The sequence below is a fragment of the Sphingomonas sp. AC435 genome, assembly GCF_979253005.1.
Genome location: NZ_CEEDCJ010000004.1, coordinates 170,515 through 227,167 on the forward strand (window position 1 = coordinate 170,515; position 56,653 = coordinate 227,167).

At 68.4% G+C, this 56,653-nt stretch carries 51 protein-coding genes, 1 tRNA gene and 1 other RNA gene (2 of these 53 running past the window's edge); 25 read left to right on the forward strand and 28 right to left on the reverse strand.

The features are described from left to right. The 3 genes from AC0CH8_RS09835 to AC0CH8_RS09845 form a co-directional block, all read left to right on the forward strand. Positions 1–1,492, forward strand: the 3' portion of a protein-coding gene (locus tag AC0CH8_RS09835) for a DNA polymerase III subunit gamma/tau (RefSeq protein WP_465239731.1). 146 nt of this gene lie to the left of the window's left edge; 1,492 of the gene's 1,638 nt are visible here — the last part of the coding sequence; its start codon lies off the left edge, out of view; it ends in the stop codon at positions 1,490–1,492. Further along, positions 1,489–1,812 (forward strand): YbaB/EbfC family nucleoid-associated protein, encoded by a 324-nt coding sequence (locus AC0CH8_RS09840; protein WP_055847587.1) that lies wholly within the window; start codon positions 1,489–1,491, stop codon positions 1,810–1,812. Before AC0CH8_RS09835 ends, AC0CH8_RS09840 begins: the two co-directional genes overlap by 4 nt. A 97-nt stretch (positions 1,813–1,909) precedes the next feature. After that, a complete protein-coding gene (locus AC0CH8_RS09845; RefSeq protein ID WP_465239732.1) occupies positions 1,910–2,155 on the forward strand; it encodes a hypothetical protein in 246 nt (81 codons plus the stop codon). Positions 2,156–2,195: 40 nt separating this feature from the next. Here the strand turns inward: AC0CH8_RS09845 and AC0CH8_RS09850 are convergent, their stop codons facing one another. From AC0CH8_RS09850 to AC0CH8_RS09870, 5 genes are all read right to left on the reverse strand, one after another. Continuing rightward, positions 2,196–2,795: a PEPxxWA-CTERM sorting domain-containing protein gene (locus AC0CH8_RS09850; protein ID WP_465239733.1), complete on the reverse strand. Its 600-nt coding sequence runs from the start codon at positions 2,793–2,795 to the stop codon at positions 2,196–2,198. Between the two features lie 126 nt (positions 2,796–2,921). After that, a complete protein-coding gene (gene mtgA, locus AC0CH8_RS09855; RefSeq protein ID WP_465239734.1) occupies positions 2,922–3,599 on the reverse strand; it encodes a monofunctional biosynthetic peptidoglycan transglycosylase in 678 nt (225 codons plus the stop codon). 25 nt (positions 3,600–3,624) lie between these two features. Then, on the reverse strand, positions 3,625–4,830 hold the full coding sequence (locus AC0CH8_RS09860) for a flavin monoamine oxidase family protein (protein WP_465239735.1): 1,206 nt from the start codon (positions 4,828–4,830) through the stop codon (positions 3,625–3,627). Positions 4,831–4,845: 15 nt separating this feature from the next. Beyond that, positions 4,846–5,748, reverse strand: coding sequence for an RNA polymerase sigma factor RpoH (rpoH, locus tag AC0CH8_RS09865; RefSeq protein WP_204192941.1), 903 nt, complete (start codon positions 5,746–5,748; stop codon positions 4,846–4,848). A gap of 59 nt (positions 5,749–5,807) precedes the next feature. Beyond that, positions 5,808–6,755 carry an RluA family pseudouridine synthase gene (locus AC0CH8_RS09870; RefSeq protein WP_465239736.1) on the reverse strand — a complete coding sequence of 316 codons (948 nt, stop codon included), beginning with the start codon at positions 6,753–6,755 and terminating at the stop codon, positions 5,808–5,810. A gap of 17 nt (positions 6,756–6,772) precedes the next feature. Between AC0CH8_RS09870 and AC0CH8_RS09875 the strand changes: the two genes are divergently transcribed. The 10 genes from AC0CH8_RS09875 (at position 6,773) to AC0CH8_RS09920 (ending at position 16,335) form a co-directional block, all read left to right on the forward strand. Continuing rightward, positions 6,773–7,207 carry a M67 family metallopeptidase gene (locus AC0CH8_RS09875; protein ID WP_465239737.1) on the forward strand — a complete coding sequence of 145 codons (435 nt, stop codon included), beginning with the start codon at positions 6,773–6,775 and terminating at the stop codon, positions 7,205–7,207. 10 nt (positions 7,208–7,217) lie between these two features. Next, on the forward strand, positions 7,218–7,862 hold the full coding sequence (locus AC0CH8_RS09880) for a histidine phosphotransferase family protein (RefSeq protein ID WP_465239738.1): 645 nt from the start codon (positions 7,218–7,220) through the stop codon (positions 7,860–7,862). Positions 7,863–7,960: 98 nt separating this feature from the next. Then, positions 7,961–10,312: a chemotaxis protein CheA gene (locus AC0CH8_RS09885; RefSeq protein ID WP_465239739.1), complete on the forward strand. Its 2,352-nt coding sequence runs from the start codon at positions 7,961–7,963 to the stop codon at positions 10,310–10,312. Next, complete coding sequence (locus AC0CH8_RS09890) at positions 10,309–10,731, forward strand: chemotaxis protein CheW (protein ID WP_465239740.1); 423 nt, start codon at positions 10,309–10,311, stop codon at positions 10,729–10,731. Before AC0CH8_RS09885 ends, AC0CH8_RS09890 begins: the two co-directional genes overlap by 4 nt. A 91-nt stretch (positions 10,732–10,822) precedes the next feature. Beyond that, a complete protein-coding gene (locus tag AC0CH8_RS09895; RefSeq protein WP_211534330.1) occupies positions 10,823–11,188 on the forward strand; it encodes a response regulator in 366 nt (121 codons plus the stop codon). 19 nt (positions 11,189–11,207) lie between these two features. Beyond that, the gene (locus AC0CH8_RS09900; protein WP_465239741.1) at positions 11,208–12,281 is read left to right on the forward strand and encodes a chemotaxis protein CheB; all 1,074 of its coding nucleotides are present in this window, start codon (positions 11,208–11,210) and stop codon (positions 12,279–12,281) included. Continuing rightward, the gene (locus AC0CH8_RS09905) at positions 12,278–13,153 is read left to right on the forward strand and encodes a CheR family methyltransferase (protein WP_465239742.1); all 876 of its coding nucleotides are present in this window, start codon (positions 12,278–12,280) and stop codon (positions 13,151–13,153) included. Before AC0CH8_RS09900 ends, AC0CH8_RS09905 begins: the two co-directional genes overlap by 4 nt. Before the next feature lie 69 nt (positions 13,154–13,222). Beyond that, positions 13,223–13,912: an N-acetylmuramoyl-L-alanine amidase gene (locus AC0CH8_RS09910; protein ID WP_465239743.1), complete on the forward strand. Its 690-nt coding sequence runs from the start codon at positions 13,223–13,225 to the stop codon at positions 13,910–13,912. 13 nt (positions 13,913–13,925) lie between these two features. Beyond that, positions 13,926–14,315, forward strand: an RNA gene (gene rnpB / locus AC0CH8_RS09915) — RNase P RNA component class A. A 49-nt stretch (positions 14,316–14,364) separates the two neighbouring features. Next, positions 14,365–16,335 carry a hypothetical protein gene (locus AC0CH8_RS09920; protein ID WP_465239744.1) on the forward strand — a complete coding sequence of 657 codons (1,971 nt, stop codon included), beginning with the start codon at positions 14,365–14,367 and terminating at the stop codon, positions 16,333–16,335. A 401-nt stretch (positions 16,336–16,736) separates the two neighbouring features. Here the strand turns inward: AC0CH8_RS09920 and AC0CH8_RS09925 are convergent, their stop codons facing one another. Together AC0CH8_RS09925 and AC0CH8_RS09930 are read right to left on the reverse strand one after the other, a co-directional pair. Then, positions 16,737–17,372, reverse strand: coding sequence for a carbonic anhydrase (locus AC0CH8_RS09925; protein WP_465239745.1), 636 nt, complete (start codon positions 17,370–17,372; stop codon positions 16,737–16,739). Beyond that, on the reverse strand, positions 17,369–18,979 hold the full coding sequence (locus AC0CH8_RS09930; RefSeq protein ID WP_204192974.1) for a SulP family inorganic anion transporter: 1,611 nt from the start codon (positions 18,977–18,979) through the stop codon (positions 17,369–17,371). The genes AC0CH8_RS09925 and AC0CH8_RS09930 overlap by 4 nt, the downstream gene beginning before the upstream one ends. Positions 18,980–19,188: 209 nt before the next feature. Here AC0CH8_RS09930 and AC0CH8_RS09935 point away from each other — a divergent pair, with 209 nt between their 5' ends. Both AC0CH8_RS09935 and AC0CH8_RS09940 read left to right on the forward strand, forming a co-directional pair. Continuing rightward, positions 19,189–19,722 carry a J domain-containing protein gene (locus tag AC0CH8_RS09935; RefSeq protein ID WP_465239746.1) on the forward strand — a complete coding sequence of 178 codons (534 nt, stop codon included), beginning with the start codon at positions 19,189–19,191 and terminating at the stop codon, positions 19,720–19,722. Beyond that, entirely contained in the window at positions 19,719–20,009 is a 291-nt protein-coding gene (locus AC0CH8_RS09940) for a (2Fe-2S) ferredoxin domain-containing protein (RefSeq protein WP_465239747.1), read from the forward strand. Before AC0CH8_RS09935 ends, AC0CH8_RS09940 begins: the two co-directional genes overlap by 4 nt. 17 nt (positions 20,010–20,026) lie before the next feature. Here the strand turns inward: AC0CH8_RS09940 and AC0CH8_RS09945 are convergent, their stop codons facing one another. Genes AC0CH8_RS09945 through AC0CH8_RS09995 form a run of 11 tightly spaced genes read right to left on the reverse strand, consistent with a single transcriptional unit; the run spans position 20,027 to position 23,990 of the window. After that, entirely contained in the window at positions 20,027–20,491 is a 465-nt protein-coding gene (locus AC0CH8_RS09945; protein WP_465239748.1) for a hypothetical protein, read from the reverse strand. Between the two features lie 49 nt (positions 20,492–20,540). After that, positions 20,541–20,945: a SufE family protein gene (locus tag AC0CH8_RS09950; RefSeq protein ID WP_465239749.1), complete on the reverse strand. Its 405-nt coding sequence runs from the start codon at positions 20,943–20,945 to the stop codon at positions 20,541–20,543. 35 nt (positions 20,946–20,980) lie between these two features. Continuing rightward, a complete protein-coding gene (locus tag AC0CH8_RS09955; RefSeq protein WP_055847528.1) occupies positions 20,981–21,214 on the reverse strand; it encodes a hypothetical protein in 234 nt (77 codons plus the stop codon). Positions 21,215–21,227: 13 nt separating this feature from the next. Then, on the reverse strand, positions 21,228–21,473 hold the full coding sequence (locus tag AC0CH8_RS09960) for a coiled-coil domain-containing protein (RefSeq protein WP_465239750.1): 246 nt from the start codon (positions 21,471–21,473) through the stop codon (positions 21,228–21,230). A gap of 11 nt (positions 21,474–21,484) precedes the next feature. Beyond that, a complete protein-coding gene (locus tag AC0CH8_RS09965) occupies positions 21,485–21,778 on the reverse strand; it encodes a hypothetical protein (protein ID WP_204192988.1) in 294 nt (97 codons plus the stop codon). Continuing rightward, on the reverse strand, positions 21,775–22,041 hold the full coding sequence (locus tag AC0CH8_RS09970) for a hypothetical protein (RefSeq protein WP_465239751.1): 267 nt from the start codon (positions 22,039–22,041) through the stop codon (positions 21,775–21,777). The genes AC0CH8_RS09965 and AC0CH8_RS09970 overlap by 4 nt, the downstream gene beginning before the upstream one ends. A gap of 35 nt (positions 22,042–22,076) precedes the next feature. Further along, positions 22,077–22,424: a hypothetical protein gene (locus AC0CH8_RS09975; protein WP_204192994.1), complete on the reverse strand. Its 348-nt coding sequence runs from the start codon at positions 22,422–22,424 to the stop codon at positions 22,077–22,079. Between the two features lie 27 nt (positions 22,425–22,451). After that, complete coding sequence (pspC, locus tag AC0CH8_RS09980) at positions 22,452–22,829, reverse strand: envelope stress response membrane protein PspC (protein WP_204193000.1); 378 nt, start codon at positions 22,827–22,829, stop codon at positions 22,452–22,454. 1 nt (position 22,830) lies between these two features. Beyond that, positions 22,831–23,121, reverse strand: coding sequence for an envelope stress response membrane protein PspB (gene pspB / locus AC0CH8_RS09985; protein WP_465239752.1), 291 nt, complete (start codon positions 23,119–23,121; stop codon positions 22,831–22,833). Position 23,122: 1 nt separating this feature from the next. Beyond that, a complete protein-coding gene (gene pspA / locus AC0CH8_RS09990; RefSeq protein ID WP_204193005.1) occupies positions 23,123–23,812 on the reverse strand; it encodes a phage shock protein PspA in 690 nt (229 codons plus the stop codon). Positions 23,813–23,849: 37 nt separating this feature from the next. Next, positions 23,850–23,990, reverse strand: a complete 141-nt coding sequence (locus AC0CH8_RS09995) for a hypothetical protein (protein WP_204193008.1) — start codon at positions 23,988–23,990, stop codon at positions 23,850–23,852. Between the two features lie 172 nt (positions 23,991–24,162). Between AC0CH8_RS09995 and pspF the strand changes: the two genes are divergently transcribed. Both pspF and AC0CH8_RS10005 read left to right on the forward strand, forming a co-directional pair. Continuing rightward, a complete protein-coding gene (gene pspF / locus AC0CH8_RS10000) occupies positions 24,163–25,206 on the forward strand; it encodes a phage shock protein operon transcriptional activator (protein WP_204193011.1) in 1,044 nt (347 codons plus the stop codon). Positions 25,207–25,292: 86 nt separating this feature from the next. After that, positions 25,293–25,901: a superoxide dismutase gene (locus AC0CH8_RS10005; protein WP_465239753.1), complete on the forward strand. Its 609-nt coding sequence runs from the start codon at positions 25,293–25,295 to the stop codon at positions 25,899–25,901. A 108-nt stretch (positions 25,902–26,009) separates the two neighbouring features. Here AC0CH8_RS10005 and AC0CH8_RS10010 read toward each other — a convergent pair whose 3' ends face one another. Beyond that, a complete protein-coding gene (locus AC0CH8_RS10010; protein ID WP_465239754.1) occupies positions 26,010–27,434 on the reverse strand; it encodes a methyltransferase domain-containing protein in 1,425 nt (474 codons plus the stop codon). Positions 27,435–27,504: 70 nt separating this feature from the next. Next, entirely contained in the window at positions 27,505–28,137 is a 633-nt protein-coding gene (locus tag AC0CH8_RS10015; RefSeq protein ID WP_465239755.1) for an OmpA family protein, read from the reverse strand. Positions 28,138–28,306: 169 nt separating this feature from the next. Here AC0CH8_RS10015 and tagH point away from each other — a divergent pair, with 169 nt between their 5' ends. Continuing rightward, on the forward strand, positions 28,307–29,269 hold the full coding sequence (gene tagH, locus AC0CH8_RS10020; protein ID WP_465239756.1) for a type VI secretion system-associated FHA domain protein TagH: 963 nt from the start codon (positions 28,307–28,309) through the stop codon (positions 29,267–29,269). Here tagH and AC0CH8_RS10025 read toward each other — a convergent pair. Further along, positions 29,241–31,172 (reverse strand): serine/threonine-protein kinase, encoded by a 1,932-nt coding sequence (locus tag AC0CH8_RS10025; protein ID WP_465239757.1) that lies wholly within the window; start codon positions 31,170–31,172, stop codon positions 29,241–29,243. The genes tagH and AC0CH8_RS10025 overlap by 29 nt on opposite strands. Then, the gene (locus AC0CH8_RS10030; RefSeq protein ID WP_465239758.1) at positions 31,169–31,924 is read right to left on the reverse strand and encodes a PP2C family protein-serine/threonine phosphatase; all 756 of its coding nucleotides are present in this window, start codon (positions 31,922–31,924) and stop codon (positions 31,169–31,171) included. Before AC0CH8_RS10030 ends, AC0CH8_RS10025 begins: the two co-directional genes overlap by 4 nt. 120 nt (positions 31,925–32,044) lie before the next feature. Between AC0CH8_RS10030 and AC0CH8_RS10035 the strand changes: the two genes are divergently transcribed. Further along, on the forward strand, positions 32,045–33,385 hold the full coding sequence (locus AC0CH8_RS10035) for a M23 family metallopeptidase (protein WP_465239759.1): 1,341 nt from the start codon (positions 32,045–32,047) through the stop codon (positions 33,383–33,385). Here AC0CH8_RS10035 and AC0CH8_RS10040 read toward each other — a convergent pair. From AC0CH8_RS10040 to AC0CH8_RS10055, 4 genes are read right to left on the reverse strand one after another with little or no spacing between them, the layout of a single operon-like run. Beyond that, on the reverse strand, positions 33,360–34,196 hold the full coding sequence (locus AC0CH8_RS10040) for a lysostaphin resistance A-like protein (RefSeq protein WP_465239760.1): 837 nt from the start codon (positions 34,194–34,196) through the stop codon (positions 33,360–33,362). The genes AC0CH8_RS10035 and AC0CH8_RS10040 overlap by 26 nt on opposite strands. A gap of 8 nt (positions 34,197–34,204) precedes the next feature. After that, on the reverse strand, positions 34,205–37,393 hold the full coding sequence (locus AC0CH8_RS10045; protein WP_465239761.1) for a CHAT domain-containing protein: 3,189 nt from the start codon (positions 37,391–37,393) through the stop codon (positions 34,205–34,207). Then, the gene (locus AC0CH8_RS10050) at positions 37,390–46,380 is read right to left on the reverse strand and encodes a two-partner secretion domain-containing protein (protein ID WP_465239762.1); all 8,991 of its coding nucleotides are present in this window, start codon (positions 46,378–46,380) and stop codon (positions 37,390–37,392) included. The genes AC0CH8_RS10045 and AC0CH8_RS10050 overlap by 4 nt, the downstream gene beginning before the upstream one ends. A 46-nt stretch (positions 46,381–46,426) precedes the next feature. Further along, a complete protein-coding gene (locus AC0CH8_RS10055; protein ID WP_465239763.1) occupies positions 46,427–48,193 on the reverse strand; it encodes a ShlB/FhaC/HecB family hemolysin secretion/activation protein in 1,767 nt (588 codons plus the stop codon). Positions 48,194–48,400: 207 nt separating this feature from the next. Between AC0CH8_RS10055 and AC0CH8_RS10060 the strand changes: the two genes are divergently transcribed. Together AC0CH8_RS10060 and AC0CH8_RS10065 are read left to right on the forward strand one after the other, a co-directional pair. After that, positions 48,401–49,663, forward strand: a complete 1,263-nt coding sequence (locus AC0CH8_RS10060) for a CaiB/BaiF CoA transferase family protein (RefSeq protein WP_465239764.1) — start codon at positions 48,401–48,403, stop codon at positions 49,661–49,663. Continuing rightward, positions 49,660–50,886: an NAD(P)/FAD-dependent oxidoreductase gene (locus AC0CH8_RS10065; protein ID WP_465239765.1), complete on the forward strand. Its 1,227-nt coding sequence runs from the start codon at positions 49,660–49,662 to the stop codon at positions 50,884–50,886. The genes AC0CH8_RS10060 and AC0CH8_RS10065 overlap by 4 nt, the downstream gene beginning before the upstream one ends. A 4-nt stretch (positions 50,887–50,890) precedes the next feature. Here the strand turns inward: AC0CH8_RS10065 and AC0CH8_RS10070 are convergent, their stop codons facing one another. Next, on the reverse strand, positions 50,891–51,775 hold the full coding sequence (locus AC0CH8_RS10070) for a diacylglycerol/lipid kinase family protein (protein ID WP_204193070.1): 885 nt from the start codon (positions 51,773–51,775) through the stop codon (positions 50,891–50,893). A 69-nt stretch (positions 51,776–51,844) separates the two neighbouring features. On the opposite strand from AC0CH8_RS10070, the gene hemB reads away from it, so the two are divergent. Both hemB and AC0CH8_RS10080 read left to right on the forward strand, forming a co-directional pair. Next, complete coding sequence (gene hemB / locus AC0CH8_RS10075; protein ID WP_465239766.1) at positions 51,845–52,834, forward strand: porphobilinogen synthase; 990 nt, start codon at positions 51,845–51,847, stop codon at positions 52,832–52,834. Between the two features lie 13 nt (positions 52,835–52,847). Next, on the forward strand, positions 52,848–55,055 hold the full coding sequence (locus AC0CH8_RS10080; protein WP_465239767.1) for a fused MFS/spermidine synthase: 2,208 nt from the start codon (positions 52,848–52,850) through the stop codon (positions 55,053–55,055). Between the two features lie 6 nt (positions 55,056–55,061). Here AC0CH8_RS10080 and AC0CH8_RS10085 read toward each other — a convergent pair whose 3' ends face one another. Continuing rightward, entirely contained in the window at positions 55,062–55,571 is a 510-nt protein-coding gene (locus AC0CH8_RS10085; RefSeq protein WP_465239768.1) for a hypothetical protein, read from the reverse strand. A gap of 83 nt (positions 55,572–55,654) precedes the next feature. Between AC0CH8_RS10085 and AC0CH8_RS10090 the strand changes: the two genes are divergently transcribed. Both AC0CH8_RS10090 and AC0CH8_RS10095 read left to right on the forward strand, forming a co-directional pair. Continuing rightward, positions 55,655–55,731: transfer RNA gene (locus tag AC0CH8_RS10090), tRNA-Arg, on the forward strand. Between the two features lie 108 nt (positions 55,732–55,839). Beyond that, positions 55,840–56,653: the 5' portion of an alpha-hydroxy-acid oxidizing protein gene (locus AC0CH8_RS10095; protein WP_465239769.1), read on the forward strand. 350 nt of this gene lie beyond the right edge of the window; 814 of the gene's 1,164 nt are visible here — the first part of the coding sequence; the start codon lies at positions 55,840–55,842; its stop codon lies off the right edge, out of view.

Consider the following 56,653-nt stretch of genomic DNA (forward strand, 5'->3'; position numbering starts at 1 on the left):
CGCCATTGCGCGCGACCGGCTGGCGCATGCGTTCCTGATGACCGGCGTTCGCGGGGTCGGCAAAACCTCGACCGCCCGGTTGATCGCGAAGGCGCTGAATTGCATCGGTCCGGACGGACAGGGCGGCCCGACTATCGACCCGTGCGGTGTGTGCGAGCCATGTCGCGCCATCGCCGAGGGGCGGCATATCGACGTCATCGAGATGGACGCGGCCAGTCACACCGGCGTCGACGACGTGCGCGAGATCATCGACGCGTCTCGTTACGCCGCCGTTTCCGCACGCTTCAAGATCTACATCGTGGACGAGGTCCACATGCTCTCCAAGAACGCCTTCAACGCGCTGTTGAAGACGCTGGAGGAGCCGCCCGCGCACGTGAAGTTCCTGTTCGCCACGACAGAGGTGAACAAGGTTCCAATCACCGTCCTGTCGCGCTGCCAGCGCTTCGACCTGCGCCGCATCCCCGCCGACAAGCTCGCGAAGCATTTCGCGGAGGTCTGCGAGAAGGAGGGCGTCGTTGCCGAACCGGAGGCGCTGGCGCTGATCGCGCGCGCGGCCGAGGGCTCCGCCCGCGACGGCCTGTCGATCCTCGATCAGGCGATCGCCCATGCCGGGCTGGAAGGTGGCGGCGTCACCGCCGATGCCGTCCGCCAGATGCTCGGGCTGTCCGATCGCGGCGCGGTGCGCGACCTGTTCGCGATGCTGCTGGCGGGCGACTCTGCCGGCGCGCTCGGCTCGCTGCGTCGCCAGTACGACTACGGCGTCGATCCCGTCGCGGTGCTGCGCGCGCTGCTGGAAACGGTGCACGGCGTGACGCTGTCCAAGGTCGGCGGCACCGACGATCCCGCGCAGGCGGTGGAGGAACGCGCCGCACGCACGGACTGGGCCGCGAACCTGTCTTTCCCGGCACTGCACAGGCTGTGGCAGTTGCTGCTCAAGGGCCATGACGAGGTCGCGCACGCGGCGCTGCCGATCGAGGCGGCGGAGATGGCGCTGCTGCGCGTCATCCATGCCTCCAGCCTGCCCGATCCTGGCGAACTCGCCCGCCGTCTGGCCGGAGCGCCCGAGGCTGCACCGACGCAGGCTCCTGCACCGGTGCCGGTAGCACCGCCCGCACCGGCATCGTTGGTGCCCGCCGATTTCGCCGCGCTGGTCGATGCGCTGGACGAGGGCGGCCAACTCGCGCTGGCGGCGCGATTGCGGCACGGTGCGCGGCTGGTCCGCTATACGCCGCCGGAGATCGTCTTCAGCGGCTCACGGCCGATCGCCACCGACACACTGGCGGAACTCGCCGCCGCGCTGAAGGGTATGACGAAACAGGTGTGGAAGCTGTCGCTGGACGATGTCCCCGGCGAGCCCACGCTGAACGAGCGCCAGCTCGCGGCCGACGCGGCGGAGCGGCAGGCTATGCTCGACACCCCGCTCGTCCGCGCCGCGCTGGCCGCGTTTCCGGACGCCGAACTCGAATGGCCCAACCAACGGAGCACCGCATGAAGAACATCGACGAAATCCTGGCAATGGCCGCCAACGTCCAGCAGGAACTCGAAAAGGCGCAGGCGAACCTCGATACCATCGAGGTCGAGGGTGCGTCGGGCGGCGGTCTGGTCAAGGTCAAGGCATCGGCCAAGGGTCGGATCATCGGCATCGCCATCGACGATTCGCTGATGCAGCCGTCGGAAAAGGGCATGTTGGAGGATCTGCTCGCCGCTGCGTTCAACGACGCGCGGGCAAAGGCCGATGCGGTTTCCGGCACCGAAATGTCGAAGATGACGAGCGGTTTGCCGCTGCCGCCGGGTTTCAAGCTGCCGTTCTGATCCCGCGTTCCGACCCAAAACGGGGCGGTCGTTACGCTACGGGAACAGCCTGTGCGGGTGCGGCGTTGGAGGCCGCACCAGTAACAGGGAGAGTATCATGGCAGACGAACGCATTGTGAGCAGCGACACCGCACCCCACACGACGGTGATCGAGCGGCGTGGCGGCGGTGGCACCGCGATGATCGCGGTCGTGCTGCTGATCGCCGTCCTGATCGGCGGCTTCTATCTGTTCAGCCGCCAGGGCGCGCAGAACAGCAAGGACGCCGCGATCACGTCTGCGGCGAAGAGCGTCGGCGGTGCGGCCGACAAGGTCGGCGACGCGGTCGGCTCGGGCAAGGAATAAGGAAAAGAGGGAGCGGCTGACGCCGCTCCCTCCGAACCGGTCAGGCGAAGGCGATCTTCGCCGACCGACGACGCAGCGCCCCGCCGGCAAGGCCGACACCGGCGATCATCATCGCCCAGCTGGCCGGCTCCGGCACGCCCGGCGTCGGCGTGAACGTCGTGATGACGAACTGCGAACCGTTAGTTCCCAGCGCCTGGAAAACGCCCAGGCCGCGCAGGCCGTTGCTGAAATCGGCATAACCGGTCGACCCGATCAGCTCGTTGCCGAACACCGTCGCCTGGCTCGGGCTGTCGACATCGATATCCCACACGAACGACTCACCGACGGCGAAATTCGCGAAGGTGAACGCCAGACTGGTCACACCGTCGGCGAACGACGACGGCCCGGTATAGCCCGTCGTCGCGGCACTGCCGCCAGCCGGGTTGAACGCCACCGAGTTGTCGAAACCGAAGCCGCCATTGACCGTGTCGAAGCCGAACGGCGAGATCAGGCTGATGCCGAAACCCACGACGGTTTCGCCGCCGGTCGAGGTGTTGCTGATCGTGAACGGCTGCGAGAACGTGTCGCCGACGATCTGGAACGTCAGACCGCCATCCGCAGCGGCCGGCGATGCCGCAGCGACGGCGGCAAAAAACAACATAGATGAAAGTGTCGTACGCATGATGATTTCCCCTGTTCGAGTCGCAAAGCAACTCTCAAGGACAGGTACTCCTCAATTGCGACATAACGAAGTACTATTTCGTTGCGGATGCAGACCTCATCGAGTCTAGGGGCGAAGGCAAGAGTCCATGCCATTGCGCCGCACTACCCCGATATAGCGGCTCAAAACATTTCCGTGCCGCCGCACGGATCCTCTCGGAGAAATTGCGGCGCGCTTCTTCGGCAGCGGTAATACCGCAGCAATTCTCGCTGCTTCTGTCGGTGACAGTTTTGTGGCGTCGTGTCCGAAATACCGGATCGCCCCGGCATTCGCGCCATAGGTTCCGATGCCGGTTTCGGCGATATTCAGATACACTTCCATGATCCGCCGCTTGCCCCACAGCGTTTCGATCAGCACGGTGAAATAGGCCTCCAGCGCCTTGCGGATGTAACCGCCGCCCTGGAACAGGAACGCGTTCTTGGCGGTCTGCTGGCTGATCGTCGAACCGCCGCGGATGCGTCCGCCCTGCGCGTTGCGCCATGCCGCATTGGCGATCGCGCCGAAGTCGAAGCCGTGATGCGCGCAGAAGCCGGAATCCTCGCCCGCAATCGCCGCCCGCGCCATGTCGGGGTCCATCTCCGACAGCGCCATCCAGTCCTTCGTGACGCTGCGCCCGCCAACGACATCGCCCAGCATCGTGAAGGTGAAGGGCGGCGGCACGAACCGGTACACGCCGACCCAAAGGACGGACACCGCGACGAAGATCAGTGTGGCCTTCAGCAGCCAGCGCAGGACGATAAACATCGCCGCTCCTTAGGATGCGGCGCTGCTATCCGCCAACTATGGCGTCTGCCGCGGCGATACCGGTCGCATAGGCACCGTGCGCGGTGGAGAAGTCGGCCGTCGAACATGCTTCGCCCGCGAAGAAGATGCGATCCTCGACGGGTTCGGCCAACACCGCCCGCTCGCCGGCCCGCCCGACGCGGGCATGGCTGTAGCTGCCGCCGATCCACGCCTCCCGCCGCCAGCGCGTCGCGGCGAGCGGCGTCAAGCGCCTCCGCCAGCCGCTGCCGAGCAAAGCGACCAGTTCGTCCACCGCGAATACCGTCGCGGCCTTCTCGTCCTCCAGCGCCTCTGCGCAGGGGCCGCCGAAAAAGCTCTCGATCACCGGCCAGCCGAACGGCGACAGCCGGTGGCTCGCGGTGCAGGCGCGGTGCGGATTGCCGATAAGGTGCGTATTCGCCGGCCATTCCGGGCCGTCCACCGCCAGCATGACCTTGTCCGCCAGTCCCAGCGGCAGCGCGGCGGCGGCGTGATGCTTCGCGGGCAGGGGAGGGTCGAACACCAGCCGTTCCTCGGCCAGTACCGTCGTCGGAATGCAGACGACGACGCGGTCCGCCTCGATCATCCCGTCGGGCGTTTCCAGCTTCAGAACGCGCCCGCGTCGGTCGATCCGCGTGACCGGGGTATTCAACCGCACGGGCACGGCACCCGCATGATGGACGATCAGCGTCCCATACCCCTCGCGCACGGTCCAGTTGTCGTCGGTGGCGGCGTCTTCATACGCCGCCCAGTCGTGCAACGACACGTCCTTCAGCGCCGCGCCATTGGCATAGCCGGAGATCGCGTCGATCATCGGTCGGGCGGGATCGTCGGCCGCGATAAAGTCCGATAGCGGCTGGTCGGGGCCTCCCAGCGCCGCATGCGCGGCGGTCTCCCAGCGCTGCCACGCCTCGCCGAACGCTCGCTGCTCGTCCGGCGGATAGCCGAGGTCGCGCCACTGCACGCCCCAATTCGGTGAAGACCGGTCTACCGTGAAACCTGCCGCGTCGGCGATGCCTGTCCACGGATTGCGCGTCGCCGAATGCAGCCAGCCACACCCAAGGTCCAGGGTCATTCCACCGAAGCGCGCACTCCGCGCCCGCCCGCCGAGCTGCGCCCGCGCCTCGACGAGCAGGATGTCGCCACCGGCATCGTGCAGCCGCCGCGCCGCGGCGATGCCCGCAGCACCGCCCCCGACGACGACGGTCCGCACGTCGGGAGCCGCCCGTCAGGCCGCGAGCAGCCGCTTCTCGCCAGCGATACGCATCATCGCCTTTTGCAGCTTCTCAAACGCGCGCACCTCGATTTGGCGCACGCGCTCGCGGCTGACGCCATAGACCTGCGACAGCTCCTCCAGCGTCTTGGGGTCGTCGGTCAGGCGACGTTCGGTCAGGATGTGCTTCTCGCGGTCGTTCAGGTCGTCCATCGCCGATACCAGCATGTCGTGGCGGACATCCGCCTCCTGCTGGTCGGCGACAACCTTGTCCTGCAACGGAGCGTCGTCCTGCAGCCAGTCCTGCCACTGACCCTCGCCATCCTCGCGCATCGGCACGTTGAGCGACGTGTCGCCGCCCATTGCCATGCGGCGGTTCATGCTGACCACGTCGCTTTCGGCCACGCCCAGATCGGTCGCGATCTTGGTCACGTCCTCCGGCTTCAGGTCACCGTCCTCGAACGCGTCCAGCTTCGACTTCATCCGGCGCAGGTTGAAGAACAGCTTCTTCTGCGCCGCGGTGGTGCCCATCTTCACGAGGCTCCACGACCGCAGGATATATTCCTGGATAGAGGCGCGGATCCACCACATCGCATAGGTCGCGAGGCGAAAGCCGCGATCCGGCTCGAACTTCTTCACGCCCTGCATCAATCCGATATTGCCCTCGGAGATCAGCTCCGACGTGGGCAGGCCATAGCCGCGATAGCCCATCGCGATCTTCGCCACGAGCCGAAGGTGGCTGGTCACGAGCTGCGCCGCCGCCTCCGTGTCGCCATGCTCCTGAAAGCGTTTGGCGAGCATATACTCCTGCTCCGGCTGGAGCAGCGGAAACTTGCGAATCTCGGCGAGATAGCGGTTGAGGCTCTGCTCCCCGCCCAGAGCAGGAATCGTCGCCGGGACGTTGCTGCCTTTTGCCATGATTGCATTCCCTTTCGTCGAAGGACGTGTCCGCCGCATCGCAGCGCGAAACGTCTGGTCTATACGTGGAGCTGGGTGAACAGTTCCTGCATATCGGGCGGCATGGCGCTGTCGAACGCCAGTCGTGAACGGCTGATCGGATGGATGAACCCCAGGTGCGCGGCGTGCAAGGCCTGCCGCCGGAACCCCAGCGTTTCCAGCAAGGTCCGGATCGCACCCTTGGCCTTGCCGTAGACCGGGTCGCCGAGCAATGCGTGGCCGATCGACGCCATGTGCACGCGCACCTGATGCGTCCGTCCGGTTTCCAGCCGGCATTCGACCAGCGCCGCACCGTTCAGTGGCTCCATCGTCGTGTAATGCGTCACCGCCCGCTTGCCGTTCGCGACGATCGCGATCTTCTTGCGGTTCTGCGGACTGCGCGCGAGCGGGGCATCCACGGTTCCCGCCGCCGGCCGTGGAATGCCCCCGGTGATCGCGCGGTAGCGACGATCGATGCTGTGGTCGGCGAACTGCTTCGCCAGCCCCTCGTGCGCGCGGTCGGTCTTAGCCGCGATCATCAGGCCGGACGTATCCTTGTCGATCCGGTGAACGATGCCTGGCCGCGCCACGCCGCCGATTCCCGACAGCGATCCGTGACAATGATGCAGCAGCGCGTTGACCAGCGTGCCGTCGAGGTTGCCGGCCGCCGGATGCACGACCAATCCCGCCGGCTTGTCGACGACGATCAGATGCTCGTCCTCGTAAGCGACGACGAGCGGTATATCCTGCGCCTCGTTATGCGCCGGTGTCGGGTCGGGCACCGCCACCGCGAACAGCGCCCCCGCGCTCGCCCGTTTCGCCGGATCGCGCGCCAGCAGCCCTTCGTGGGACACCGATCCACCCGCGATCAGCACCTTCAGCCGCTCCCGCGACAGCGTCGGCACCGCGTCGGCCAGCGCACGATCGAGCCGCCAGCCATCCGCCGCCGGTGCGATCCTCGCTTCGATGATGGAAACCCCCCGGTTCATGTCGTAGCGAGATATGAATGGAGGTCCGGATTTCAAGCGATTTACTCGATCGAATCGTCATCGAAACGATCGAATCACCTGGTCGCGAAGTATGCGGCCTGCTGCTGGGCGAGGGCGACCACATCGACGCCGTGCAGTCCTGCCGTAACGTCGCCGCCGATCCGGCGACCCGGTTCGAGATCGACCCAGCGCAACTGCTCGCCGCGCACCGTGCGGCGCGGGCGGGGGGCCCTGCGATCGTCGGCCACTATCACTCGCACCCGACCGGCGTCGCAGCACCGTCGCGACAGGATGCACGCGATGCCGCCCCAGACGGATCATTGTGGCTGATCGCCGCGGGCAGCACCGTCACAGCATGGCGGGCAGGCGTCGATGGAGAGGTTCACCACCGTTTCACGCCTGTCGTCTTGCGCGTCGCGACGCGGGACGGCATCAGGGCCCACGGTAATTAGGGAAGACAGCATGACCATCAGCCCGGTCGATTTCGCGAGCCTGCTCTGTTCGCGCCTGTGCCACGACCTGCTGTCGCCGGTCGGCGCGCTCAACAACGGGCTGGAGCTGCTCGCGGACGAAACCGATCCCGCGATGCGCGAGCGTTGTATGGAGCTGCTGGCGGAGAGCGCACGGACATCGGCCAACAAGCTCAAGTTCTTCCGGCTGGCGTTCGGCGCGGCCGGCGGGTTCGGCGATGCCGTCGACCCGCGGGAGGCCAAAAACGCGATCGAGGGCCTGCTGAGCGATGCCAAGCGCACCACGCTCGGCTGGATGGTCGAACTCGACACGATGCCGAAGCCGGCGGTGAAGGTCCTGCTCAACCTCGCGCTGATCGCCAACGAGGCGCTGGTCCGCGGCGGCACGCTGGACGTAGGCGCGGAGGAGAATGCCGGCCAGCTTGAGATCGTCGTGAAGATCGAGGGGCCGCGGATCATCCTCGACCCCGAACTGCGCCGGATGCTGACCAACGGGCTCGGCGAGGAGCCGGTCGCCGCCCGTACCGCCGCCGCCTTCCTCGTCAACACGCTCGCCCACGAATCGGGCGGGGCAGTGCTGGTGTCGGAGCCAGCCGACACCGTAATGATCTTCGGCGCGGCGATGCGGGCGCGCTGACAACGAATTCCGGAGCTCCTCCAGCGCACTAGCGCCGGGTAAAGTCCGTATTAACGCATTTCGGGCACACCGGGGGTCGAGCAAACCCCGGGAGCCTCATGGACGACCTGCTGCAAGAATTCATCGCCGAGACGCGCGAGACGCTGGAAGCGCTCTCGGGCGAGATCGTGCTGTGGGAAGCGCAGCCGGCGGATCGCGCGCGACTGGATGCGATCTTTCGCTTCGTCCACACCGTGAAGGGCAGTTGCGGCTTCCTCGACCTGCCGCGCCTCGGCCGGCTCGCCCACTCGGCGGAGGATGTGCTGGCCGCGGTTCGCGATGGCAAGCGCACGCCCGATACCGCGCTCGTCAACGCCGTCCTCGCGATCGTCGACCGGATCGGCGAGCTGACGGAGGCGATCGCCGCCGGCGTTCCGCTCGACGACACCACCGAAGACCTGCTGATCGCCGCGCTGGCGGAGGATGCCGCGCCCCGCAAGCCTGCCACGCCGCCCGCGCCTCAGGGGCAGACGATCGCCGGCACGCCGCAGTCCCGGATCGCGAATCGCAGCGTGCGGCTGGGCGTCGAGCTGCTCGACCGGATGATGGCGGGCATGTCCGAAATGGTGCTGGCCCGCAACGAATTGGCCCGCCGCCTGCGCGATGCCGCGCCCGATCCCCGCGTCGAAGGAGCGCTGGAACGACTGTCGCTGACCGTCGCGGAGATGCGCGACACGATCACGCGGACGCGCATGCAACGGATCGAGGCGCTGTTCTCCGCCATCCCGCGTATGGTCCGCGATACCGCCGCGCCACTGGGTAAGCAGGTGACGCTTGCGATCGAGGGCTCGGACGTCGAACTCGATCGCGAGATGATCGAGTTGCTGCGCGATCCGCTCGTCCACATCATCCGCAACTCCGTCGATCACGGCATCGAACTGCCGTCGGAACGTCGACTTGCGGGGAAGAAGGAGAATGGGCGGCTCGTCGTCTCCGCGCGCCAGTCGGGCAACCGCATCCTGATCGAAATCGCCGACGACGGCCGCGGCATCGACGTGGCCCGCGTCGTCGCCAAGGCGGTGAAGAGCGGCCTGTATACCGAGAACGACGTTGCGCGCATGGACGAGATTCAGCGGCTGGAGTTGATCTACTGTCCCGGCCTGTCGAGCCGCGACACCGTCACCGCGACATCGGGTCGCGGCGTCGGCATGGATGTGGTCCGCGCCAATATCGAACAGATCGGCGGGCGGATCGCGCTGCGCAACACCCCCGGTCGCGGGCTGATCATCACGCTTCAGGTGCCGCTGACGCTCACGATCATCCCAACGATCGTCGTCGCGGTCGGGGCGCAGCGGTTCGCGCTGCCGCGACAGTCGGTGGAGGAGATCGTGTCGCTGAACGGGGGTGCGGTCCGCATCGATCCGCTCGGCGACGCGCGCGTCGCGACCGTCCGCGGCCAGCGCCTGCCGCTCGTCGCGCTGGGCGATCTGCTCGACATCCCGACCGAGGACCCCCGCGTCCTCGTCATCATGGCGACCCGCGAGGGCAATTTCGCGATGGCGATCGACGCCGTGCTCGACACCGAGGAATTGGTGGTCAAGCCGGCCGCGCCTGCGGTGATGGCCAGCGGCCTCTATGCCGGCCAGACGCTGCCCGACAGCGGCCTGCCGCTGTTGCTGCTCGACAGCGGCGGGATCGCCGCCGTCGCCGGCCTGCGGTTCGCACCGACGATGAACGACGCCGCGGACGCGGTGCACGCGGTCGAGGAAGCGGGTATCACCGCGCTGCTGTTCGACGATCTCGACGGCGCCCGCCGTGCCATTGCGCTCGGCGTGGTCGATCGCGTCGAAACCGCGCCCTTCGCGCTGATCCGCACCACCGGTGGCCGTCGCCATCTGACGGTCGAGGGCGGTGTCATCCCGCTGATCGCGGTCGCGGAGCCGACCGGAGGGGAGGGGGTCGCGGTCCTGCGGCTGACCGATGGATTCGCCGAAATCGGTTACGCCATTGCCGAACCGCACGAAATCGTCACGCTGCCCGCCGCGATCGCACCAGCGCGCGATCGGCCCGGCATCGTCGGCGTTGCGGTAATCGACGGCGAGCAGATCGAGTTGATCGACCCGCATGCCCTGTTCGCGGGCGAGGCCCCGGTTTCGGCGGAACGCCCGCTCTGCCTGCTGCGCTGCGACGGCAGCGGCTGGATGGACACGTTCCTGCGGCCGGTGCTGGAGGCGTCGGGCTATCGCTGCGCCTCATGGTCGGACAGCAACCCGAATCAGCCCGGCGCGATCACGCTGACGATGGACGATTGTCCTGCGGACGTGCCGCTCGACGCGGTACTGACGCTCCGTCGTCAAGTCGCCGCGACACCGGGCAGCACGAGCATCTATCGCTATGACCGGACCGCGCTGATCGCGGCGTTGGAAGCGCGGCTGACCCGTGCGGCCGGCAGCAAGAGGAATGCGGCATGAGCGAGTTGTTCCTGATCGCGCACGTCGCCGGTCGCGCCATTGCGATCGACGCCGACCAGGTCGCCTCCGTTGTCGATATCGGACAGGTCGTGTCGGTGCCACGCGCGTCCGGCGTCGTGCGCGGCCTCGCGGCGTTGCGCAGCCGTGTGGTCACCGTCATCGATACCCAGGCCGCGCTCGGTCACGGGGCGGCGGGTACACCGGGACGCGCCGTCATCGCCTGCTTCGACGGGCATTTCTACGCGTTCCTCGTCGACGCACTGGAAGATGTCGCGCCGTTCGAACGCATGCATCTGTCGTCGGGCATGGCGCTCGACCACGGCTGGGGCAGCTGCGCGGCCGGGGTCATCGAGCGCGACGGCGAGCCGTTGCTGATCGTCGACCTCGTCCGGCTCGTGCCGATGCCGATCGCCGCCTGAACGTCCCTAACGCCGTCCTCACGCGCGATTAATCCAGCGCTTACGCTTTGCTGTCATACCGTCATTCGAGTTTGCGGAAGGCCTATCTCCCATGAAAACCTGTCTAGTTGTCGACGATTCGAAGGTGATCCGAAAGGTCGCCCGTCATATTCTCGAGACGCTCGATTTTCAGGTCAGCGAAGCGTGCGACGGTCGCGAGGCGCTCGACGCCTGCAACGCCTCGCCGCCCGACGTGATCCTGCTCGACTGGAACATGCCCGTGATGAGCGGCATGGATTTCCTGCGTGCGCTGCGCGAGTCGAATGTCCCGACGCGGCCCAAGGTCGTGTTCTGCACCACCGAGAACGGCATGGCGTACATCCGCGCCGCGATCGAGGCCGGTGCCGACGAATACGTCATGAAGCCGTTCGATCGCGACACGATCGAAAGCAAGCTGCAGATCGTCGGCCTCGCCTGATTCCTGCGGCGCGCGCGTCATGGCCTCCGTCCTCCCCCACGTCGTCGACGACACCCGGCGAGTCCTGATCGTCGACGATTCGGTCGTCGCGCGGGCGGTGATCGGCGGCTTGATCGCCTCCGGCCCGCGGTTCGCGGTGGCGGGAGCGGTGGGAACGGTCGCGGCGGCGCTTGCCTTTCTGGCCGATCAGTCGGTCGATGTGATCCTGCTCGATATCCAGCTTCCGGGCGTCGACGGACTGACGGCGCTGCCCGACCTGCTCGCCGCCTCCGACGGCGCGAAGATCGTCGTGGTGTCGTCCTCGGCGGGGGACGGGGCGGCCGACACGATCCGGGCGCTGGCGCTCGGTGCCGCCGACACGCTGGAAAAGCCCACCACCAGCGGCATGTCCGCCCGGTTCGGTGCGGCGCTGAACGAGCGGCTGGAGCGGCTGTTCGATACGCCGGCTCCGCGTCTGCCGCTCCCGTGGCCGACCCCGTCACCGGCGATTCCCGCCGCGCGGCCCGGCGTCGGCGACGACTTCGACCTCGTCGCGATCGGTGCCTCCACCGGCGGTATCCATGCGCTCGGCCAGTTGCTGAAGGCGCTGCCCGCCAGCTTCCAGCTACCGATCCTCGTCACGCAGCATCTGCCGGCATCGTTCATGCCCTATTTCGCGGCGCAGCTCGCCGTGCTGGCCGACCGACCCTGCGACGTCGCGACGGAGCGGCTCCGTATCCGGCCCGGCCGGATCGTCGTCGCGCCCGGCGACGGCCACATGCGCTGCGTCGCGCTGGGCGAGGGGCAGGCGGCGGTTCGCCTGTCGACGGAACCCGCCGTCAGCCATTGCATGCCGTCCGTCGATCCGATGCTGGCGTCGCTGGCGGACATCTACGGCCCGCGCCTGCTCGCGGTCGTGCTGAGCGGCATGGGCCGCGACGGTGCGGAGGGCGCACGCCGGGTCCGCGATGCGGGCGGGTGCGTCGTCGTGCAGGATCAAGCCACGTCGGTCGTGTGGGGCATGCCCGGCGCGGTCGCGGCGCAGGGCATCGCCCACGCCATCCTTCCCCCCGACGAGATCGGCAAGCTGATCGGTACGAGGCGTCGCGTATGATCGAATCCCACCTCGCTATCGCCAATCCGGCGGTACACCCCGGCGCCAGCGGTGCCGGCGCCAGTGCCGGCACGCTGACCGTGCTCGCCCGCCTGCTGGAGGCCCGCACCGGCCAGCAGATTGCCAGTTCGCGCGCCTGGCGCCTCGACGTGGCACTCAAGCCGCTGTTGCGCGACCGCGAGATCGATACGCTCGATCAGCTCGTCGACACGTTGCTTGACGGCAGCGATCACGGGCTCGGCGATCGCATCATCGATGCGCTCGTCAATGGCGAAAGCTCATTCTTCCGCGATCAGCCGGTGTTCGACACGATTGCACAGGCCTTGACCGCCATCGCCCCGGATCACCGCGGCCGTATCTGGAGCGCAGGATGCGCGACCGGGCAGGAGCCGCTATCGCTGGCGATGATGTTCGCCGAGGCTGCGGGTGAAGGATCACCGCCCGAACTCGTCGCGACCGACGTATCGGAGGCGGCGCTCGCCCGCGCCCGCAGCGGCCGCTACAACCAGTTCGAGATCCAGCGCGGCCTGCCGGTACGCCGCATGATGCGCTGGTTCGACAGCGACGGCACGGACTGGACCGCCAAACCCGAGCTGACCCGGCTGATCCAGTATCGCCAGTCCAACCTGGTGACCGATCCCGCTCCCGGCGGCCGGTTCGACATCATCCTGTGCCGCAACGTCCTGTTCTACCTCGCGGCGGGTGCGAAGGCGAAGGTGTTCGCCAGCCTCGCGGCGTCACTGCGGCCCGGTGGCCTGCTGGTCCTTGGCGCGGGCGAGACGGTGATCGGCCAGACCGACCTGTTCATGCCCAGCACGCGCTATCGCGGTTTCTACGAACACACGGATACGAAGCGCCGCATCAAGGGCTGATCCGTCCGGAGGCTTGCCCGCGATCCCGCTTTGCGCCAACGCTGCGCGTCGATCCGCGGAGCGCAGCCTTTGAACATCATCGACACGCCGTCGCCCAATTTCGACGACCGCACGGCGCCGATCTCGATGCTGGTGCTGCACTATACGGGCATGCAAACCGCCGAGGCCGCGATCGACCGGTTGCGCGACCCGGCCGCCAAGGTATCCTGCCACTATCTCGTCGCCGAGGACGGGACGATCCTGCGCATGGTCGGCGAGGAGTACCGCGCCTGGCACGCCGGCCGCTCGCACTGGCGCGAGATCGATGATTGCAACGACGCCAGCATCGGCATCGAGATCGTCAATCCCGGCCACGACTGGGGCTATCGGCCGTTCCCGAACGAGCAGATCGATGCGTTGATCCCGCTCGTCGCGGACATCGTCAAACGGCACAAGATCACGCGCGGCAACGTCGTCGGGCATTCCGACATTGCTCCCGCCCGCAAACGTGATCCGGGCGAGCTGTTCCCGTGGCACAGCCTCGCGCGGCTACGCCTCGCCCTGCCGCGCCCGACGAAGAACCTGCTCGACCCGCAATGGACGGAGGCCGGCTTCTGCCTCGCGCTCGAACGCTTCGGCTACGACGTGTCGGATCGGATGGCGGCGATCATGGCCTTCCAGCGCCGTTTCCGCCCGGAACTGGTCGATGGCGAGATCGACGCGGAATGCCGTATGATCCTGCTCGCATTGCTGCTTCCCAAACCGCAGGGCGACGAGTAGGGCCGCGCCAGCGCCAGAGGGTCGGGCGGCCGCGGCTTCTCCTTTATGGGGGAAGGCGAGGAAAGTCCGGGCTCCATGGAACGACGGTGCCGGGTAACGCCCGGCGGGGGCGACCCCAGGGACAGTGCCACAGAGAGCAGACCGCCTAATCCCCTCGGGGACGAAGCCTTCGGGCGGGCAAGGGTGAAAGGGTGCGGCAAGAGCGCACCGCGCGACCGGTAACGGAAGCGGCATGGTAAACCCCACCGGGAGCAAGATCGAATAGGGACGGCATATGGGCCTCGTTCCGGCTCGTCGTCCGGGTTGATTGCTGGAGGCGGCGCGCAAGCGTCGTCGTAGAGGAATGGTCGCCTATCCCGCTCGCGCGGGTGGACAGAACCCGGCTTACAGACCCTCTGGCGCGATCCCTCCGCACGCGGCATGACCCCGTTCGACGGTTTGGGGGAAGCGCGATGCGGACGGGTTTGACGATGGTGGCCGGTGCGATGCTGGCCACGGCGGCGGTCGCGCAACAGCCGCCCGCGACCACGGTGCAGCAGGATTTCGTCGCCGCGACGGCACTGGACGAAGCCGCAAATTACACTGGTGCCCTCGCGGCGTGGACCGCGCTGGAGGCGAAGACCAAGCCCGGATCGCGCAGCCGTGCCATCGTCATGGCCCGCAAGGCCGATTCGCTCTACCGCCTGTTTCGCTACGACGAGGCGGCTGCGGCGGCCAAGGCCAGCCTCGCCGGCCTGCCGGTTGACGACGCGACATTGCGCGACGATCTGCGCCGGACGTGGTTCATCGTCGGCACGATCGCCGCGAGCACGCTCGATTATGCCGGCGCGGTACCGGCCTTCGCGAAGGCGGAAACTTTCGCGGACACGCCCGGCGGCAAGCTCGGGCCTCTGCTCGCGCTGGTGGACGCTCAGACGTTTGTCGATCCCGCCGCCGCGACCGCATCGCTGGCGCGCGCGGAGACGGTGCTGGCATCCGCTAACTTCGACGCGGATACCCGCGGGTTCGTCGGGCGGCGGCGAACGGTGCTGCTGTTGAACACCGGCGATCTCGCAGGCGCGAAGACCAGCGCTATGGCGACCGTCAAGGCGCTGGGCGGGCTGACCGAAAAGACGAGCGGTCTGGATGCGCAAGCCCGGTCCGATGCGGCGCTGACCCTGATTCTCAACGGCCAGCCCGACAGTGCGCGCGAATATATGGCGATGACCGGTGCAGGTCGCCTCGCCAAGGGGCGGTTCGATCCCGGAGCGCAGATGCAGTCGCCGGATTGCGGCGGAGAGGCCGGCCTGAAGCCGTCGGACGTTGCGGTCGTCGAATTCAACATCGCGCCGGAGGGGCGCGTCACCGGCGTGGCGCCGATCTATGCGGCTGGCGGTGGCCGCGTCGCGCTGGAATTCGCGCGAGCCGTTCAGGGTTGGTCGTGGTCCCCCGCCGAGATGGCTGAAATCCCCGCCTTCTTCCGCTCGAACGTCCGGGTCGAGATGCGCTGCTCGACCACGTTCGAGCGCCCCTCGATCGGCGACGGGCTCGATGCCGGTCTCGAACAATGGCTGACCGAAAAGCGCGTTGCAGTTCCGGCGGCACCGGGCGGCGGCGATGCACAGGCGCTTCCGGCACAACGGGCTGCGCTCACGACGGCGGAATCCGGCGGACCGACGTCGCTCGCCACGCTGGCCGCGCTGTACCGCCTCGCCAACAACCGGGCGGTCGGCCGGGAGGAGCGTGCCAAGCTGTATGCGCGCGCCTTCACGATCGCCGTCACCAATGACGCACCCGTCGAACCGCGACTGGCACTCGACCTGCCCGCCCGCACCGAGGCGCTGGTCGATCGCTGGAAGCCCGAGGCGTATCGCCGCGCTGTTCAGCCTATGCTGTCCGAAGCGCCGTACGCCGCCGATCCCCAGGCGCGTGCCGCGATCCGGCTGACGCTCGCCGACGACGCTCGCCCGGGCCGCGCGACCGACGCGCAGACGCTGGTGCTGCTCCGTCAGGTCGCCGACGATGCCGCGCTGAAACCGAACGATCCGCTCCGGGTCGGTGCACTCGTCCGCATCGCCTCGATCGAGGAGCGCAACGGGCGGGCGGATGTCGCCCGCGCATCCTTCGCGTCGTCGGGTCTGACGGCCGACCAGTGCGCCATCCTCGACGCGCCGCCGAAGATGCTGCGCTCCGCCGGCGCGGAAGCCTTTCCGATGGAGGCCTTACGCTGGGGGTTCGAAGGTTGGACGCTGGTCCAGTTCGACATCGCAGCGGACGGCTCGACGAAAGCGACCCGCACGCTGCTCAGCTATCCGCCCTTCATCTTCTCCAAGGCGGGCAGCGACCTGATCGTCGGTGCGAAGTTCGCGAAGACCTATCGCCCCGACGGCGGTCTGGGATGTGGCGGCAGTACGAGGCGGATCGTGTTCGGCCTGCCCAAATGACGCGGGCGGCGTAGCGCCCGGACCGCGGCGCGACCGAGCCTACACCAGTGCCAATCGACATTCAGTGACTGGAGTGCATGTCGCCGTCACGCATCGTCGCCCCGAAATTGTTCGGTGACTATCCCTTATAGACATGTACCGATCATGTGTCCCTGCGAAGGCGGGGACCCAGTACCGTGCTCCCGCCTTCGCGGGAGAACGTGGGATGCCGCGCCGGCGCCTGTCCCTGTCCCTGTCCCTGTCCCTGTCCCAAGGATAAGTACTGACGTGTTCCGGGGTCCACCCCGCGCCGAGACTCGGAGTTCCATTCACTATTCGCGTCGTAAGCCGCCCGGTGGAACCCCGGAACACGTCCGGGGTGGCGAAGATGTGCTGAATGTCGATCGGTCCTGCGTGCTGGCTCACACCAGAACGGTCGCCGGCCTGCCCACCTCGTCCAGCTTGGTATGCCGGTCGATCTCCATCAGCGGCTTCAGCAGGCCGTCGCGGATGTCGTAGACCCAGCCGTGCAGCGTCAGGTCGCGCCCCGCCGCGAAGGCGTTCCGGATCGTGTCGATCCGCGCCAGATGCAGCAACTGGTCGCGCACGTTCATCTCTACCAGCCGGTCCACCCGCTGCGCCTCCGGCAGCGTGTCGAGCTCGTCCGCGTGATCGCGCGCCACGTCGCGGGCATTCTCCAGCCAGGTGTCGAGCGCACCCGTGACACCGCCGTGCAGCGCATCGTGGATGCCGGTACAGCCGTGATGCCCGCAGATGACGATGTTGGGCACCTGCAACACATCAACCGCATATTGCAGGACCGACAACAGGTTCAGATCGTCGTCATGGACCAGATTGCCGATGTTGCGGTGAATATACATCCGTCCGGGCAGCGACTGCGTCTTCTGTTCCGGGCTGACGCGGCTGTCCGAACAGCCGATCCACAGGAATTGCGGCTTCTGACCCGCCACCTGCCGCGTGAAGAACTCCGGATTCTCATCGGTTAGCTCGTTCGCCCAGGCCTTGTTGGCGAGCAGCAGCTGCTTGGATTCCCTCATGAATACAGGACCTCGGACACGGGGGCGTTGATCTTTCTCACCGTCCGGCCCGCAACGTCGCCGCGGACCGTGATGTGGATGTTGCGAAAGCTGGCGTTCTTGATGAACGCGTTGATGACGTCGATATTGTCGAGATCGACGTAATTCGTCGATGTCAGGTCGATCATCAGATTGGCACCGTCCGGCACCTTGGCCAGATCCTTCTGCAACTCGTACTTGTGGATGAAGTACAGGTTGCGCCGTGCCCGAACGAGCCAGTCGTCGCCGTCGTTCGCGACCGTAATCGCGGTGCGGAAATTGCGCGCGATGACGAAGCCGAAACCGACGACCATGCCGATCAGGATACCTTCCAACAGGTCGGTGAACAGGATCGCGACGACCGTCACGACCAGCGGCACGAACTGCGTGTAGCCCTGCTTCCAGCGTTCGGCGAACAGCTTGGGCTTGGCCAGCTTGTACCCCGTCGCGATCAGCACGGCGGCCAGCGCGGACAGCGGGATCAGGTTCAGCATCGTCGGGATCAGCGCCACGGACAGCAACAGCCACGTGCCGTGCAGCAGCGTCGACAGCTTGCTCTCCGCGCCCGAATCGACGTTGGCGGAGGAGCGGACGATCACCGACGTGACCGGCAGGCCGCCGATCAGGCCCGACACGATATTGCCGCCGCCCTGCGCCATCAGCTCCCAGTTCTTGTCGGTCGTGCGGCGCTTCGGATCGATCTCGTCCACCGCCTTCACGCTCAACAGCGACTCGAGGCTGGCGACGATCGCCAGCGTCCCTGCCGCCATCCACACCGCGCCGTTGCCGATCTGGCCGAAGTCCGGGAAGCTGAACAGCGCGATGAACTCGGACGCGTTCGCCGCCTGCGGCACCTGCACCAGATGCTTGGTACCGAGCTGCCACTCCGGCTTCACCGCACCCAGCAGCATGTTACCCAGTACGCCGATCAGCACGACGACCAGCGGCCCCGGCACGAAGCGGAGCGGACCCTCTTTCGGCCGCGCGCCGTCCCACCAGAACAGGAAGGCAAGGCTGACCGCCGCAATCAGCACCGCGCCGGGCGTGATCGCTCCGCTCAGGCTGTCGACGATGCGCGTGAAGGTGTTGATGCCGTCACCCGTCGAGAATTCGAAAATGCCTTCCGCTTCTGCGTCATAGCCGACCGCGTGAGGCACCTGCTTCAGGATCAGGATCAGCCCGATCGCCGCCAGCATGCCGGTGATGACCGACGATGGCACGAACTCGGCCAGGATGCCCGCCTTGGTGAACGAGAAGGCGAGCTGGAGGATACCCGCCAGCAACACCGCCAAGGTGAACGCCTGAAACGTCGGCAGGCTCTCGATCGCGCCGAGCACGATGACGGTCAGGCCGGCAGCGGGGCCGCTGACCGACAGCGGCGACTTCGACAGCGATCCGACGACGATACCGCCGACGATGCCCGCGATCAGCCCGGCGAACAGCGGCGCGCCGGACGCCAGCGCGACACCGAGACACAGGGGCAGCGCGACGAGAAAGACGACGATCGATGCCGGGATATCAGCGCGGGCCGTGGAGAGCAGGGAGGGCCGGGCGGGGGGTGCGCCGGTATGGAGGTCTGTGGACGGCACCGATGTTCCTGTTCGCTAGGGTGTCAGGACTATGTCCGGAGTGGACATGAAGCTAACATGACGTCGGCGTCATAAAGATAGCGCCGGTGAGATCAACCGCCCTTTGCGCGAGACGAGTTGTTGCGGTGCAACAGCTTCGGCGGCGCAGGAGCAGCAGACTGGCACGCCAGAGGTTGCGCCGGTCCGAAGGCGGCCTATGTCGGTCGTTCATGGCTTACCGCCCGACACGATCGAACGACTGGGGTTTTCCACGCTGGCGCGGCTACGGCTCGGGCCGCGATGCGAAGCCGGTGCGGCTCTGCGACCGGCACGGGTGCGAGGAGCCGGGCGATTGCCCCGCGCCCAAGTCTCCCAACAACCCCGAACGCTGGTATTTCTGCCGCGAGCACGCCGCCGAGTACAATCGCGGATGGGATTATTTCCAGGGCCTGTCCGCCGAGGAAGCCGCCGAGCGCGAGGCGGAGGAGTCGCGTGGCGCGGCCGGCTACGAACGGTCGCGCCATTACGCGTGGAGCGGTCCCGGCGACGGCACCCGCTCGCGCGACGAACTGCGCGCGCTGGCGGCGCTGGGTCTGGAGGACGAGGCGACGTTCGACGACATCCGCGCGGCGTGGCGTCGGATGGCCAAGGAGAACCACCCCGACGTGCGCCCCGGCGATCCCGACGCCGCCGTGCGCTTCCAGGCCGTGCAGGCCGCCTACGAAGTACTTCGCTCCGCCGAGGAACGGCGCAGCCCGGCATGAAGGTCGCGAAAAGCGACTGGCAGGGCGTCATCCTCGTCTGCGGCAAATGCAGCCGCAAGGTCGATGGCGGCTTCGGGCCCAAGGGCCGCACCCCGCTCGCCAAGCTGTTGCGCAAGCTCGCGGGGAAGGGGCGCAAGGCCCGCGCGGGTGTGGTCGAAAGCCGCTGCCTGAAACTCTGCCCCAAGAACGCGGTTACCGTCGTCGACTCGCGCCGACCCGGCGAATGGCTGGTGATCGCCTCCGGCGAACCGATCGACGAACTGGCGGCGAGGGTAGGGCTGGGCTGAAGCGTCCGCGTCTCAGGCTAAACCACACCGCACCACCCCGGCGAAGACCGGGGTCCGGTTGCGGCATCCGGCGTGAGTCTCATCACCTTCGCTGAAGCTGGGCCCTGGCGTTCACCGGGGAGGCCGATTTCGAACTGATCCTCGGTCCCAAGATGACGGCGGAGGCGGACGGCACGACGGTGCGGATCGGCGTCCGTTTCCTCGAACGCTACATCGATGCGGAGGTCGCCGCCGTCGTCGCGCACGAGCTGTCGCATAACGTCCTCCACCACCGGGATCGGCTGGAGGCGGCGGGCGTCAAATGGGGCGTGCTGTCGGAGTTCGGGCGCAATGGCCGGCTGTTCCGGCGGACCGAGGACGAAGCGGACCAGCTGTCCGTCGCGCTCCTCCACAATGCCGGGTACGACCCGCACAACGCCGCGCGCTTCTGGCGAGAGCATGGCGGCGACGTCGACGGCGGCCTGTTCCGCAGCCGCACGCACGCGTCGAGCAAGGATCGCGCCGGCAAAAGAACACCAGCACAGACCGGTCTCAACCGTACCGCGCCGCCGTCTCCCGGATCAGCGCGATCATGTTCGGAATGCCCTGCGTCCGGTTCGAACTCAGCTGGTTCTTCAGATCGAACGGCGCAAGCTCGCCCTCGATATCCGTCGACAGTATTTCCCCGGCGGGCCGGTCCTGCACCGTCAGCAGCACCAGTGCGATAATGCCCTTGGTGATCGCCGCGTTCGAATCCGCCAGAAAGTGCAGCCGGCCTGAGTCCGGCGCCACCGGGTAGACCCACACCGCCGCGGAACACCCCTTCACCAGCGTCGTATCGGTCTTCAGCGCCGCCGGCATCTCTTCCAGTTCGCGGCCCAGATCGATCAGCAGGCGGTACCGATCGTCGGGTTCGAGGAACTCATATTCTTCGCGGACATCGCTGAGGCTGGTCATCCCCGCCGCCTAGCCCTCCCGCCGACGCCGTACAACTACAGGTCGACGCCGGCCGCGATCGCCTCAAGCTTCTTGATGCGTTCGCGCAGGTCGGCGATCTCGATCCGCGCGCCGGCGGTCGGCACCGGAGCATCGCCCGGCATGCGGTCCAGTTCGCTGGCCTTCAGCGCCAGCCAGCCGCGCCAGCCCGCAAGGCCGCCGAGAACGACCATGCCCGTGCCCGCCAAGGCGGAGAGCGAGAGGGTGACGGTGACGAAGGGATCGACCATGATGGCACTCCTTTCAACGGTCGCGCAGCCGTTCGATCTCACGATCGAGACCGATGCTGCCATGATTGTCGGTGACGACGCGCTCCAGCACGGACACGCGCTCCTTCAGTTGCCGGATTTCGTCCGTCGCGGCCCTCAGCGCCTCGATGCTCTGCGGGTCGGGCCCCGGCGTCCGGGCATGCGCCGCGTGGCGGCCCGACAGGACTTTACCGATGGTGGCGATCAGGACGATCAGGACGACCATCACATAGGGTGACATGACGTATATCCTCAGTTCAGCGGCGACTTGGTCGGAGCGGGATCGCGCAAGTCCTCGATCTGGTCGGCCAGGGCGGTGCCCCGGTCGGTTACGATCCGCTCCAGCACGCGGATGCGCTCTTCCAACCGATCGTTCTTCGAGGCGTTCAGCGCGGCCTGCTCGTTCAGCGTCGTGGCCAGCCGCTCCTTGTGCCTGAGCCACGTTTTGAAGATCTCCAGCCCGATCCCGAGGATCACCGGCAGGCCGATCACCACGAAGGCGATCGCGAACACGGTGAAGCCGTTGATCATGAAAAAGTCGGTCATGCCTCGATCCTCAATCGCTCGATTTCTCGGGCGGTGCGGGCGCCGGGATCGGTCGCGATCTGCTCCATGACGGCGATCCGCTCCTGCAAGCGGTCGATCTGCTGCGACCGGCGCTCGTTCTCGTTGTCGAGCAGTTCGACGCCGCGACGTGCCACCATATCCGGCGCTGTCATCGCCTGCTTCACCTTGCGGCGGCCATACCATTGGATGGCCAGCGTGATGATCGTCCCCACGATCATGCCTAGGAAGAATTCCTCGTCCATTACTCTTGTCCCCTCTCGTTCGTGATCGGCGCGCCCTAGCGATCCCGCAGCGCGTCGATCTCGCGGGCGGTCCGCTCGGCGGGGTCGGTGGCGATGCGCTCCAGCACCGCGATCCGCTCCTCCAGCCGGCTGACCTGCCCGGTCAGCTTCTCGTTCTCGTTGGTCAGCAGCATGATCTTGCGGTCGTCGTCGATGTCGCCATCGGTATGATGACCCGTCATCCAGTTCATGCCGCCGTGCCGCTTGTGCCGGCGCCCGCCGAACCCGCCCCAGTCGTTCGTCGGTTCGTAGCCATGCTTGGCGCGGATCCAGTTGTTCACGATCCAGCCGCCCGTCGATATCGCGATGATCGCGAGGACGAAGAAAGGTCCACCCCAGTCCATCGTATCTCTCCCCTGTTGAGCGGGCGCCTAGCGCAGCCGCTCGATCTCGTCGGCCAGCGCGGTGTTGCGGCTGGTGAAGTGGGTTTCCATGTCGGCCAGCCGGCGGTCGATATCGCGCAGCTTGCTGCGGACTTCGGCGCTCGACCGCTTCGGGTTGCTGCGCACGCCCTGCCAGAACTTGGCGTCCTCGCGGGTTTCATACAGGCCGATCGGCTTCGCCTCGGCGACCCACGCGATCACCCAATAGGCCATGATGAGCCACCATTGTTGGGCGACGACGGTGAGGGCGGCGAGGCCGAGGCGGACCCAGAGCGCTTCGACCCCCGTGTAATCGGCGATCCCGGCGCATACGCCCTTGTACTTGGCATTCTGCTTGTCGAGGTAGAAACGGGTACGGGCAGCCATGTCACATGCTCCGGCTGGAGTTGCGGTCGGTGTAGCGTGGCGACGGCAGCGGCTGCGTCGCCTGCGGAGCGTTCAGGCCCGGCTTCCAGTCGGGGTTGTCCGCGGCGACGATGCGCTCGACGGTCTGCACCCGTTCCTCCAGCCGGCGAGCGAGATTGTACATCTCGTCCAGCATCTGTTCGTCCTCGGTTGTGATCTTGGGAGCCTGCTTCCACTTCGTCACATAGTGCATGATGAGCCAGGGCAGGCCGACCAGCGCGCACAGGATCGCGACCAATCCTTCGATATCCATCTCAACCCTCCCGGTTGGTGTTGCCGCCGGAGTTGCCGGACAGCCGCAGCTTCAGCGCGGCCAGTTCGGCATCCACCTTGTCGCTCTGGCGCAACTCGTTGATCTCTTCGTCCAGCGTCTTCGACACGCCCAGACCCATCGCTTCCGCGCGGCCCTCGGCCTCGTCGGCGCGGCGTTCCAGTTCGCCGAAGCGGCTGAACGCCTCCTGCGTCTTCGGCCCGGCGTACATATCGCGCATGCGGAAGCGGTTGTTCGCCGTCTCCAGCCGTGTCTGGATGTTGGATTGCTTGTTCCGCGCCTCGCGCAGGCGGCCCTGCAACTTGGCGATGTCCTCTTCCGACGCGCGCAGCGCATCGTCGAGCACCTGAACCTCGGCGCGCAGCTGGTCGGCCATATCGGCCGCCTTCTGCCGCTCGACCAGGGCGGCTTTCGCCAGGTCCTCGCGGTCCTTGCTCAGCGCGAGTTCGGCCTTCTCGGTCCAGTTGGCCTGAAGGCCGTCGAGCTTCGAAATGTGGCGACGCATCTCCTTTTGATCGGCGATCGTCCGGGCGGCAGAGGCGCGCACCTCGACCAGCGTTTCCTCCATTTCGAGGATGATCATGCGGATCATCTTCGCCGGGTCTTCGGCCTTCTCCAGAAGGTCGGCGAAGTTGGCGGCGACGATGTCGCGGGTTCGGGAAAAGATGCCCATCGAATACTCCTGAGGGACGCGGAAGGCGTTCATCCCCTTATGCCATGAAGCGGACGGTGTGTGCGACCGCAGACTTGCCGGCGCCGTTTGCCGTTGCGCTGGCGGGGCCCACCGCGGACAGAACGCAGGTGGCGCTCATCACGACGGTCAGGGCGAGCGCTGCAAACTTCTGGAACATGATGATCTCCGTTTTCGAACCTGTGGGCCACCGTATCGGCGGTATGTCAGGGTCATTGCAGCCTCCGTGCCAATTTCAAAAATGGCGGATTTCCGCCGGCTACCGGATAAATCGTCAGTCATCTGGCGTTCAGAACTTGCCAAGTGTCGGGATTTTGCGCCAACCATCGGCTATGGAGCGAACCAGTCAGGTCATCGGCCAATCGGGGGCCTTTCTCGACGCGCTCGAACGCGCCAGCCGCGCCGCCGCGCTCGACCGTCCGGTGCTCGTCATCGGCGAGCGCGGGACGGGCAAGGAACTCGTGGCGGAGCGTCTTCACCGACTCAGCCCGCGCTGGGATCAGCCGCTCGTCGTGATGAATTGCGCTGCCCTCCCGGAGACGCTGATCGAAGCCGAGTTGTTCGGTCATGAGGCAGGCGCCTTCACCGGGGCGACCAAGGCGCGGACGGGCCGGTTCGAGGAAGCGGACGGCGGCACGCTGTTCCTCGACGAACTCGGCACGCTGTCGATGGGCGCGCAGGAACGCCTGCTGCGCGCGGTCGAATATGGCGAGATCACGCGGATCGGGTCCTCGCGTCCATTGCGGGTCGATGTCCGCATCGTCGCGGCGACCAACGAGCATCTGCCCGACAAGGTCGACGCGCATGAATTCCGCGCCGATCTGCTCGACCGGCTGTCGTTCGAGGTCGTGACGCTGCCGCCGCTGCGCAGTCGCCAGAGCGACATCATGGTCCTCGCCGACCATTTCGCACGCCGCATGGCCGCCGAACTCGGCTGGGACCGCTGGGTCGGGTTCGGCCCTGCCGCGACGGAACAACTCACCAAATATCGCTGGCCCGGCAACGTCCGCGAATTGCGCAACGTCGTCGAGCGCGCCGTTTACCGCTGGGATGCGGATGGCCCGGTGGATCACATCGACATCGATCCTTTCGCATCGCCCTATCGTCCGCAGGGCCGGGGCGGGGCGACCGTGGCGCCGCCCGCGAAATCGACCGCCCCGGCCGCCGCCGAGGGTCAGGACGAGGAAGTCGTGGCTTGCAATGTTGGACCATCCGACTTCAAGAGCAGGGTGGCCTTGTTCGAACGCGATCTGCTCAGCCGCGCGCTGGCGGAGAACCGCTTCAACCAGCGTCAGACTGCGGAGGCCTTGGGCCTCTCCTACGACCAGTTGCGCCACGCCTTGCGGCGGCACGACCTGATCGGTGCGACCGGGTAGCGAACTTGTGGAGCGGACACGCGTTATGGGCCTAACCTTAGCCTAACCTTCCGCAGCTTTTCCCAATGTTTTCAATGGAGACGTACATGGCCTTCGAATTGCCCCCGCTGCCCTACGACTATGACGCGTTGGAGCCGACCATCTCCAAGGAGACGATGACGGTCCACCACGACAAGCACCACAAGGCCTATACCGACAAGCTCAACGAGGGCGTCGAGAAGGACGCGTCGCTCGCCGGCAAGTCGATCGAGGACATCCTCGCCACCGTGTCGAGCCAGCCGCCGCTGATCCGCAACAATGGCGGCGGCTATTGGAACCACGACTTCTTCTGGAAGACGATGAAGAAGGGCGGCGGTACGCCCTCCGGCAAGCTCGCCGAGGCGATCGACCGCGACTTCGGTGGCGTCGACAAGCTGAAGGAAGAGTTCAACACCAAGGGCGTGGGCCAGTTCGGCTCGGGCTGGGCATGGCTGATCGCGGACGACAGCGGCAAGCTGAAGATCACCTCCACCCCCAATCAGGACAATCCCTTGATGGACGTCGTGCAGGACCACGGTACGCCGCTGCTCGGCAACGATGTGTGGGAGCACGCCTACTATCTGACCTACAAGAATGATCGCGCCGCCTATCTGAAGGCGTGGTGGGACGTGGTCGACTGGGACACCGTCGGCCAGCGCTACGACGCGGTGGCGTGACCCTGCTCCCCTCCCGGATCGGGAGGGGACCGGACCTGAAAAGGAGCGGCCACGGGCGAGATGCTCGTGGCCGCTCCTTCGTGGGGCGACGATGAGAGATTGGTCGACCTAGCGCTGGATCAGGTGATTGCGGATCAGCGTCTTCAGCGCCTCCTCCGCACCGATGGTGTCGGCGTGCGAGGTTTGCAGCCATTCGCGCTCCAGCGTCGGCAGGTCCCGCGTGCCGTCCAGCAGCATCAGCAAGGCGCGCGCCGCCACGTCGTCCAACTTCAACATGCTGTGATCCAGCGTGACGACCACCTCCTGGCTACCCCTCACCATCGCCCGTGCCAGCGGACTGGCGCATGGCTCGTCCGACGCCGTTACGGCAGCAGCCGGTGCGCTGTGCAGCATGATGGCACCGGCCTTGTAGAGTTCGACCAGTGCCAGCAGCCGTTCGTCATCGTCGGCGGCGATATGGTCGGCGATGCGAACGTAAGCGGGCACTCCCGCCGCTGCCGCCGCGATCACCGCGGAGACCTGATCGTCGCCCACGGTGAACCCACCCTTGGACATTTCGAAGCGGCCCTGTCCGGTGGGTATCGCTTCGGTGCTCACCCACAGGCCATGCACCGCCGCCGTGTCCAGCCGACGTGCCGGAGCCGCCTCCGTTCGCACGAACATCGACTGCGCGAAGAACCGCTGAAGCTCATAGTCCAGCGCCTGCGCCCGCCGGACGATCGCCGACTCGTCGGTCGCCGTCTCGTCCTCGTCGTCCAGCAGCATCCCGCTACCCAGCATCGCCGGCTGGGTTTCGTTGAGATAGGATAGCCCATGCGCGTTGGCGACCGCGACGACATCCTTCAGCGCCTGCGGCTCGAACACCTCGCCGAGTTCATCGTGATGCAGCACCTCGGGTTGCTTGCGCAGGATGGCCCGGGCTTCCTCGCGCAAAGACCCGATGCCGGGAAGGTCCGGGTCGCGCGGTTGTCCGAACCGCGAAAGGTAGGAGCGGGCGCTGGACAGCCGCTTTTGTAGGTCGTCGATCCCCTCGATATGGTGGAGCACCATGTCGCGCAACGCCAGCCGGAGGTATCCTCCCGGAAGCGCGTTGTAACTGATGTAAGCGATACCGTTCGGGCTGAGCGTCCGGCCGATCAGCTTCATGATCGCGGTCCGCACCACGGCTGGAACCCAGGCATACACACCGTGGGCGATGATATAGTCGAACGTCTGGTCCAACGTCTCCGCCTCGGCGACGATATCGCCGACGCGGACTTCGACGTTCGGCAGTGCCAGCCGCTTCGCCAGCAACTGCCCCCGTTCGACGGGCGCCGCCGCCAGGTCGATGCTGACGAACTGCGCCTCCGGATACGCCACGGCGAAGGCGATCAGGTTCAACGCGTCGCCTCCTCCCAATTCGAGAACCCGCGCCGTTGCGATCGGCGGCGGGCTCATTCCATGCAGGGTCGCCGTCGTCGCCATCCTGTCCGGATGCGTCGATGCGATGATCGTCGTCGGATAACCGATGACGTCGTAGGCGTTGGTGCTCACGTCGGGCCTTCACCAGAGATCGGAACGACGCCGGCGGCAACACCGACGGCGCGCTTGTAACGTCGGGCTGTCAGCCTTCGCGGACGAATTCGACCCGGCGGTTGCCGGCGGCGCGGGGCGTCAGGCCCGGCTTGGGCTTGTCGAAGCCGAAGCCACGCGCGTCCAGCCGCTGCGCCTCGACACCCTGAGTGACGAGATAGTCGACGACCGACTGGGCACGCCGCTGAGACAGATCACGGTTGAACTCGCGGTTGCCGACGGCGTCCGTATGACCCTCGATCGCGAAGCGCATCGGCGCGAGCTGCGGCGACTTCATCGCGGCGGCAAAGGCGCGTGCCTCCGCCTTGGCCTGCGGGGTCATGTCGGCCGAGCCCATGTTGAAGGTGACCAGCATGTCCAGCCCCGATCCCGAGCGGCGCGCCGGCTGGCGCGTCGCGACCGGCCGGCGGCGTACCGGCGCATCCGCACGCATGGTGGCAGCCACAGGTGCGGCCGCCGGGCGAGCACCCGAAGGACGGGCGAGGCTGAACGCCTTCTCGTCGCCGACCTTGATCTTGCCGTTCACGGGCGGCGGAGGCGCATCGCAGGTATTTGTGACAGCGCAGATAATTTCGTCGGGCGTGTTCTTGGCCTGCTGAGCATCGGCACCTGCGGCGAACAAGGTTGCCGCGGTCATCGTCACGATCATCGTCGAAGCGCGCATGATGAAATCCCCCTAAGAATACAATGAAGTCTTGTCGTCCGACCGAGTCGGGTTGCGCCGAATATTAGCGGAGTGCTTGCTCGCGTACAATCGCGCCGACGAGCGTCGACAACAGGGCATCGCCGCCGCCGTTATTGCCTAACGGCACGCGACGGCTACACACGACGCAGTGCGGACACGCGGATTCGCCCGTCAGTTCGCCGACCCGAAGAGTGCCATGCCGCTGATCCTGACGCTTTGCCCCACCACCACCGGCCTCGTCCTGCCGCCCTGTCGCATCGGCACCGTCGACATCGTCATCGGCAGCGGTGTGGATGTCGATGTGCGACTGCCGGATTCGCAGGGTAAGATCGCGCCGCGCCAGTGCCAGATCGGCTGCCGTGAGGGCATATACCTCATCGTCGATCTCGGAGGCTTCGGCACACGGCTGAACGACCGCCCGCTGGATCGCCCCCAGAGGCTTTCGCCCGGCGACCGCATCGGTGTCGGCCCCTACGAACTGGCGGTCGCACCGGCGGACGCGGCGCCGAACGGGGGGCAGGCGGGCGGCCCCGTTGACGCCCTGCTGGCGGCGGCCGGGCTCGCGCGCGGCAAGGTGGCAGGCGACGATGCCGCGATCGTCCGAACGGCCGGCGTACTGCTGCGTACGCTGGTCGACGGGATGGTCTCGCTGCTCGCCGCCCGCGCGCGCGCGAAGGCGGAGATGGGGGCGGAGGCGACGGCGCTGGCGATCGGGGCGGGCAACCCGATGAAGCTGGCCCGCGACGGCGAGCAGGCGCTGGCGCTGCTGCTCGCCCCCGCCACCCGGGGCGTGATGCCGGCCCAGGCGGCGGTCGCCGACGCGTTCGGCGATCTGGAGGCGCATCAGGCGGCGACCCTGCGCGCGATGCAGGGAGCGATGGCCGCGACGCTCGATCGCTTCTCGCCGACCGCGATCCGCGCCCGCGCCGACCGCCGCGGCCTGTTGTCGCGCGTCCTGCCCGGATCACGCGACGCTGCTCTGTGGCAGGCCTATGAACGCGAGTTCGACGGCGTCGCCAAGACCTCGGGCGAGGATTTCATCGATACCTTCGCCCGCGAATTCCGCGACGCCTATCAGCGGATCAGTTCGGCAGCTCGTCCACCATCTTGAACCACACCATTTCCGCGCGCCAGCCGCCCTTGGCCGCGGCATCGGCGAAGCGCTTCCGCCATTCCGGGCTGCGCGCGCCGGCCCCCGTCGCGACGAGATCGTCGGAAAAGCCGCCATTCCCGGTCAGCAACAGAATGCCCGACCAGCCGGCGGCATCGGCATCGGCCTGGATGCGGTACTTGCCCCCGCCCAGGTCGGCGACCGGAAAGCCCGGCTTTTCCATCGCCTTGAACACCGCCGCATTCTCGATCAGCGGCGAGATGATGCCCTTGGGATCGAGGCCGTAGAGCGCGAAGTCCTTCACATCCGGCCCCAGCGTCAGGTTCAGCACGGTGCGTGCAGCGATCTTGCCCGCATATTCGCCGTCGCTGAGCTTGCTCATCTCGAAATGCCGTTGCGGCACGGCGAGGTGAGTCGCTGCGTCGCTGCTGCGGATCGCGCGGAACGCATCGAGCGAGCTGCACGCCTCCGCCGCGATCGGTGCGACCTCGGCGAAGTCGACGCTGGCGACGCTCGCGCCGGTCTTCTGCACGGCTGTCGACACGGCCGCTTCCGCCTGGATCGGCTGCCCCGCTACACCCGCCAGCGCCAGCGTCACGCCATCGGCAGTCGTCAACGCCTGCGTCACGTCGAGCCAGCTACAGCCCACGGTCGGCAGCACCGTCGTCACCGCGGCGCGCGCCTTGGCAGCCGCCGAGACGGATGGAGCGACCGCAGCGAGCTTCGTCGCCTCGGGCGCAGCCCCGCCGCCGCCGCCGAACGCGATGAACCCCACCGTACCGAGCAACGCCGCCGCCGCGACACCGCCGCCGACATAGTATTTGAGCGCGCCGTTCGGCTTCGTCGCCACGGGCGGGGCAGGCGGAGCCTTGGCCGGCTCCCGCGGCAGGACCGGGGCCGCTGCGCCACCACCCAGGCGGTCGAGCACCGCATCCATCGACCGCAATCGCTCCGCCGGGTTCGCAGCCAGCATCGCCGCCAGCACGCCGCGCAACGGCTCGTCGATATCGGACAGGTCGATGCCCTTGCGCCGCTTGTCGATCGCATCGACGAAGCTGCCGCCGAGATCGACGTTGCGCCCCCGCGCCACCGCGAGGATCACCAGCGCGAGGCTGTACACGTCCGACCAAGGCCCAACCTCGCGGTCGAAATCGCCAAGCTGTTCGGGCGCGACATAGGACAATTTCCCGGCGAAGCCGTCGCCGATGATCGTCTTCGATCCTGGATCGAGATCCTTGGCGATGCCGAAGTCGATGATCCGCGCGCGATCGAGGCGGCCGTCCTCCAGCAGCACGTTGTCGGGCGAAATATCGCGGTGGATCGCCCCCAGCATATGCGCCGCCCGCAACCCCTCCGCGAGACAGCGGAGCATGCCGATCAGCGTCGGCAGGTCGGCCTTCTCCCGCCCCAGCACGTCCGACAGGTTGGCACCGTCGACGAATTCGGTGACGATATACAGCACGCCGAGCTGCGGCTCCTGCGCCAGCACGCGGTATTGCACCAGCGCCGGATGCGACAGTCGCGTCAGCGTCTTCGCCTCCTTGCGGAACATCGCCTGGATGTTCGGATCGGCGGCGAGCGCAGGCAACATCACCTTGATCGCGACGCGTTCGTCGCTCGTGATGTTCACGCCCTCGAACACCTCGCCCATGCCGCCGCGCGCGATGAAGCGCTTGACCTCGAAGATGTGATTCAGGACATCGCCGACCTGAATGCGATCGCCGTCGAGGCGCGGCGCCATCGGGGCGAACGACGTGCCGAGCGACGTCACGCCGAGCGACGTCACGCCGGGTGGCGGTGCGGCGGGCGGAGCAGGGATCGGGGGCGCGACCGGTGGGGTCCCGCCACCGGACGGCATGAACACGGTGCGGTCGTCGTCCGGCGGGCCGTTGTCGTCGGTCATATTACGGCATCCGCAGGCTGGAAGATGAGCGCCGTCGTCTCGTCGAGCGCGACCGTCACGATCGTGACGTTGTCCGGTGCACCGCGTGCCAGACAATGACGGATCAGAGTCGCCGGCACGTCCGGCTGCGCGCGATCCAGCACCGCGGCGATCTCGTCGTCGGTCAGCACGCCGTGCAGCCCGTCGCTGCACAGCAGGAACACGTCGCCGTCCGCCGCCGTGTCGATCACGCTGGCGACCTCGACCGAGGGTTCGACGCCGACGGCGCGCGACAGCACGTGCCCCATCGGGTGCCCCGCCGCCGCTTCGGGTGCGATCAGGCCGCGGTCGATCATCTCCTGCACCTGGCTATGGTCGCGCGTCAGCCGGTGCAGGCGACCCGCGCGCAGCAGATACGCGCGGCTGTCGCCTGCCCACAGCACGCCGAATTGCCGATCGACGATCGCCAGCGCTACGACGGTGGAACCCATCCGCGCGCCCGCAGCGAGCGATTCCGAGTGGATCGCGCCGTTGGCTGCCAAAATCGCGCGGGTTGCATCGTCCAGCAGCGTCTCCAGATCGCCGCGCCGGCCGACCCCCGCCAGCGCTCCGGCGATGGTCCGCGACGCGCGGTCGCCGGCGGACAGCCCGCCCATACCGTCCGCGACCGCCCACAGGCCGACCTGACCATCGGCATGCCAGCTGTCTTCGTTCAGCCGGCGGACCGCGCCGACATCGCTGCCGGCCCGCCACTCGGTTCGCAACGCAGTCATCGCGCGGCCATGCCTGATCCCCCAAATCCCCGCATGAGCGGTAGCCCGCGTCAGACGGCGGTGCAATCCGCTCGATACCGCCGCCCGACCGCGCTATCGGGTTACAGGGGGGACTATTCGATGGCAGATGACGGCGGCACGCAATCATTCGATCCGCGCAGCTGGGTGAAGCCCGCGGCGCCGCCGCCGATCGCGCTGCCTCCTTCGCCGCCACCACTGCCACCGGGACGGCGGACGCCCATGCTGGCGCTCGGCGGTGCCGCCGCGTTGATCGCGGTTGGCGGCGGAGTGGCGTGGCTGTCGCGCGGGAAGCCCGCGGTCGAGGCGGCGGCTCCCGCCGTCGTCGCCGCCGCCAAGTCGGGGCCGGCGCAGCCGGGTACGATGCGCCGCACGCTCGTACTGTCGGGCCCGCAGGACCTGAAACCCGCGCTGATCGCCAGCGGCATCCCCGACGCCAGCGCCGACGCGGCGGTGGCGGCGACGGCGGGCGCGCTGAAGCCGGGCGAGATTCGCGCGGTCATCACGCTGACGCCGGGCGCGGCCGGCCCGACGCTGACCAAGCTGGAGGCATCGAACCCCGACAGTTCCGGCATCGTCGTCAGCGCGGACGGGCAGGGGGGCTTCACCGCCTCACGCATCGCGGCGAACCTGACCAGCCGCGTGATCGTGAAGCGCGGGACGATGGATGCCGACAGCTTCTATTCATCGGCGGTCGCGGCGGGGATCACCGACAGCCTGATCCCCGATTTCGCGCAGGCGCTGGCGTTCGACTTCGACTTCCAGCGCGAGGTTCACAAGGGCGACGTGTTCGAGGCCGCGTTCGAGCAGGAGACGGACCCCAACGGCAATCCGGTCGGGCCGCCGAAACTGCTCTACGCCGCGCTGACGACGGCGGACAAATCCGCCGCCGTCTATCGCTTCGCGCCGTCGGGCGAGGCGGCGGGCTGGTTCGACGCCAGCGGACGCAGCATCGTCCGCGCGCTGCTCCGGACCCCGGTCGAGGCGGCGCGGGTGTCGTCCAGCTTCGGCTTCCGCATCCATCCGATTCTGGGGTTTGCCAAGCTGCACAAGGGCACCGACTTCGCCGCGCCGACGGGTACGCCGATCTTCGCCAGCGGCGACGGTCAGGTGGAGTTCGCCGGGCCGAAGGGACCGAACGGCAATTTCGTCAAGCTGCGCCACGACAATGGCTGGGAGACGCTGTACCTCCACATGAACCGTTTCGGCGATGGCATCGCCACCGGCGTCCGCGTCGCGCAGGGTCAGCGGATCGGCGAGGTCGGCACGACCGGTCGCTCGACCGGCCCGCACCTTCACTACGAACTGCACATCGACGGCCAGCCGGTCGACCCGATGAGCGTCAAGACGGAAAGCGGGAAGACGCTGGCGGGATCGGCGTTGCAGGCGTTCACGAAGGAACGCGACCGCATCGACGTCAGCCGGACGCGGGAGGCGAGCTGACCGCGCCGATCGGCGGCGTCCGCCACGCGATCAGCGGCACGATCAGCGCCGCCAGCACGAGCGTCACGCCGACGCTGGCGTTCAGCCCCTCGGCCGACCCGCCCCACCACCGGCTGCCGACGAGGTCGAGGTTCATGATCGCGCCGAAGCTGCCGACCCCGGGATTGGGATCGAGCCCGAACAGCATGATCTCCGCCCAGTTCCACCCAGCATGCGCCGCCGCCGCGGCCAGAACGCCGCCGGTCCGAACCGCGATCAAGCCGAACAGCGCACCCGCCAGGAAGATATTGAGCAAGGTCATCGGGCTGCGCGCGCCGCCCGCGATGTGCAGCGCCGCAAACGCCAGCGCCGCGACGATCACGCCGGCGGCCATGCCCCAGCCGCGTGTCAGCGAAGGCTGCAACCAGCCGCGAAAATACACCTCCTCCGCGTTCGACTGGACAACGACGCCGAGCGTGCCGATCAGCAGCAGGCCGATGCCGTGCCCGCCACCTGCCTCGCCCGGCTGCACCAACCCGGCGATCATCGCCAGCAGCATCGCCAGCGTCAGCCCGCCGATCCCGACCGCCAGACCCGCCCCCGCAGCAACGCCGTTGCCGATCGCCAGCCGCCGCCGCTCGACCGCCAACCCGATCAGCGCCACCGCGATCAGCAGCCCGAACAGGACGAGGGTGAACACCGCCTCCATGCCCGCATCGCCCAGCGCGGCGAACCACGGGAAGGTCATTGCCGCGCCGAACCCCGTCTGCGCCACCAGCACCAGCACCGCCGCTGCGACGCACGCCGCGATCAGTGTCGCGAGCGCCCGCACCGGGGCATTCACTTGGCGGCCACGCGGGTTTTCGCCTGCGAACCGGTGGACAGCATCGTCTTGCTCGCATCGCCGACGAGGAAATACGCGCCCCAGAAATAGGGGTGCGAATAGTCCGGCTTGGCGATCGTGATCCGCTGCGCCGCCCGCAGTGCCGCACCGATCGTCGCGGTGCGTCCGGTCGCGTAGAAGGTGCGGATGAAGGCGTCCGTCTCCGCGGACGCCGGCACGTTCCAGTAGGTCGCCAGCACCGCGCGGGCGTTGGCGGTGATGAACGCGCGGACCAGCCCGTCGAGCGTCGCCGCCGACTCGTCCTGCCCCGACAACCGCCCGCCAAGCTGCGACACGCCGCTGGCGGTGTCGCAGGCGGACAGCACGACGAGATTGGCGTTCAGCCGCAATCCGGCAATCTCGGAGAAGGTCAGCAGCCCGTCCGAGGGGTAATCGCCCGCGTCCGCCGGGGGATCGAGCGAGGTCACCAGCGACGGCGGAATACGATGACAGTCGACCCGCATTTCCGGCAAGCCATGCGTGGCGAAATGGATGACCTGATAGCGATCGAAGTCGCCCCGCTGTCCCTCGGTCACCAGCGCCGCATCGTTGAAGGCGCGACCGGTGATTTCGGGCGCGTTCGGTACGCCCAGCGCGGTCGCGGCGATGCCGATCTCCGCCGCGCTGACCGGCCGGTTGGCGTTCATGATCTGCGCCAGCTCGCCGTAGCTGATGTCGCACCCCTGTCCGAAGCTGATCCGACGGCTGGTCAGTGCCGCCGATAGCGTCGCCGCCGGCGCATTCTGGCCGAACCCGATGAATGGGTTCGCCGCCGTCGACTCCGGCAGTGCGCGCGAGATCAGGAATGAACGCGCCGATAGCGCACCCGACAGTTGCGCCTGCGCGCCCAGAAACGCCACCTTGCTATAGTCGTTCGGCTGCGTCGCTCGCGTGGCGACATAACTCCTGACGCTGGCGAGGTCGGTGACGAGCACGCCGGCGGGCAGATTTTCCAGCGGCCCGGACGGATCGACCACGATTGCGTCCGCCTTCAGCAGTGCCGGCTCGGCCGGCCCCGCGATGAGCTTGAACAGCGTGAACGCGGCTGGCACGTCGAAGAAGGGCAGGCTGCCGCTGTCGTTCCGGATCGAGGTCCGCACCTTCGCCGCGATCCCGTCGACCTCCGGCACGGTGGCGGCGAGCGCGTAGACATAGGCCCGCTCGCGATCGATCACGATGCCATAGGTACGGCTGCGCAGCCGCGTGACCTTCAGATAGGCTTCGCCCGGCTGGAGCGCGCTTTGCACCTCGGCGATCGTTGCTGGCCGATCATCGACCGCGCGATAGCGCTGGTCCGCCGCCAGCGTGGCGTTGACGCTCGCCAGTTGAACCTCCGCGGCGCTGCGTTCCTGTTCCAGCGCGCGTGCTTCCTCGGGAGTGGCGGTCGCGAGTTGATAGCGGATGCGGACGACCTGCCGCTCCAATTCGGCGCGGTCGCGCACCTTCGCCCCCAGCGGGCCATCGGCGGTCACGATCCGCTGCAACTGCGCGACCTGCCGCGCGATCGCCGGCTCCCCCACCGCCTGGATGGCGCGGAAGAACCGCTCCTCCACCGCCGCGATCGGGGCTGCGGCATCGCGGTCCGCCAACAGGTCGAGATAGGTTTCCATCGCCGGCGGCACGATGCCGCCCGCCGCGCTGGAGGCGATCAGCGCCTCGACGGACGCGTCGAAGTCGGCCAGCACCTTGGTCTGGTCGGCGCCCGGCTGGCGCGCGAAGAGGCTGGCGCGTTCGAGACCGGTTTCCGCGATCAGGGGTCCGGTCGCGCCGCCGGGCGTCTGTTGCCCGACACTGCCGCGAGCGCCGGCACGGGGCGCCAGCAGGCAGGTCCGCGGGTCTTCGGGCGCGACGTTCTGGAGCGTCGCCAGCGCGCAGTCGAAATGCGTCAGTGCCGGCCCGATCCGCCCCGCGCGGGCTTCGACGCGGCCGAACTGGCGCTGGATTCGCGCCTTGATCGGGATGATCGCCGCCGGATCGACGCTCCGCTGGAGTTGCGTGACGTTCAGGACCGCACGTTCCAGCGCGGCGCGCGCCCGCGCGGTGTCGTTCGTGGCAAGATAGGCGACACTGCGCGCCCATTGCCGCTGCGCCTCCAGCAGCAGGCGCGACAGTTGCGCGTTGTCGCCCGTCGCGATCGATGCCGTCGCGCCGTTGCCGGCGCTCGGCTGGTTCAGGTCGGCAAGCACTGCCGGGTCCTTCAACGGCTGCCCCACCGATTCGCCGCCGCCCAGCGCATCGACCGCCGCCTTGAAGTCGCGCCGGTTGATCAGATCCAGACCGCGATAGGTCGCGCGCTTCGATTCGAGGAAGGCCGCGCGGTCGATGTTGGGCTGCTGCGCCAGCAATGCGCCCGCGCGCTCCAGATGCTCGCTCGCGGCATCGAACTGGCTGATGTTCGAATCCGCCAGCCCCGCTTCCAGCTCCAACTCGACCCGGTTCAGCGGCGGGGTGCTCGCCGGCAATCGGCTGAGTGCGTCATTCAGCAGGCGCGATGCCTCCACGTATACACCGCGCTGGTTGAGCGCGATGCCCGTCTGGAGCGCAGCGGTCGGGTCGATCTCGCTGAACGTAGCGGTGGATGCTGCCGCCTTGGGGGCGGCCGGCACCTGCGCCGCGGGGATCGACGCGACGACCGCCACGTCGCGACTGGCCGGCGGCGGTGCGACGCCGGCGGCCGTGCGCAGCGCTGCCTCCAGCGGCCCGAGCGCCGTGGCGGACGCCGCCCCCAGATACTGGACTCCGCCACGCTCGAACCGGATCGTCGTCACCGGCAGGCCGAGCGTGGCATCGATGCAGGCGCGGGCCTCGACCGGCCCGACGCCTTCCATCGCCACGGTCACGGCCGCACCGCAGCGCGTCGTGTCGACCGCGGGGATCGCGACGCCCCGCACCGCCAACACCGAACCCTGCGGACGGCTGGCCGCGACGCCGCGACAGGTGATCGACCACGCGCGGTCGAACAGGCTGCCAATTCGTGCGTCGTTCCACGCCCGCGTCGCCGCACACGGTTCGCCGTTCGCATCGCGACCCAGCACGAAGCTTTCCGGCGGCACCGTCATCCGCGCCTGAAGCGGGGCGGAACCAGGAATTGCGCCACCCAGCGCCGCCAGCGTGGCCAGACCGTGACGAACGTCGACGCGCTTCACTTGGCATCTCCCACGGGCGGGCAGGGGGTATCGTCGGTTCCGCATTCCTGATCGGTGCTCGGTACGTAACCGCCGATGTCGGAGAACAGCGCTTCGTTGTTCGTGCCCACCAGCGGGTCGAACGGCAGCGACAGGTCGTCCGCGGTGCGGAAGATTTCCGAACGGCTGCTGTCGAAGATGTTCAGCGATGCCTGCGCTATCGAGGACGACAGGCATCCTCCGCCCGCCGACCCGATCACGCAGCCATTGGCGCGGCTGTTCGTGCGGCTGACCGCCGCATCGACGGCGATCGCGTCGCCGCCCAGAAGCGATGTCGCGGTGCTGCCGATGCCGTTGATCGTGCCGAACAGCGCGAACGCGTTCGGCGTCGCGCCGCCGTTCGCTACCAGTTGCAGCGCACCGCTCGTCGGTGCACCGGGCGTCGTCCCCAGCACCGCGCCCGTCGTGTCGCCGGCGCGCCCGGTATTCTGGAACAGTGCGTATTGCGAATAGCGGACGATCAGCGACCGTGCGGTCAGCAGGACCGGGTCCGTATAGCCGGGCTGGCCGGTGAAGGATGCGTTGTACAGGGTGCTGTTCGGCTGCGCGACATAACGGCTCGCGACCTGATCGGAGCCCAGCGGGGTGCCACCGTTGGCGAGGCCGATCGCCGACAGGAAATCGGCATCCAGCCCGACGCCGATCCGGTCCGCTCGCAGATCGAGCGTGGCATCACCGACGAGCAGGCGTCCACCGCCGCCCTGCGTCGCAGCGATCCGGATCACGCCGGCCCGACCGCCCGACCCGTCCGCCGCCGCCGCAACACCGTCGCCTCCCAGAACGATCTGCCGGGCCGCTCCCGACCCGATCGCCGTCATGCGTCCCAGCACGTCGAGCCGGCCCCCCGTCCGAACCTCGAACCGGTTGGCGCCGGTAGTCACGCCGATCGCCAGCGCGCCGATGCGGACATCGCGACCGCGCGAGTCCATGACGAATGTGGTGGCCGCCATCCGACCGACTTCCGCGGTCGAGAGATCGAAGCGACGCCCAGCGAGATCGAACTCCGCCCGATTGTCGGCGGGCGAGTCCCCCAGTCGCGTCGCGCCGCTCGCCGCGATGTTGGTCAGGCGGATCGTGTCGGCCGTCACTCCGCCTGCCAGCGTGACGTCCTGAGCGGACACCGCGATCGTCCTGCCCGTGGCGGCGACGGTGCCCAGCGCAGCCGTTTCACCAGCGGCGATCGTCACGTCGCCCCCGGCGGCCCGCACGGAACTTGCCCCCGCCAGCGCGATGTCACCGCTCGACGTCAGCGTCACGCCGGGTGCACCGGACGCCAAATTCAGGGCCGCGCCTCCGGTGATCGCGCCGCCACGCGCCGTGATCGTCACGCGGCCGTTCGCCGTCTGGCGGGCGGTTGCCGCTGACCCGAGCGCTACGTTGGCCGCATCGATCGCGTAATCGCCACCCGCGCTCAGATCGCCCGCGACGCTCACGAGCCCGTTTGCGGCCAGAGTGACGTTCGCCGCGACCGATGCCGTGCCCAGCGCGAGGTCGCCGCCCGTGGCGGTCAGCGTCATCCCGCCACGTGCGGCCGTTGCGCTGCCGATCGCGACGCTACTGCCGGTCGTCGTCAGCGTCTGTCCCGCGATCAGCGTGGTCGCCGTCGTGGACCCGGCCGAGCGTGTCCGAACGGTACCCGTCGCGTCCGCCGTGCCGATCGCGAGCGTGCCGCCTGCGGTCAGCGCCGCATCCCCCGCGACGGTGAGGCTGCCGATCGACGTCGATCCGCCGCTGGTAATCACGGCGTCGCTGCCGCTCCGAGCGGTGACGAGGCGCGCATCCCCGGTGCTGGTCACGGTCAGCGCACCACTCGTAACGCCGTCGTTCAGCGTCAGCGCACCGACGCGGATCGTGGCCGTCGCAGCGCTGCGCAGGCGGTCGATCGTCGCCGTACCACCGGCGTCGATCGTTATCGCCCCGGTCGTCGTCGCCACGTCGCCCACGGTCAACGTCCGCCCGGTCGCTACGGTCAGGTCGCTGCCGGTCGCGATCGTGCCGAGGCTCATGTCCCGCGCCGCATTCAGCGTGGTCGTCGTGCCGGCCGACGCTGTCGCCACCGTCAGATCGCTGCCGGCGCGGATGTCGATCGCACGCGCCGCCGCCAATGTGGTGGCGGTCAGGGCATCCGAGGCGAGCAAGGTGATCGCCCCGCCTTCTGCCCGGACGCTGCCCAGATGCGCCGCGCCAGCCGTCGCGGTCAGCGCCACGTTTCCAGTCGTCGCATGCGCAGCATCGATCGAGAGACTGCCGGCATCGGCCGACAGGCTTCCACCCGATGTCAGATTCCCCGCCGTCAGCGTCAGCGCGCGAAGCATCGTCGCGGAACCGCTGCTGAGCGTCCCGATCGCCAGCGCACCCGCGCCGGCAATCGCCTGCGCCGTCGTACCGGCGCTGCCCGACGTCAGGGTCAGGTTGCCGCGCGTCGCCGTCAGATCGATCGCGCCGGTCCGCGCCGTCGCGTTGCGGATGTCGATCGCGCCGCCGCGCATCGTGAGGTCGTTGGCAGCGATGATCGAATCCGCGACGATCGCGTCGCCTGCGGTCAGCCGCACGCCGGCGCCCCGCGATTCGAGCGAGCCGATCGCGGCGCTGGTTCCCGCCGTCAGACGGACATCGCCGCCAGCAAACCCCTGCGTCAGGCGGACATCGCCGACGCTCGCGATCGTCAGCGTTCCCGCCGTATCCACCGACCCGATCGCCACGCGGTTCGCCGAAACGTCGACGGCCCCGGTGCCGGTCGCCGCCCCGATCGTGGCAAGCCCGTTGCTCGCCGTCACGCTCGTCGTAGCGCCTCCGCGGGCCGTGCTCACTGTCAGGTCACCGGCGGTCGCCGTCAGGCGCAGCGCGCCGCGTTCTGCTGTTACCGTGTCGATGGCGACGCTGCCGCCCCCGACATCGATGGAGTCCACCGCATGAAGCGTCGTTGCGAGCAGGTCGCCATCTGCGGCGATCGTCAGGCTGGCGCCGGTATCGACGCTGCCGATCGTCGCCCGAGCCGCGCGAATGTCCGCCGCGCCGCCGCTGGTCAGGGACCCGATCGTCGCAAGTCCACGCCCCGCGGCGATGGTCGTCGCTCCACTCGACCGTCCCACGCCCAATGTCAGATTGCCGGTCGTCGCGGCCAGCCGCAACGTGCCTGCGGTTGCCTCTGCCGAGCCGATGTCCACGACACCTGCCGACGCCTCCAGATCGCCGGCCGCCGTCAGCCGGGTCGCGTCCAGAGCACCGGCCGTCGCGATCAGCAGCGGGCCGGCGATGTCCGCCGTTCCGATCGCCATGTTGCCGCCGGCGGAGAGCGATGTGGCGGAGCCTGCCGTGACGGTTTGCAGGCGACTGGCGGCCGCGCTGACCGTCGTGAGTGAACTTCCCGCGACCAGGGTCGTCGCGTCGATCCGGTCGGCATCGAGCACCATCGACGTGCCGCTCGTCGACGAGCCGATGCCGACCAGCCCGCTCGCCGTGATCGAGACGCTCGATCCCGCTATCCCTGTGCCCAGCACCGCGTCGCCGCCTCTGGCGATCATCGTCAGCATACCGGTGCGGGCCAGACCGCTGGTCAGGTCGATCGATCGCGCGGACACCGCAAGGTCGGTGCCCGCATCGGCCGTGGCGAGCAGAGCGGCCCCCGCCGCATCCAGGGTGATCGCCCGGGCCGCGGTCAGCGTCGTGCGGGTCGCGCCGACGATGCCCCCGATGTCGCCGTCGGCGTTCGAGATCACGATGCCGCCGGTCCGGCTGACGGCGCGGTCCAGCCCGATCGTACCGACGCCGCCGATGAACGGGACGCCCAGTCCGCTGCGCAGGCCGATATCGCCAGCGGCATCGATCGATCCCACCACGATGCCCACCGACGTTGTGCCGGCCACGTTGCGACGTGCCATCACGGACACGTCTCCGGCCAGGCTCGTGATGGTCTCGGCCGTGACGTCTCGGCCTGTTATCGCCACACCGCCTTGGCCGGTGACGGTCGCCAGCCGGACAACGCCGCCGGTTGACACCGTCTCATTGGTCGAGACCGTCACGGTGCCACCGCTGCTCGCCAGCGTGGCCGAACCGAAGCCGCTCCCGCCGGATCGACCGGTGATGTCGCTCGTCGCGGTCGCACCGATCGCTGCTGTCGCCGCCGCGCGGTCGAACCGCAGGTCGCCCACGGCGTCCAGCATGATCGAACCGGCGGCCGCATCGACCGATCCGACCTCCAGCGTGCCACCCGTGCTGCGCAACGTCGCACCGGTTCCGGCCCGCGCCGCGCCGATCACGGCGCTCGCGCCGTTAACGTCGATCATGCCCCCCGACAGCAGGTCGGTCGCGGTAAGAGCACCGTCACTCGCAAGGCGGATATCGCCGCCACTGACCATTGTTGCGACGGCCAGCAGCGCACCCGCAACCCCGATGTCCAGCGTGTCGACGACCGTCGCGTTGCCGAGCGATACCGGTCCGTCGTGACGGAGCGTCGTGGCGGTCAGCCCCGGATCGTAGGACACCAGTGATCGCGCATCGACCCGGTCGAGCGAGATCGTATCGCCAGACCCGGCGGCGACGCGGATCGCCGCCACCCGCGTCGGACCGCCCGCGGCGAGCGAACTGCCCGCAGCGAAGTCTATTCCCGCCGACGAGCGCAAGATCAGGTCGCCGCCGCTGCCGTCGATGTCCGACGCGAGCGCCAGCCCGCTGCGCCCGACGATCGCACCGCCCTGCGACAGGATGTCGATCCCACCCGTCGCCGTCTGGTCGATTGCGGTCCCGGTCAAGCCCAGCGTCACGGATCGTCCGGCCACGCCGTACAGCCGGCCAGCGCTCACCGTGTCGATCATTGCCGTATCGCTGCCGGCGGTCACCATCACCGCGTCACCAGTGATCGCGCCGAGTTGCGCCGTCCCGAACGCGGAAACGGCGACATCGCCGCTCGCGGTCAGCCTTGCCCCATCGTAACTGGTCAGCAATCGGCCGTCGGTGGCGGGTGCAGGGCGGGCGAGCCCACTCACCGCGCCCCCGGCGGTAATCAGGATGGCGCCGGTGGTCGCGTCTACGCTGCCGAGCCGCGCGTCGCCCGCCGCCTCGATCGTCGCCGCGCCGCCACGTGCCGACAGTGCCGTCGTGACGATGTCGCCGCTGCCGATCGTCCTCAGCGTCGTCGCCCCGCTCGCCGACCCGTCCGCCAGGACGATCCCCGCCACGCTGGTCTGCGCGCGATTCGCCGCAGTCATCGTCAGCGCCCTGCCGCGCGCCGTCGCCGTTCCGAGGCGGATGGCGCCTGCGGACGCCGCGTTCAGCGGATCGCCGGCCACGATCGTCACCGATCCGCCGGCGTCTACGGAGGCCGCGTCCAGAAGCGTTCCCGTCGATACCAGCACGTCGCGCGCGTCGGCCCGCAGCAGCGTGGCGGTGGTGGCCCCCGATACATTGGTGACGAGGGTCCCTGCCGTGCTCGTCACGGACCCGAGTGCGGCATCGGTGGTGCTGCCGATCGTGATGTCGGAGCCGGCGGTCAACGTCGCAAGCACGCGCAACGCACCGGTCGTCCCGCTTTTGTCGAGGACAGCGGTCGTGCCGGCTGTGCCGCTGCCCAGTTGCAAGTCGCGCGTCGTCGCGGTCAGCGTCAACGCCGTACCCGCCATCGCCGTCCCGATCGAAAGCCCTCCCGCCGAGGCGTTGGCGGACCGGTCGGCGGCGCCTCCGAACGTGCCGGACGTCAGCGACGTGAGCGTCAGATCGGTCGCGGCCCGTATGTCGGCACGCGCGCCGGCGGAAACCACGCCGACACCCGCGATGCCGCCATCCTGCGCGATCAGGGTGACGGCGCCCATCGGGCTCACCGCCGCTCCGCTACTTACCAGCATGATGCCGTCACGCGCGGTGACCGCCACGTCGCCGTCGGCCTGAAGACGCCCGCGCACGGTCACGTCGCTGCCCGCGCCGGTCGTGGTCAGACCTAGCCCTTCGCCGACGCCGCTGACGGTGATAGCACGGGCCAGGATGTCGCCCGACGTACTCGCCTGCAACGCGCGGGTCAGCGTCACCGGACCGTTCAGGTCGATCGTCCCCGTCGTCGTCAGGGGTGAGAACACCGTCCCGCCCAAATCGACCGACAGGAGCGCCCGGGCATCCACCGCGCCGAGCCGCAGTGTTCCTCCCGGCGATCCCAATCTGATCCCGATGTCACCCGTCCGACCGACACCGCCCGAAACCAGCGTGTCGGGCGCGAACAGGATGTCGCCGCCCGTGGCATCGAGCACCAGCGATCCCGCGCCGCCACCCGCGGCGCTCAGGGCCAGCGACGCTTGCCCGACGATCGATCCGTCGCGGGCGGTGATCGCGATATTGCGAAGGGCGGTCTGCGTGACGGGCGTGCCGGCGCCCAGCAGGACGCTTGCGCCCTCCACGGCGTAATCGCGGCCCGCCGCGATGCTGCCGGTGACGCTTGCCTGCGTATTGCCGCGGACGAGCAGGTCGCCGCCGATCGCGGTCGAGCTGCCCAGCAGCGCCGTCGTCCCCTCGGCCACCAGCCTCGCGCTACCGGTCCGAGCCTCGATGCTGTCGATCGCGAAGCTATTGGACGTGACGGTCAGGTCGCTTGCCGCGATCAGGCGCGCGGCGGTGACCGCCCCCCCGGCGGTGACGACGACGTCGGCGTTCACGCTCTCCAGCGTCGCGATATCGATCGCGCCGGCCGCCTGCGCGGTCACGCTCGTGCCACCGCGATAGGTGCCGGTCAGCGACAGGCTCTCCCCCGCGTCGAGCAGGGTCGTCGTACCCGACCGGCCGCTTCCCAACTGCAAGGCGCCACCCGCGCGACTGGTCAGCACCAGCGCGCCGGTTTCGGCGATGGCCGACCCGATCGCGACGCTGGCGCCGGCTCCCGACAGAGTCGTGGCGGCGTTCAGCGTCGTCGCGGTCAGTCGGCCGGCGGCATCGATGTCGATCGCGCCGGCATCGATCCGGCCGATCACCGCCGCACCGGCTGCGTTCAACGTCGCCGCCCCGGCCGCGAAGCCGTCGGTCAGTCGCAAACTGCCCAGCGGATCGCTCGTCGTGATCGCAAGGTCGGTGCCGAGCGCATCCACCGTCCCCAGGTTCGTGCCGGTACCGTTGACGGTCACACTCGTGCCGCCGGTAACCGCGGTGGCCGTCACCACGCCGCCGCTGGCCGACAGCCCCACCGCGCCCGATGTCGCGGCCGCGGTACCGATGGTCAGGTCGCCGGTCGCCGCCGTCAGCGACAATGCGCCGGCGCTCGCCGTGGCCGTGCCGGCGTCGATGGCGCCGGCACCGATGGTGGCGCCCGTGGCCCCCCGGATCGCGGCTAGCAGGGCAGGGCCTGTCACGGTGACGTCCAGGGCACCCCCGGCCGTCAACGTCGCCCGCGTGCCGGCACCGACTCCCGAAACCGCGCCTCCCAGCACGCTCAGGTCGCTGCCCGCCAAATTGGTCACCGCCGTGTCGACGCGGGTCGCAACGGCACCGTTCAACGTCATCGCGCCCGCGGAGCTCGCCGCGCCGATCGCGAGTGTCCCGCCGCTCGACACCAGCGACATCGTCCCGCCGGTCGTGATCGCGCTGGTGCCGGTGATATCTCCCGATGCGGCGCCGCTGATGGCACCGGAGGACTCGATGGTCGCGAACGCCAGCGCACCGGCACCGGCGTTCAACGCCGTTCCGCCCACGCCGGCGACCACGGTTCCCAGCGACACCCCGCCGGCCGTTGCCGTCGCCCCGACCGAGTTGCCTGTCGCCGAGCCGAGCACGACATCGCCGGTGAGCGAAGTGGCCAGAATGGCTTGGCTCGCCGCGAGCGAGGACGCGAACGGCGCTGCCCCGCTGCCCGCGCCGATGCCGCCATTGCTCGCCAGCCGGATCGCCCCACCCGCGCCGGTCGCGGTCAATCCGCTGTTGAGCGCTGCGCCGCCCAGCGCCAGCGACACGGTGCCGCTGTTCGCCGCCAGCGGCGCTCCACCGGGACCGCCGGCGAATGTGACACGCGCATCGGCAGCGGTGTCGCGGCCGGCGATCAGCACGATGCCACGGTCCGTCGCGACCGCCGTCGTCGCCGTGACGGCCGCACTCATGTCGAGCACGGCATCGGTCACCGTCTGCCGCGTCGCGGCGACGAACAGTGCCGAGCGTCCGCCGATCGTACCGCTCACGACCATCGGGCCGTTCGTCGTGACGCCGCCGGTCGTTACGGTGCCCAGCGATGTGCCTTCGCGCACGGTAAAGCCGAGCGGGTTGGCCGCATCGTAGGTCAGGGTCACGTCGCTCGCCGCGACGAGCGCCACGTCGCCGGCCGCCGCGATCGTGCCGGCGCTGTCGATGCGCGCGCCGATCAGTGCGACTTGGCCAAGCTGGTCCGCCGCGATTCCCGTGCTCGTCAGGTTGGCCGACGATGCGACGGTGATCCCCGCCGTATTGGCGGGATCGGCGAAGATGTAATTGCCCGCCGCGAAGTTCGTGTCGCTGATCGCCAGCGTGCTCGCGATCAGTCCGCCGACATTGACGACGGCATTGTTGCCGAACACGATGCCCGAGGGGTTGACGATGTACACCGCGATGTTGGCGGCACCGTTCAGCGTGCCGTCGATCTGGCTTCGCGGGACGATACCCAGCAGCCCGGTCACCCGGTTCAGCATCGTCATTCTCGATCCCGCGGCGGGGCCGGTCCGCGCGTCCGAGATCGTCACCGTCTGGCCGGTACCGATGTTGAAGCTCTGCCAATCGATGATCGTGCCGGTCTGCGTCACGCCGATAGCATCGGTAGCTAGGCCCGGAGTAACGCCGGTGGGGCTACCGATCAGCGTGCCGACCGGTGCCACGACGGGCAGATCCTGCGCCCGGGCGGCCGTCGTCGCGAACGCAGCCAGGCAGCCGCCCAGCGCGGTCGTCAGCACCAACCGACCGCGCAGACGCCCAGGGAGGCGGAGCGGGGTGGGGGCGGGCCGGCTGCGGGTCATGGGATAATCCTTGGGTTTGCGCCGTCTGAGTGGTGGGTGATCGGGATTACCGTGGTCGCGGGGTCAGCTGCGCCGTCACCGACAACAGCACGCGGTCGGTCGGTCGACCGCGGTCGAACGTCAGCGCGCGGTCGAGCGCATGCGCGTAGCCGATGTCCATCAGCATCTTGCCCGGCAGCGACACCCGCAGCCCGCCGCCGATCGAGCGCAGCTTGCGATCCGTCTCCGTCGAGAAGCTGTCGAGATTCGTCAGCCACACCGTGTCCGCGAAGCCGTAGAATTGCAGCGGCACCGGCGACGTCTGGAACAGATCGGCGCGAAGTTCGGTATGGATGCCCGCCGCGCGGTCGCCGGTATTGGCACCCGGATCGTAGCCGCGTCCGACCGTCAGACTACCGATCGCGAACTCCTCGAAATTCAGGAGCGGTCGGTCGGTATATTGCGCGCGGACATTGGTGACGGTGCTGAACACCCGCCCGGCCCGCAGCAACAGGTCGAGGTCGGCGCGCACCACGGTCGCCTTCGGGTCGCCCTCGAACCGGGAAGGCGTATAGCCGCCGGCCGAGATCGCGCCGAGCCTCGTCGCGTTGAGGACGCCGAAGCCCTGCCGCACCTCCGCCGAAGCGCCGATCGCGAACGCGTCCAGCCCGTCCGGTCGCCGTCCGCGCAGATTGCCGTCCAGCCGCACGAACCCCACCCGCAACCGGTCACGGTTCAGCGGTGAGGAGTCGCCGTCCCCGTAAACCCGCGTCCGCTGCTCGATCACCTCCGCGCCGCCGGTCACCGACAGGTTGCGCCGCACCGTCCGCAGCACCGGCAGCGTCACGTCCAGCCCGCCGATGAACGAGCGCGACCGCAGGTCCAGCGGTCCCAGGTCGGGTCGCGACCACGCATAGGTGCTCCGCACGCCCAGCGTCAGGCCCTGATTCCCGATCGGGAAGATGTAGCCGCCCTGGACGACCTGCTGCTCGTCGAAATCGATCGTCGAGGACGCGCCGACATAGACGATGTCTCCGGCGGTCAGCACCGAATAGGTTTCGCCGCGCAGATAGGCCGTACCGCGTCCGATCTGGCGCGACCCGTAGTTCTGAATGTTGCCGATGATCGCGAAGTTCTGCGTCGCGACCACGACGTCGCCGATCACGTCGCCCGGTGCCGTGCCCGCGGGACGCAGCGACAGCCGCACGTCGAGGCCGGGGATGTCGCCCACCAGCAACAGGATGCGCTCGGCATCCCGCTCGTTGATCGGGTCGAGCGCGCGGATCTGGGCGATTCGCGCGGCGAGCACGTCGCGGTAGCGACCGGCCTCCCCGTGGATGCGGATTTCGGTGATCCGGGCCATCACCACCGCCAGCGTCAGCTCGCCGGTCGTGATCTCCTGCGGCGGGATCTGGACGGAGGCGACATACCCCGATGCCCGCAGCGCCGCATTGGCGGCATCGCGGATCGCGCAGACGTTCGCGATCGGTTGCTCGCCCTTCGTCGCGGGCACGATCGGCGCGAGAATGGCGGCGATCGCGGGCGGCAGCGTGTCACGACCCGCCGGGACGAAGGTCACGCGGTCGATCGTCACCTTCAACGGTGATGTCGCCAGCGCACACGGCGGACGACCAAACGCCTCGCTGCCGTCGACGCTGACGCTGGTGCCGGTCGGGGCGCTTTGCGGTCCGGGCTGCTCCACCTGTTGCCGCGTCGGGAGCCCGGTCGGGGTGGTCGGCTGCGGCGTGGTCTGCGCGCCCAGGCCAGCGGGGCCCCCGATCAGCGCGACTCCCAAGCCGATGCGACAGGCACGGCGCCCGTCGACACGCCTCATCGCGAGCGCCGCCGGCGCCCGATCCTTATAGAGTCCCCACCCCATCGAATCCCCCTGCGCGGCTTTTACATCCCGAACCTCATGCCGCCAAGCGCAAAACTTGGTCTTTATTTCGGGATGCTCTTGTGTTTGCTTGATGTCGCCGTCGAACCTTTTGGCAACGCAGCATGATTGTTAGGCGGGATGCCGGGCATCTATAGGTCGCGCATGATCGATTCTGCCACCGCTCGCGACGCCTCTCCCATCACTGCTGCTGCCGCCCTGACCGGCGTCCGCATCCTCGACCTGTCGCGTGTTCTCGCGGGTCCCTGGGCGACGCAGATGCTCGCCGACCTTGGCGCGGACGTGGTGAAGGTCGAGGCACCCGGCCGCGGTGACGACACGCGAGCGTGGGGCCCCCCTTTCTTGACGGACGGCGGCGGGAACGAGGATTTGAGTGAAAGCGCCTATTATCTGTCGTGCAACCGCAATAAGCGGTCGATCGCGATCGACCTCGCCGATCCGTCCGGTGCGGCACTCGTCCGCGATTTGGCGATGCGGGCGGACGTCGTGGTCGAGAACTTCAAGGTCGGCGGACTCGCAAAATATGGGCTCGACTTCGCCAGCCTGTCGCGCCTGAACCCGACGCTCGTCTATTGTTCGATCACCGGCTTCGGCCAGACCGGCCCGTATCGTGACCGCCCCGGCTACGACTTCGTCGCGCAGGGAATGGGCGGCTTCATGAGCATTACCGGCGAGGAGGGCGGCCAGCCGCTGCGCGCCGGCGTCGCGATGGCCGACCTTTCCACGGGTCTCTATGCGGCGGTCAGCATCCTTGCCGCGCTGCGTCATGCGGAGCGGACGGGAGAGGGGCAGCATATCGATCTCGCGCTGCTCGATACGCAGGTGGCCATGCTCGCCAATCAGGCGATGAACTGGCTGGTCGGCGGCATCGATCCCGGTCGCCTCGGTAACCGTCACCCCACCGTCGTGCCCTACACCACGTTCGACGTGGCGGACGGCACGATCGTCATCGCGGTCGGCAACGATCGGCAGTTCCGGCTGCTCTGCGCCGAAATGGGCGTTCCCGACCTCGCCGACGACCCACGCTTCGTCACCGCCCGCGCGCGCCAGATCAACCGCGACGCAATCGAGTCCATCATCCGCGTCCATGTCCGTACGTTTGCGGGGGAGGCGTTGGTCGAGCGCCTCGTCGCGGCGGGCATCCCCGCCGGGCCGGTAAACACGATCGGCGAGGTCTTCGCCGATCCCGTCATCGCCGCGCGCGGCACCGTCCACCATTTCCAGCGCGAAGACGGCGCGACGATCCCCAGCGTCGCCTTCCCGGCCAAACTCTCCGCCACCCCCGCGACCTTCCGCCGCCGCCCGCCGCGGGTGGGGGAGAATGCGGCCGACATCCTCGCGGACTGGCTCGATCTTGACGAAGCCACCGCCACCCCTGATCGGAGCGATCGGGGAGAGACGCGTTGAACAGCTACGACATCGTCATCGTCGGCGCGGGCCATGCCGGCGCACAAGCCGCCATCGCGCTGCGCCAGCGCAAGTTTGCCGGCAGCATCGCGATCCTCGGGGAGGAACCCGAACTTCCGTACGAGCGCCCGCCGCTGTCGAAGGATTATCTCGCCGGCGACAAGCCGTTCGAACGCCTACTGATCCGCCCCCCGGCCTTCTGGGCCGAGCGTGCCATCGACATGCTACTGGGCCACTGCGTCGTCGCCGTCGACCCTGTCGCCCGGACCGTCACGACCGCCGATGGTGCAGTCGTCGGCTATGGCGAGTTGATCTGGGCAACGGGCGGCCATGCCCGGCGGCTTAGCTGCGCCGGCCACGATCTCGCGGGCGTCCACTCCGTGCGCAGCCGCGCCGATGTCGACCGCATGATCGCCGAACTCGGTGGCACGACCCGCATCGCGGTGATCGGCGGCGGCTATATCGGACTGGAGGCCGCCGCCGTCCTGTCGAAGCTCGGCAAGCAGGTGACCGTCTTCGAGGCGCAGGACCGCGTCCTTGCCCGTGTCGCCGGTGTCGCCTTGTCGCGCTTCTTCGAGACCGAGCACCGCGCCCACGGCGTCGACATCCGTCTTGGTGTCGGGGTCGATTGCATCGTCGAGGATGCGGGTCGCGCAGTCGGGGTGCGGCTCACGGGCGGAGAGGTCGTGCCCGCGGAGATGGTCATCGTCGGCGTCGGCATCGTCCCCGCTGTCCAACCGTTGCTCGATGCGGGCGCGGAGGGTGGCAACGGCGTTGCGGTCGACGCCCACTGCGCCACCAGCCTGCCGCACGTCCACGCGATCGGCGACTGCGCGCTTCACGCCAGCGTGTTCGCGGACGGCCTGCCGATCCGGCTCGAATCCGTCCAGAACGCCAACGATCAGGCGACCGTCGTCGCCAAGGCTCTCACCGGCACGCCCGAACCCTATGCGGCGGTGCCGTGGTTCTGGTCGAACCAGTACGACCTGAAGCTCCAGACCGTCGGCCTCTCGACCGGTCACGACGCCGAAGTGCTCCGCGGCGATCCCGCGACGCGCAGCTTCACGGTCGTCTACCTGAAGGCCGGCCGCGTCGTCGCGCTGGACTGCGTCAACGCGGTGAAGGACTATGTGCAGGGCAGGGCGCTGGTCCTCGCCGGCGCGACGATCCCGCCGGATCGGCTCGCCGATGCGAGCGTCCCGTTGAAGGACATGGCGCCCTAGCCGATCACGCCTCGGGCGGCGCCATCACCTCGATCACCCCCGCCGCGATCCGCGCCGTGATCGGCGTCTTCGCCAGCACCTCGCCGTCGATCGAGATCGGCAGGCGCGGCTCGGTGTCGATGTGCACTTCCTTGCCCGAGAAGCTGATCGTGTCATGATGCCGCGCCTCGTGCCCGAAGAAGCTCAGCGCCCAATTCTTCACGAGTCCGCGCTTGTAGTGGCCGCGCACCGCCTGCACGACGATCTCGCCCGAATTCACCGACGCCTCGTCCACCAGCCAGGTGCCGCCATGATAGGGGCCGTTCGAAATCCGGACTTCCACCACCCGCATCTTCCGCTTGGTGGTGCCGTCGTCGACGTGCAGGATGAAGGGGCGGAACTTGGCGAACTGGTAACTGGCCCAGCCGAGATAGCCGACCATCCCCAGCACTTTCTTCAACCCGTGTGGTACGGTCTCGGCGATCTGCGGGCTGATCCCCATCGCCGCGCAATTCGCGAAATAATCGCCATCGATCATGCCCAGATCGATGCGCCGCGTATGGCCGGCGCGGATCACCTCCACCGCGCCTTCGATCGTCAGCGGAATACCGAGCGTCCGCGAGAAGCTGTTGGCGGTGCCCAGCGGCAACACGCCTAATATGACATCATGCCCGACCATCAGGTCCACAAGCCCGCTGATCGTGCCGTCGCCACCGCCGAGGATCAGCAGGTCGGGTTTGGCGGCCAGAACGTCGCGGACGGTCGATTCCAGCTTCTTCGGATCGTCGACTGCGCGCGCGTCGACCTCGTACGGCAGTCCCTGCATCGCCGCGCACGCCCGTTTGAACAGTTTCTGCCCCTTGCGGGACTTGGCGTTCACGACCATCGCGGCCGACCTGATTTCCCGCATTCGATACGCTCCCGCAACCAACGCCGCCAACGCTTGCGACCGCGCGTTCGATCCCGCAAAGCGTGCGACATGTCGTCCTATCCCGCCGTCCGCCTTCGCCGCACCCGCGCCTCCGGCTGGAGCCGCCGCCTCCACGCGGAAAACACACTCACGCCCGCCGACCTGATCTGGCCGCTGTTCGTGACCGAGGGGCAGGGGGTGGAGGAGCCGATCAAGAGCCTGCCCGGCGTCTCGCGCTGGTCGGTGGACGGCATCGTCGCCCGCGGTCGTGAGGCGCGCGACCTCGGCATCCCGTGCGTCGCGCTCTTCCCCAACACGCCGGCTCATCTGCGCAGCGACGACGGACGCGAAGCGCTGAACCCCGACAACCTCATGTGCCGCGCCGTCCGGGCGCTGAAGGATGCGGTGCCGGAGGTCGGCGTACTGACCGACGTCGCGCTCGATCCCTACACCAGCCACGGCCATGACGGGCTGGTCGATGCCGCCGGCTATGTCGTCAACGACACGACCGCGGACGTGCTGATCGGGCAGGCGCTGGTGCAGGCGGAGGCGGGGGCGGACATCGTCGCGCCGTCCGACATGATGGACGGCCGCATCGGCCTGATCCGCGCAGCGCTGGAACAGGGTGGCCACCACAATGTCCAGATCATGAGCTACGCCGCCAAATACGCCTCCGCCTTCTACGGCCCGTTTCGCGACGCGGTCGGCTCGCGCGGGCTGCTGAAGGGCGACAAGAAGACGTACCAGATGGACTCCGCCAACGCCGAAGAGGCCTTGCGCGAAGTCGCGCTCGACCTCGCGGAAGGGGCGGACACGATCATGGTCAAGCCCGGCCTGCCGTATCTCGACATCGTCCGCGCGGTGAAGACCCGGTTCGAAGTGCCCGTCTTCGCCTATCAGGTCAGCGGCGAATACGCGATGATCGAGGCGTCCGCCGCGGTCGGCGCGGGCGACCGCGACGCGCTGGTGCTGGAGACGCTGATGGCGTTCAAGCGGGCCGGCTGCTCCGGTGTCCTCACCTACTACGCGGCTCATGCCGCGCGGCTGCTCGGCGCATGATCGTCGTAGCCCGATGACCGCGCGCATCTCCGGCACCACGCCGCTCGGCCGCGGACTCTTCGTCGCGACGATCCTGGCCGGATCGTTCCTGTTGTTCCTCGTCCAGCCGATGGTGGCGCGGATGGCGTTGCCGCGGCTGGGCGGTGCGCCCGCCGTGTGGAATTCGGCGATGCTGGTCTATCAGGCGCTGCTGCTCGGCGGCTACGCTTATGCCCACGCGCTGGGCCGGGTCCGGCCGCGGATGCAGGCGACGATCCACATTGCGGTGCTGCTGATTGCCGCCTTGTGGCTGCCGATCGGGCTGATGTCCGCCGACCTGCCGCCCGACGCGCAGCCGGCGGTGTGGGTGCCGTGGCTCCTGCTCGGCTCCATCGGGCCATTGTTCTTCGCCGTCTCCGCGCAGGCGCCGCTGATCCAGCGCTGGTTCTCGCTGGCGAGCGACGGGCGCGATCCGTACGCGCTCTATGCCGCCTCCAACTTCGGCAGCTTCGCGGGCCTGATCGCCTATCCGCTGCTGGTCGAGCCCGGCCTCGCGCTGCACTGGCAAAGCCTGATGTGGAGCGGCGGCTACGTCCTCGTCATCGCGCTCGTCTTGGCCTGCGCCAGCATGCTCCCGCGGATCTCGGCGGAGGCGCATGTCCGCGCCGAAAGCCCGGCTCCGGCGCGCGCGTCCGTTCTCCGCTGGATCGTGCTCGCACTGGTGCCGTCCGGCCTGATGCTCGCGACCTCGACCTACATCACCACCGACATCGTCGCGATGCCGTTATTGTGGGTGCTGCCGCTCGGGCTGTATCTGCTCAGCTTCACGATCGCCTTCGCCGACAACCGCGCGCCGGCCGACCTCATCACCCGCATCGCGCCGGTCACGATCCTGCTGTTCGGCGGCGTGATGATGGCCGGGTACAATCAGGGCCCGTGGTTCAGCCTGGGCGTGTCGCTGCTGCTGCTGTTCATGGTGTCGGTCGCGCTGCACACCGCGATGTACCGGTCGCGACCCGCGCCCGATCGCCTCACCGGCTTCTACCTCGCCATGTCGCTGGGCGGCGCGCTCGGCGGGGTCTTCGCCGGCCTGCTCGCGCCGGTGCTGTTCGACTGGACCTACGAATACCCGATCCTGATCCTCGCCGCCGGCGCACTCGCGCCGCAGACGTTCCTGACGCACGGCATCCGCAACGTCTGGCATGCCGGCGCGACGCGGCGGATCGCCTTCCTGACGGTGGCGCTGGCGATCGGCATCCTCATCCTGCTCCGTTTCAACGGCCCCGCGGCGCTGTTCGGGGAGGGGCATGACGGCTTCGCGTTCATCATCATCGCCGCGATCGGACTCGCGACGATCGGCTTTCGCCCCGCCTATCTCTGCGTCCTCGCCGCGGCATTAATGATCTTCGGCGGCTATCGGTCGATCAGCCTGTCGCTCGACCCAGGCGCCCGCACCCGCAGCTATTTCGGCGTCTACACCGTCCGCGGCGACGGCAACGTCCGCGAGCTCGACCACGGCACCACCGTCCACGGCATCCAGTTGCGCGGCAGCGTCGCGCGCGAGAAGTCGCCGACGACCTATTATGCGCCCGGCTCCGGCGTGGGTCAGGCGATGCTCGCCGCCCCTGCGCTCTACGGCGCAGGGGCGCGGATCGGCGTGGTCGGTCTCGGCACCGGCACGCTGTCCTGCTACGCCCGGCCCGGTCAGCACTGGCGCTTCTACGAGATCGATCCCGCCGTCATTCGCATCGCGCGCGATACCGGCCAGTTCACCTATCTGTCGCGCTGCCTGCCCAACCCCACCATCCGTCTCGGCGATGCTCGCCTCAGCCTCGCGGCGGAACAGGAATCGTCGCTCGATCTGCTCGCCCTCGACGCGTTCTCGTCGGACGCGGTGCCGATGCACCTGATGACGCGGGAGGCGTTCGCGACCTATTCGCGCGTCCTGTCGCCGCGCGGGCTGCTGCTGGTCCACATCTCCAACCGCTTCCTCGATCTGGAGCCGGTGGTCGCCGCCGCCGCCAAAGCCGGGGGCTGGCATAGCGCGGTGATGAACTACCGCCCGTCCGCACTGGCCCGCGACGCCTCGTCGTCGCTATGGGTGGCGCTGTCCCGCGACCCGGCCGTGCTCAAGACCCTGCGCGGGCAGGAGCCGGACTGGCGAGACATCCGGCCGCGGCCCGGCATGACTGCGTGGACCGACGATTATTCGACGATCCTGCCGCTATTGAAGCATTTCTGAAGCGTATCAGGCGGCCGGCAAGGTCGCCTGCAACCGGTCGATCGTCCCGCTCTGGCGCTGGCCCTCGGCGGCGATCCGCTGCTGCACCGCGTCCAGCGTCGGATAGGCCGGCTCCAGCGCCGCCGCCCGCCCGCTCGCCAGATCGCCGGCCTCGCTCGCCAGCGCGTTCGCCTGCGCGCGCCAGTCGTCGAGCAGCCCCAGCGCGGTCTGCGCGTCGAGCCACGCATCGCTTCCCACCGCGCGACCCTTCGCCGCCCGCGCCGCAGTCTCCGCCCGCCCACCATCCCGGTCGAACCCGCGCGTCACCGCCGCCAGCCGCGTGGTCAGGTCCGCGACCTTCGCGTCCAGCGCGGGATCGGCCTTCAGCTGTTCGGGCGGCGGCGGCGCAGGCTCCGCAAACCCGATCTTTTCGGTCGGCCGCACCGCTAGCGAGGGGTAGACGCTCGCGTCGCGCGCACAGGCGCCGAGCGAGACGAGCGACGACGCGAGCAGCAGCGCGGTGATGACCTGTTTCATGGCCCCATCCCTAGAAGCGCGACTTTTTGCGCGCAACGGACTTGCCACCCCAGCGAACCCTGCTAAGAGCGCACCTCCATTGTGCGCCCGTAGCTCAGCTGGATAGAGCATCAGACTACGAATCTGAGGGTCGGACGTTCGAATCGTTCCGGGCGCACCATTGGAAACTCCTGAAAAAGCCGGACCGGCGACGGTCCGGCTTTTCGCATATCGGGCCTATCGCGATCCCGCCCGCCCGCTATCCTCCCGCAAAAGTACGGAGAGGATCATGACCGACCATCCCGCCCCCGGCCCGCTGCGGCTGGCGCAAACCTATGCCGCCGGCCTGATGGGTCGTCGCGCGACGGTGCCGTTCCGTATGGACGAACTGGAATTACGGGCGGAGGCGACGATGACGCCCGAGGCGTTCGGCTATCTCCGCTCCGCCGGCGCGGAGGCGACGGCCCGCGCCAACAGAAACGCGCTCGACGCGGTGAAGCTCGTCCCCCGCATGCTCCGCAACGTGGCGAAACGCGATCTGGCGGTGGACCTGTTCGGCCGCCGCCTGCCGGCCCCGGTGCTGCTCGCGCCGATCGGCGTTCAGGACCTGGCGCACCCAGACGCCGACCTCGCCACCGCCAAGGGAGCGGCGGCGCGAAATGTGCCGATGATCTTCTCCAATCAGGCTTCGGTCGCGATGGAGGACTGCGCCGCCGCGATGGGTGACGCGCCGCGCTGGTTTCAGCTTTACTGGACCCGCTCCGACGCCTTGGCCGAATCGCTCGTCCGCCGCGCCGAGGCCTGTGAGTGCGATGCTATCGTGGTGACGCTCGACACGACGATGCTCGGCTGGCGGCCGGTCGACCTCGGTCACGGCTTCCTGCCGTTCCTGAAGGGGCAGGGGATCGCGCAATATGTCAGCGATCCGGTCTTCCGCAGCATGCTCGCCAAGTCGCCGGAAGAGGAGCCGCTCGCCGCCGCGCAACTGTTCACGCAAATCTATTCCGATCCCAGCGTCGACTGGACCCGCCTGCGCAAGATCCGCGAATGGACGCGATTGCCGGTGGTCCTGAAGGGCATCCAGCATCCTGCCGATGCACTAC

Excerpts from the sequence above, each read along its gene's own strand:
- AC0CH8_RS09840 (WP_055847587.1), top strand. The coding sequence starts at position 1,489 with ATGAAGAACATCGACGAAATCCTGGCAATGGCCGCCAACGTCCAGCAG.
- AC0CH8_RS09845 (WP_465239732.1), top strand. The coding sequence starts at position 1,910 with ATGGCAGACGAACGCATTGTGAGCAGCGACACCGCACCCCACACGACG.
- AC0CH8_RS09850 (WP_465239733.1), bottom strand. The coding sequence starts at position 2,795 with ATGTTGTTTTTTGCCGCCGTCGCTGCGGCATCGCCGGCCGCTGCGGAT.
- mtgA (WP_465239734.1), bottom strand. The coding sequence starts at position 3,599 with ATGTTTATCGTCCTGCGCTGGCTGCTGAAGGCCACACTGATCTTCGTC.
- rpoH (WP_204192941.1), bottom strand. The coding sequence starts at position 5,748 with ATGGCAAAAGGCAGCAACGTCCCGGCGACGATTCCTGCTCTGGGCGGG.
- AC0CH8_RS09870 (WP_465239736.1), bottom strand. The coding sequence starts at position 6,755 with ATGAACCGGGGGGTTTCCATCATCGAAGCGAGGATCGCACCGGCGGCG.
- AC0CH8_RS09875 (WP_465239737.1), top strand. The coding sequence starts at position 6,773 with ATGGAGGTCCGGATTTCAAGCGATTTACTCGATCGAATCGTCATCGAA.
- AC0CH8_RS09880 (WP_465239738.1), top strand. The coding sequence starts at position 7,218 with ATGACCATCAGCCCGGTCGATTTCGCGAGCCTGCTCTGTTCGCGCCTG.
- AC0CH8_RS09885 (WP_465239739.1), top strand. The coding sequence starts at position 7,961 with ATGGACGACCTGCTGCAAGAATTCATCGCCGAGACGCGCGAGACGCTG.
- AC0CH8_RS09890 (WP_465239740.1), top strand. The coding sequence starts at position 10,309 with ATGAGCGAGTTGTTCCTGATCGCGCACGTCGCCGGTCGCGCCATTGCG.
- AC0CH8_RS09895 (WP_211534330.1), top strand. The coding sequence starts at position 10,823 with ATGAAAACCTGTCTAGTTGTCGACGATTCGAAGGTGATCCGAAAGGTC.
- AC0CH8_RS09900 (WP_465239741.1), top strand. The coding sequence starts at position 11,208 with ATGGCCTCCGTCCTCCCCCACGTCGTCGACGACACCCGGCGAGTCCTG.
- AC0CH8_RS09905 (WP_465239742.1), top strand. The coding sequence starts at position 12,278 with ATGATCGAATCCCACCTCGCTATCGCCAATCCGGCGGTACACCCCGGC.
- AC0CH8_RS09920 (WP_465239744.1), top strand. The coding sequence starts at position 14,365 with ATGCGGACGGGTTTGACGATGGTGGCCGGTGCGATGCTGGCCACGGCG.
- AC0CH8_RS09925 (WP_465239745.1), bottom strand. The coding sequence starts at position 17,372 with ATGAGGGAATCCAAGCAGCTGCTGCTCGCCAACAAGGCCTGGGCGAAC.
- AC0CH8_RS09935 (WP_465239746.1), top strand. The coding sequence starts at position 19,189 with ATGGCTTACCGCCCGACACGATCGAACGACTGGGGTTTTCCACGCTGG.
- AC0CH8_RS09940 (WP_465239747.1), top strand. The coding sequence starts at position 19,719 with ATGAAGGTCGCGAAAAGCGACTGGCAGGGCGTCATCCTCGTCTGCGGC.
- AC0CH8_RS09950 (WP_465239749.1), bottom strand. The coding sequence starts at position 20,945 with ATGACCAGCCTCAGCGATGTCCGCGAAGAATATGAGTTCCTCGAACCC.
- AC0CH8_RS09955 (WP_055847528.1), bottom strand. The coding sequence starts at position 21,214 with ATGGTCGATCCCTTCGTCACCGTCACCCTCTCGCTCTCCGCCTTGGCG.
- AC0CH8_RS09960 (WP_465239750.1), bottom strand. The coding sequence starts at position 21,473 with ATGTCACCCTATGTGATGGTCGTCCTGATCGTCCTGATCGCCACCATC.
- AC0CH8_RS09965 (WP_204192988.1), bottom strand. The coding sequence starts at position 21,778 with ATGACCGACTTTTTCATGATCAACGGCTTCACCGTGTTCGCGATCGCC.
- AC0CH8_RS09970 (WP_465239751.1), bottom strand. The coding sequence starts at position 22,041 with ATGGACGAGGAATTCTTCCTAGGCATGATCGTGGGGACGATCATCACG.
- AC0CH8_RS09975 (WP_204192994.1), bottom strand. The coding sequence starts at position 22,424 with ATGGACTGGGGTGGACCTTTCTTCGTCCTCGCGATCATCGCGATATCG.
- pspC (WP_204193000.1), bottom strand. The coding sequence starts at position 22,829 with ATGGCTGCCCGTACCCGTTTCTACCTCGACAAGCAGAATGCCAAGTAC.
- pspB (WP_465239752.1), bottom strand. The coding sequence starts at position 23,121 with ATGGATATCGAAGGATTGGTCGCGATCCTGTGCGCGCTGGTCGGCCTG.
- pspA (WP_204193005.1), bottom strand. The coding sequence starts at position 23,812 with ATGGGCATCTTTTCCCGAACCCGCGACATCGTCGCCGCCAACTTCGCC.
- AC0CH8_RS09995 (WP_204193008.1), bottom strand. The coding sequence starts at position 23,990 with ATGTTCCAGAAGTTTGCAGCGCTCGCCCTGACCGTCGTGATGAGCGCC.
- pspF (WP_204193011.1), top strand. The coding sequence starts at position 24,163 with ATGGAGCGAACCAGTCAGGTCATCGGCCAATCGGGGGCCTTTCTCGAC.
- AC0CH8_RS10005 (WP_465239753.1), top strand. The coding sequence starts at position 25,293 with ATGGCCTTCGAATTGCCCCCGCTGCCCTACGACTATGACGCGTTGGAG.
- AC0CH8_RS10015 (WP_465239755.1), bottom strand. The coding sequence starts at position 28,137 with ATGCGCGCTTCGACGATGATCGTGACGATGACCGCGGCAACCTTGTTC.
- AC0CH8_RS10025 (WP_465239757.1), bottom strand. The coding sequence starts at position 31,172 with ATGACCGACGACAACGGCCCGCCGGACGACGACCGCACCGTGTTCATG.
- AC0CH8_RS10030 (WP_465239758.1), bottom strand. The coding sequence starts at position 31,924 with ATGACTGCGTTGCGAACCGAGTGGCGGGCCGGCAGCGATGTCGGCGCG.
- AC0CH8_RS10035 (WP_465239759.1), top strand. The coding sequence starts at position 32,045 with ATGGCAGATGACGGCGGCACGCAATCATTCGATCCGCGCAGCTGGGTG.
- AC0CH8_RS10050 (WP_465239762.1), bottom strand. The coding sequence starts at position 46,380 with ATGACCCGCAGCCGGCCCGCCCCCACCCCGCTCCGCCTCCCTGGGCGT.
- AC0CH8_RS10055 (WP_465239763.1), bottom strand. The coding sequence starts at position 48,193 with ATGAGGCGTGTCGACGGGCGCCGTGCCTGTCGCATCGGCTTGGGAGTC.
- AC0CH8_RS10060 (WP_465239764.1), top strand. The coding sequence starts at position 48,401 with ATGATCGATTCTGCCACCGCTCGCGACGCCTCTCCCATCACTGCTGCT.
- AC0CH8_RS10070 (WP_204193070.1), bottom strand. The coding sequence starts at position 51,775 with ATGCGGGAAATCAGGTCGGCCGCGATGGTCGTGAACGCCAAGTCCCGC.
- hemB (WP_465239766.1), top strand. The coding sequence starts at position 51,845 with ATGTCGTCCTATCCCGCCGTCCGCCTTCGCCGCACCCGCGCCTCCGGC.
- AC0CH8_RS10080 (WP_465239767.1), top strand. The coding sequence starts at position 52,848 with ATGACCGCGCGCATCTCCGGCACCACGCCGCTCGGCCGCGGACTCTTC.
- AC0CH8_RS10085 (WP_465239768.1), bottom strand. The coding sequence starts at position 55,571 with ATGAAACAGGTCATCACCGCGCTGCTGCTCGCGTCGTCGCTCGTCTCG.